48 protein-coding genes, 1 tRNA gene and 5 pseudogenes (1 of these 54 running past the window's edge) are annotated in these 57,671 nt (G+C 63.5%); 43 read left to right on the top strand and 11 right to left on the bottom strand.

All coding sequences use genetic code 11. The features are described 5' to 3' along the window. The 3 genes and pseudogenes from PE067_RS21030 to PE067_RS21020 all read left to right on the top strand — a co-directional run. Positions 1-347, top strand: the 3' portion of a protein-coding gene (locus PE067_RS21030) for a DUF1190 domain-containing protein (RefSeq protein WP_276191731.1). Its footprint begins 298 nt before the window's first position; 347 of the gene's 645 nt are visible here — the last part of the coding sequence; its start codon lies off the left edge, out of view; the stop codon is at positions 345-347. Between the two features lie 44 nt (positions 348-391). Further along, on the top strand, positions 392-1,033 hold the full coding sequence (gene eda, locus PE067_RS21025; protein ID WP_276191730.1) for a bifunctional 4-hydroxy-2-oxoglutarate aldolase/2-dehydro-3-deoxy-phosphogluconate aldolase: 642 nt from the start codon (positions 392-394) through the stop codon (positions 1,031-1,033). A gap of 20 nt (positions 1,034-1,053) precedes the next feature. Continuing rightward, positions 1,054-2,269 (top strand): annotated as a pseudogene (locus PE067_RS21020) (MFS transporter). Positions 2,270-2,302: 33 nt separating this feature from the next. Here the strand turns inward: PE067_RS21020 and xseA are convergent. Beyond that, positions 2,303-3,961, bottom strand: coding sequence for an exodeoxyribonuclease VII large subunit (gene xseA, locus PE067_RS21015; RefSeq protein WP_276191729.1), 1,659 nt, complete (start codon positions 3,959-3,961; stop codon positions 2,303-2,305). A 97-nt stretch (positions 3,962-4,058) separates the two neighbouring features. Between xseA and purD the strand changes: the two genes are divergently transcribed. Beyond that, positions 4,059-5,321, top strand: coding sequence for a phosphoribosylamine--glycine ligase (gene purD, locus PE067_RS21010; protein ID WP_276191728.1), 1,263 nt, complete (start codon positions 4,059-4,061; stop codon positions 5,319-5,321). Between the two features lie 332 nt (positions 5,322-5,653). Beyond that, entirely contained in the window at positions 5,654-7,216 is a 1,563-nt protein-coding gene (locus PE067_RS21005; RefSeq protein WP_276191727.1) for a 2-isopropylmalate synthase, read from the top strand. 99 nt (positions 7,217-7,315) lie between these two features. On the opposite strand, the gene PE067_RS21000 is transcribed toward PE067_RS21005, so the two are convergent. Then, positions 7,316-8,518, bottom strand: coding sequence for a glycosyltransferase (locus PE067_RS21000; RefSeq protein ID WP_276191726.1), 1,203 nt, complete (start codon positions 8,516-8,518; stop codon positions 7,316-7,318). A 293-nt stretch (positions 8,519-8,811) separates the two neighbouring features. Between PE067_RS21000 and PE067_RS20995 the strand changes: the two genes are divergently transcribed. The 28 genes and pseudogenes from PE067_RS20995 to PE067_RS20860 all read left to right on the top strand — a co-directional run bounded on the left by PE067_RS20995 (position 8,812) and on the right by PE067_RS20860 (position 36,190). Then, positions 8,812-9,846 carry a rod shape-determining protein gene (locus tag PE067_RS20995; RefSeq protein WP_276191725.1) on the top strand — a complete coding sequence of 345 codons (1,035 nt, stop codon included), beginning with the start codon at positions 8,812-8,814 and terminating at the stop codon, positions 9,844-9,846. Positions 9,847-9,855: 9 nt separating this feature from the next. Further along, the gene (gene mreC, locus PE067_RS20990) at positions 9,856-10,791 is read left to right on the top strand and encodes a rod shape-determining protein MreC (RefSeq protein ID WP_276191724.1); all 936 of its coding nucleotides are present in this window, start codon (positions 9,856-9,858) and stop codon (positions 10,789-10,791) included. Next, positions 10,784-11,320: a rod shape-determining protein MreD gene (locus PE067_RS20985; protein WP_276191723.1), complete on the top strand. Its 537-nt coding sequence runs from the start codon at positions 10,784-10,786 to the stop codon at positions 11,318-11,320. The genes mreC and PE067_RS20985 overlap by 8 nt, the downstream gene beginning before the upstream one ends. Before the next feature lie 3 nt (positions 11,321-11,323). Next, positions 11,324-13,267: a penicillin-binding protein 2 gene (gene mrdA / locus PE067_RS20980; protein WP_276191721.1), complete on the top strand. Its 1,944-nt coding sequence runs from the start codon at positions 11,324-11,326 to the stop codon at positions 13,265-13,267. A gap of 16 nt (positions 13,268-13,283) precedes the next feature. Then, positions 13,284-14,423: a rod shape-determining protein RodA gene (rodA, locus tag PE067_RS20975; protein WP_276191720.1), complete on the top strand. Its 1,140-nt coding sequence runs from the start codon at positions 13,284-13,286 to the stop codon at positions 14,421-14,423. A gap of 4 nt (positions 14,424-14,427) precedes the next feature. Continuing rightward, positions 14,428-15,348 (top strand): glyoxylate/hydroxypyruvate reductase A, encoded by a 921-nt coding sequence (locus tag PE067_RS20970; protein WP_276191719.1) that lies wholly within the window; start codon positions 14,428-14,430, stop codon positions 15,346-15,348. Between the two features lie 116 nt (positions 15,349-15,464). Continuing rightward, positions 15,465-16,637, top strand: a complete 1,173-nt coding sequence (locus PE067_RS20965) for a DegT/DnrJ/EryC1/StrS family aminotransferase (protein ID WP_276191718.1) — start codon at positions 15,465-15,467, stop codon at positions 16,635-16,637. Between the two features lie 15 nt (positions 16,638-16,652). After that, positions 16,653-17,726, top strand: a complete 1,074-nt coding sequence (gmd, locus tag PE067_RS20960; protein ID WP_276191717.1) for a GDP-mannose 4,6-dehydratase — start codon at positions 16,653-16,655, stop codon at positions 17,724-17,726. After that, on the top strand, positions 17,723-19,144 hold the full coding sequence (locus PE067_RS20955) for a mannose-1-phosphate guanylyltransferase/mannose-6-phosphate isomerase (protein ID WP_276191715.1): 1,422 nt from the start codon (positions 17,723-17,725) through the stop codon (positions 19,142-19,144). Before gmd ends, PE067_RS20955 begins: the two co-directional genes overlap by 4 nt. After that, positions 19,144-20,073, top strand: coding sequence for an NAD-dependent epimerase/dehydratase family protein (locus PE067_RS20950; RefSeq protein ID WP_276191714.1), 930 nt, complete (start codon positions 19,144-19,146; stop codon positions 20,071-20,073). Before PE067_RS20955 ends, PE067_RS20950 begins: the two co-directional genes overlap by 1 nt. A 371-nt stretch (positions 20,074-20,444) precedes the next feature. Beyond that, complete coding sequence (locus PE067_RS20945) at positions 20,445-21,695, top strand: FliM/FliN family flagellar motor switch protein (protein WP_276191712.1); 1,251 nt, start codon at positions 20,445-20,447, stop codon at positions 21,693-21,695. Between the two features lie 144 nt (positions 21,696-21,839). Then, positions 21,840-22,058: a translation initiation factor IF-1 gene (gene infA, locus PE067_RS20940; RefSeq protein ID WP_055212580.1), complete on the top strand. Its 219-nt coding sequence runs from the start codon at positions 21,840-21,842 to the stop codon at positions 22,056-22,058. A 10-nt stretch (positions 22,059-22,068) separates the two neighbouring features. Then, on the top strand, positions 22,069-22,719 hold the full coding sequence (locus PE067_RS20935) for a Maf family protein (protein WP_276191710.1): 651 nt from the start codon (positions 22,069-22,071) through the stop codon (positions 22,717-22,719). Continuing rightward, complete coding sequence (locus PE067_RS20930; protein WP_276191709.1) at positions 22,716-23,765, top strand: ribonuclease E/G; 1,050 nt, start codon at positions 22,716-22,718, stop codon at positions 23,763-23,765. The genes PE067_RS20935 and PE067_RS20930 overlap by 4 nt, the downstream gene beginning before the upstream one ends. 1 nt (position 23,766) lies before the next feature. Further along, complete coding sequence (yacG, locus tag PE067_RS20925) at positions 23,767-23,934, top strand: DNA gyrase inhibitor YacG (protein WP_276191708.1); 168 nt, start codon at positions 23,767-23,769, stop codon at positions 23,932-23,934. 75 nt (positions 23,935-24,009) lie between these two features. After that, positions 24,010-24,085, top strand: a tRNA-Phe gene (locus PE067_RS20920). A gap of 217 nt (positions 24,086-24,302) precedes the next feature. Continuing rightward, the gene (locus PE067_RS20915) at positions 24,303-24,497 is read left to right on the top strand and encodes a hypothetical protein (protein ID WP_276191706.1); all 195 of its coding nucleotides are present in this window, start codon (positions 24,303-24,305) and stop codon (positions 24,495-24,497) included. Between the two features lie 567 nt (positions 24,498-25,064). Next, on the top strand, positions 25,065-26,186 hold the full coding sequence (locus PE067_RS20910) for a DUF6361 family protein (RefSeq protein WP_276191705.1): 1,122 nt from the start codon (positions 25,065-25,067) through the stop codon (positions 26,184-26,186). Then, positions 26,183-27,982, top strand: a complete 1,800-nt coding sequence (locus tag PE067_RS20905) for a phospholipase D family protein (RefSeq protein WP_276191703.1) — start codon at positions 26,183-26,185, stop codon at positions 27,980-27,982. The genes PE067_RS20910 and PE067_RS20905 overlap by 4 nt, the downstream gene beginning before the upstream one ends. After that, on the top strand, positions 27,979-28,380 hold the full coding sequence (locus PE067_RS20900) for a hypothetical protein (RefSeq protein ID WP_276191702.1): 402 nt from the start codon (positions 27,979-27,981) through the stop codon (positions 28,378-28,380). Before PE067_RS20905 ends, PE067_RS20900 begins: the two co-directional genes overlap by 4 nt. A gap of 10 nt (positions 28,381-28,390) precedes the next feature. Continuing rightward, on the top strand, positions 28,391-30,988 hold the full coding sequence (locus PE067_RS20895; RefSeq protein WP_276191701.1) for a hypothetical protein: 2,598 nt from the start codon (positions 28,391-28,393) through the stop codon (positions 30,986-30,988). A 55-nt stretch (positions 30,989-31,043) separates the two neighbouring features. Then, the gene (locus PE067_RS20890) at positions 31,044-31,418 is read left to right on the top strand and encodes a hypothetical protein (protein ID WP_276191700.1); all 375 of its coding nucleotides are present in this window, start codon (positions 31,044-31,046) and stop codon (positions 31,416-31,418) included. 164 nt (positions 31,419-31,582) lie between these two features. Then, positions 31,583-31,804, top strand: coding sequence for a hypothetical protein (locus PE067_RS20885; RefSeq protein ID WP_276191699.1), 222 nt, complete (start codon positions 31,583-31,585; stop codon positions 31,802-31,804). Positions 31,805-31,963: 159 nt separating this feature from the next. After that, positions 31,964-33,419: pseudogene (gene istA / locus PE067_RS20880) on the top strand (IS21 family transposase). Next, positions 33,416-34,182 (top strand): annotated as a pseudogene (istB, locus tag PE067_RS20875) (IS21-like element helper ATPase IstB). The pseudogenes istA and istB overlap by 4 nt, the downstream one beginning before the upstream one ends. A 119-nt stretch (positions 34,183-34,301) precedes the next feature. Continuing rightward, positions 34,302-35,078 (top strand): IS110 family transposase, encoded by a 777-nt coding sequence (locus tag PE067_RS20870; RefSeq protein ID WP_276191698.1) that lies wholly within the window; start codon positions 34,302-34,304, stop codon positions 35,076-35,078. A gap of 58 nt (positions 35,079-35,136) precedes the next feature. Continuing rightward, positions 35,137-35,841 (top strand): hypothetical protein, encoded by a 705-nt coding sequence (locus tag PE067_RS20865; RefSeq protein ID WP_276191697.1) that lies wholly within the window; start codon positions 35,137-35,139, stop codon positions 35,839-35,841. Next, a complete protein-coding gene (locus tag PE067_RS20860; protein WP_276191695.1) occupies positions 35,834-36,190 on the top strand; it encodes a hypothetical protein in 357 nt (118 codons plus the stop codon). Before PE067_RS20865 ends, PE067_RS20860 begins: the two co-directional genes overlap by 8 nt. 269 nt (positions 36,191-36,459) lie before the next feature. Here the strand turns inward: PE067_RS20860 and PE067_RS20855 are convergent, their stop codons facing one another. The 4 genes and pseudogenes from PE067_RS20855 to PE067_RS20840 form a co-directional block, all read right to left on the bottom strand. Beyond that, positions 36,460-37,152: a hypothetical protein gene (locus tag PE067_RS20855; protein WP_276191694.1), complete on the bottom strand. Its 693-nt coding sequence runs from the start codon at positions 37,150-37,152 to the stop codon at positions 36,460-36,462. A 62-nt stretch (positions 37,153-37,214) separates the two neighbouring features. Further along, a pseudogene (locus PE067_RS20850) lies at positions 37,215-37,508 on the bottom strand (IS3 family transposase); the annotation flags it as partial. A 144-nt stretch (positions 37,509-37,652) separates the two neighbouring features. Further along, complete coding sequence (locus PE067_RS20845) at positions 37,653-38,036, bottom strand: type II toxin-antitoxin system death-on-curing family toxin (RefSeq protein WP_276191693.1); 384 nt, start codon at positions 38,034-38,036, stop codon at positions 37,653-37,655. Further along, a complete protein-coding gene (locus PE067_RS20840) occupies positions 38,033-38,257 on the bottom strand; it encodes a transcriptional regulator/antitoxin MazE (RefSeq protein ID WP_276191692.1) in 225 nt (74 codons plus the stop codon). Before PE067_RS20840 ends, PE067_RS20845 begins: the two co-directional genes overlap by 4 nt. A 134-nt stretch (positions 38,258-38,391) precedes the next feature. On the opposite strand from PE067_RS20840, the pseudogene PE067_RS22055 reads away from it, so the two are divergent. The 7 genes and pseudogenes from PE067_RS22055 to PE067_RS20805 all read left to right on the top strand — a co-directional run. Next, positions 38,392-39,447: pseudogene (locus PE067_RS22055) on the top strand (AAA family ATPase); the annotation flags it as partial. 67 nt (positions 39,448-39,514) lie between these two features. Beyond that, the gene (locus PE067_RS22050; protein ID WP_346429754.1) at positions 39,515-40,396 is read left to right on the top strand and encodes an ATP-binding protein; all 882 of its coding nucleotides are present in this window, start codon (positions 39,515-39,517) and stop codon (positions 40,394-40,396) included. A 49-nt stretch (positions 40,397-40,445) separates the two neighbouring features. Continuing rightward, entirely contained in the window at positions 40,446-41,381 is a 936-nt protein-coding gene (locus PE067_RS20825; protein ID WP_276191690.1) for a WYL domain-containing protein, read from the top strand. A 45-nt stretch (positions 41,382-41,426) separates the two neighbouring features. Further along, positions 41,427-42,116, top strand: a complete 690-nt coding sequence (locus PE067_RS20820) for a hypothetical protein (RefSeq protein WP_276191689.1) — start codon at positions 41,427-41,429, stop codon at positions 42,114-42,116. Between the two features lie 16 nt (positions 42,117-42,132). Beyond that, entirely contained in the window at positions 42,133-43,752 is a 1,620-nt protein-coding gene (locus tag PE067_RS20815) for a hypothetical protein (RefSeq protein WP_276191688.1), read from the top strand. An 80-nt stretch (positions 43,753-43,832) separates the two neighbouring features. After that, positions 43,833-44,678, top strand: a complete 846-nt coding sequence (locus tag PE067_RS20810) for a PD-(D/E)XK nuclease family protein (RefSeq protein WP_276191687.1) — start codon at positions 43,833-43,835, stop codon at positions 44,676-44,678. Further along, positions 44,675-47,863 (top strand): UvrD-helicase domain-containing protein, encoded by a 3,189-nt coding sequence (locus PE067_RS20805; RefSeq protein ID WP_276191686.1) that lies wholly within the window; start codon positions 44,675-44,677, stop codon positions 47,861-47,863. Before PE067_RS20810 ends, PE067_RS20805 begins: the two co-directional genes overlap by 4 nt. 72 nt (positions 47,864-47,935) lie before the next feature. Here PE067_RS20805 and PE067_RS20800 read toward each other — a convergent pair whose 3' ends face one another. Then, positions 47,936-48,487, bottom strand: a complete 552-nt coding sequence (locus PE067_RS20800; protein WP_276191685.1) for a metallophosphoesterase — start codon at positions 48,485-48,487, stop codon at positions 47,936-47,938. Between the two features lie 41 nt (positions 48,488-48,528). Here PE067_RS20800 and PE067_RS20795 point away from each other — a divergent pair, with 41 nt between their 5' ends. Further along, on the top strand, positions 48,529-49,119 hold the full coding sequence (locus PE067_RS20795; protein WP_276191683.1) for a DIP1984 family protein: 591 nt from the start codon (positions 48,529-48,531) through the stop codon (positions 49,117-49,119). A gap of 919 nt (positions 49,120-50,038) precedes the next feature. On the opposite strand, the gene PE067_RS20790 is transcribed toward PE067_RS20795, so the two are convergent. Both PE067_RS20790 and PE067_RS20785 read right to left on the bottom strand, forming a co-directional pair. Then, positions 50,039-51,436, bottom strand: coding sequence for a hypothetical protein (locus PE067_RS20790; protein WP_276191682.1), 1,398 nt, complete (start codon positions 51,434-51,436; stop codon positions 50,039-50,041). Further along, entirely contained in the window at positions 51,426-53,225 is a 1,800-nt protein-coding gene (locus tag PE067_RS20785; protein WP_276191681.1) for a hypothetical protein, read from the bottom strand. The genes PE067_RS20790 and PE067_RS20785 overlap by 11 nt, the downstream gene beginning before the upstream one ends. Before the next feature lie 976 nt (positions 53,226-54,201). Between PE067_RS20785 and PE067_RS20780 the strand changes: the two genes are divergently transcribed. After that, positions 54,202-54,363 carry a hypothetical protein gene (locus PE067_RS20780; RefSeq protein WP_276191679.1) on the top strand — a complete coding sequence of 54 codons (162 nt, stop codon included), beginning with the start codon at positions 54,202-54,204 and terminating at the stop codon, positions 54,361-54,363. A 101-nt stretch (positions 54,364-54,464) separates the two neighbouring features. Further along, positions 54,465-55,979 (top strand): DUF6880 family protein, encoded by a 1,515-nt coding sequence (locus PE067_RS20775; RefSeq protein ID WP_276191677.1) that lies wholly within the window; start codon positions 54,465-54,467, stop codon positions 55,977-55,979. Positions 55,980-56,022: 43 nt separating this feature from the next. Here PE067_RS20775 and PE067_RS20770 read toward each other — a convergent pair whose 3' ends face one another. Together PE067_RS20770 and PE067_RS20765 are read right to left on the bottom strand one after the other, a co-directional pair. Then, positions 56,023-56,772 (bottom strand): SDR family NAD(P)-dependent oxidoreductase, encoded by a 750-nt coding sequence (locus PE067_RS20770; protein WP_276191676.1) that lies wholly within the window; start codon positions 56,770-56,772, stop codon positions 56,023-56,025. Then, positions 56,772-57,527, bottom strand: a complete 756-nt coding sequence (locus PE067_RS20765) for a hypothetical protein (protein WP_276191675.1) — start codon at positions 57,525-57,527, stop codon at positions 56,772-56,774. The genes PE067_RS20770 and PE067_RS20765 overlap by 1 nt, the downstream gene beginning before the upstream one ends. Between the last annotated feature and the right edge of the window lie 144 nt (positions 57,528-57,671).

The following is a 57,671-nucleotide window of genomic DNA, read 5'->3' as shown; positions in this document are numbered from 1 at the left end:
ATTCCGGCGGCGGCTTTTCCTTCATGCCGATGCTGATGGGGTTCATGCTGGGCTCGATGATGTCGCGGGGCGGCGGGGTCTTTTCGCAGCCGATGGTGCAGACGGCGGATGGCCGCTATTCGACGCCCAAGGGCGACCAGAGCTTTGCCTCGAACCGGGGGCGGGCAAGGTTCCGGCCCAGACCTTCACCCGCGGCCCGACCACGATGGGGCAAGCGCCGCTCAGCCGCGCAGCCGTGGCGCAGCGCGGCGGTTTCGGCCAGTCGGCGACGGCGCGCTCGGGTTCGGGCAGCCGCAGTCTGGGGGGCTGACAGGATGCGTCCGACGGGGTTGCAATGCCCCGTATAAAGGCGCAGTTTCGCCACGAATTCATTCCAGACAGAGGGAACAGCATGACTCCTGACCTTCAATCCGAACGGATGCAGGAAATCTGTTCCCTTGCCCCCGTGGTGCCGGTTCTGGTCATCCCCGATGGCGCGGATGCCGTGGCGCTGGCCCGCGCGCTGGTCGACGGCGGCCTGCCCGTGCTGGAGGTAACCCTGCGCACCGCTGGCGCGCTGGATGCGATCACGCGCATGGCGCAGGTTCCCGGCGCGGTCGTCGGCGCGGGCACCGTCCTGACCCCCGAAGATGTCTGGAAAGCGAAAGAGGCGGGCGCCACCTTCGCCGTCTCGCCCGGCGCCACCGGCCAGTTGATCAGCGCCTGCATCGACGAAGCCCTGCCCCTGCTGCCCGGCGCCGCCACCGCGTCCGAGGTGATGCGCGCCGCTGACGCCGGTTTCGACATGCTGAAATTCTTTCCCGCCGAACCCGCGGGCGGCGTCAGATACCTGAAATCCCTCGGCGGCCCCCTGCCCCATGTCGGTTTCTGCCCGACCGGCGGCATCACCGTCGAAAAGGCGCCCGAATATCTGTCGCAGCCAAATATCCTGTGCGTCGGCGGCAGCTGGATCGCACCGGAATCCGATATCCTGGCGGGCAACTGGGCCGCCATCACCGAACGGGCCCGCGCCGCCAAGGCATTGCGCGCCTGAGCCCATTTCCCGGAGCCGACATGGATCAGGACATCGCGCGGAACATGAGCCGCGCCCGCCGCAACGTCATGGTTCTGGCGGTTGCGCAGGGGCTTTTGGGTATCCAGATGCCGGTGAATTTCATCGTCGGCGGGCTGATCGGCCAGATGCTGGCGCCCAATCCCTGCATCGCCACCCCTGCTCCTGTCGACCTTCATTCTGGGATCGGCGCTGAGCGCGCGGCCGCTGGCCGGGTTCATGCAGCGGCATGGCCGGCGGGCCGGGTTCCTGCTGGCGGTCGGGTTCGCGGCGCTTGGCGCGGCGGTGTCCTTTGCCGGGCTGTGGTTCGGGTCGTTCTGGCTGTTCACCTGCGGCACGCTGCTGACCGGCGTCTATATGGCGGCGCAGGGGTTCTACCGCTTTGCCGCGACCGATACCGCGCCGCTCGAATTTCAGGGCAAGGCGATTTCCTATGTGCTGGCGGCCGGGCTGTTTTCGGCGCTGGCCGGGTCCTGGGTCGTGCGCCACACGGCCGAGGCCGTGACCGTGCCCTTCATGGCGACCTATGCGACGCTGTTGCTGATCAACCTTGCCGGGCCGGTCATCTTCGCCTTTCTGGACATCCCGAAACCCCGCGCCGCCAGCCCCGACGCCCCGCAGGGCCGCCCCCTGCGCGAGCTTCTGCGGGTGCCGGAAATCATCGTCGCGGTGATCTGCGGCACCATCGCCTATGCGCTGATGAACCTTGTCATGACCTCGACCCCGCTGGCCGTGGTCGGATGCGGTTTCGCGACGGCGGATGCGGCGAATATCGTCAGCGCCCATGTCATCGCGATGTTCCTGCCCTCGTTCTTTACCGGCCATCTGATCGCGCGCTTTGGGGCGCCCCGGATCATGCTGACGGGAATCGTGATCCTGATGCTGGCGGGCATGGTCGCGTTGTCGGGGGTGCAACTGACGCATTTCTATGGCGCGCTGATCCTGCTGGGGCTGGGCTGGAATTTCGGCTATATCGGTGCCACCGCCTTCCTGACCCAGCATCACCGCCCCGAGGAACGCGCCCGCGTTCAGGGCATGAACGACGCCATCGTCTTTGGCGGGGTGTTTCTGGCCTCGCTGTCGTCGGGCGGGCTGATGAACTGCATGGGCGGCGACGTTCAATCCGGCTGGAACGCCGTCAATCTGGCGATGGTGCCGTTTCTGGTGCTGGCAGGGGCGACGCTGATCTGGCTGAAACTGCGGGTCAAAGCCGAGTAGGCAGGCCCGGGCAGGCAGTTCCGGGCAAACGGCCTAGAACAGCGTCTGCTGCCCGTCGCTTCCGGGGGTGTCATCGGATTTCGGGCCTGCGCCCTTGCGCGCACGCGGCCGGACCGGTTTCGCATCGGCTGGCGGCACGGGCGGGCTGCCGGCCGGGCCGGCACCCGTATCAGGGCCCGTATCGGGACGAACCGGCAGACGGCCGTTGTTCTGGAATTCGATCACCAGACGGGGCTGGGTGCGCGCCGCCTCGACCGTCGTGATGACCTCGTCCCCCGCGCCCCTGACCACGGCAAAGCCGCGTTTCAGCGTTTCCGCATAGCCAAGCGTCTGGCGCAGGCGGTCCAGCCGCTCCAGCCTTTCGCGCCGGGGCGCGACAAGGCGGCTGCCCGCGACCTGCAGCCGCTCGGCCAGCTTGTGCACGCCGTCGCGCTGGTCGCGGATGCGGCGGGTGCTGTCGGCAAGGGCGCGGGTCCTTTCGCGTTCAAGCCGCTGCGACAGGGTTTTCAGCCGGTCGCGATCCTGCCGGGCACGGCTGCGCTGCGCACTGTCCAGCCGCTGCGCGGCGCCGCTCAGCGCGATCCGCTTTTTCCCGGTGTTACCACGCAGGGCCGACAGCGACAGCGGCAAGCTGTTCAGCCGGTCGCGCGAACGCCGGACAAAGCCGCGCAACCCCGGCTCCAGCCGCATCGCGAACAGATCAAAGCGTTGCCGCGCCGGATCGGTCAGCGCCTGCGGACGGCCAAGCGCGCGGCCCAGATCGCTCAGCCGCTGGCGCTGGCGGGTGATGCGGTTCTGTTCCCCGCGCATCAACCGCAGCCCGATTTCGGCCAGCCGCGCGGCCAGATCCGCACGCACCGGCACGGCCATTTCAGCGGCGGCGGTCGGTGTCGGCGCGCGGCGGTCCGATGCAAAGTCGATCAGGGTCGTATCGGTTTCATGCCCCACGGCGGAAATCAGCGGGATGGCGCTGTCGGCGGCGGCGCGGACCACGATTTCCTCGTTGAAGCCCCACAGGTCTTCCAGACTGCCGCCGCCCCGCGCGACGATCAGCAGGTCCGGGCGCGGGATCGGCCCATCCGGCGCCAGCGCGTTGAAGCCGCGAATCGCATTGGCCACCTGCGGCGCGCAATCGTTGCCCTGCACGGCCACCGGCCAGATCAGCACGCGGGTCGGAAAACGGTCGCGCAGCCGGTGCAGGATGTCGCGGATCACCGCCCCCGAGGGCGAGGTCACGACCCCGATCACGCGCGGAAGATAAGGTAGCGGGCGTTTGCGGGCTTCGTCGAAAAGCCCCTCGGCCGCCAGCGCCTTGCGGCGTTTTTCCAGCATGACCATCAGCGCGCCCGCGCCCGCAGGCTCGATCTGATCGACGATCATCTGGTATTTCGACTGGCCGGGGAAGGTCGTCAGACGGCCCGTGGCAATGACCTCGATCCCTTCCTCGGGGCGGGTCTGCAACCGGGCCGCCTGCCCTTTCCAGGTGACGGCGGCCAGCACGGAACGGTCGTCCTTCAGGTCGAAATACAGGTGCCCTGACGACGGGCGCGAGACCCGCCCCACCTCGCCGCGCACGCGGACGCGGCCGAACTGGTCCTCGATCGAGCGCTTCACCGCCCCCGAGATTTCGGAAACGGTGAATTCATGGGCGTTGCCGCCCGGCTGGTCGCCGCCATCGTCCAGTAGATCCATCAGCCCGTCGCCGTCCCGTCCGTGCCGCCGCAAGGCGGTCTTGTTCCCGTTGGGGTCGCAGACTAGAAGGCGGGCAGCACATTGGGAAGGGCTGCGCATGAATATCCTGATCCTCGGCAGCGGTGGCCGCGAACACGCCTTGGCATGGGCGATCCGCCAGAACCCGAAATGCGACCGGCTGTTCGTCGCACCGGGCAATGCCGGGATCGAGGGCGTGGCGCGCTGCGTCGCGCTGGACATCCTGTCCGGCCCCGATGTCATCGCATTCTGCGAGGAAACCGCCGTCGATCTGGTCGTGATCGGCCCCGAGGCGCCTTTGGCCGCAGGCGTGGCCGATGCGCTGCGCGCGGCGGGCATTCTGGTCTTTGGCCCTTCGGCCGCCGCGGCCCAGCTGGAGGCATCCAAGGCCTTTACCAAGCAGATCTGCGACGCCTGCGGCGCGCCGACCGCCGCATGGGCGCGGTTCGATCAGGCCGGTCCCGCGCGCGATTACATCCGCGAAAAGGGTGCGCCCATCGTCATCAAGGCCGATGGTCTGGCCGCAGGCAAGGGCGTCACCGTCGCCATGACCGAGGCCGAGGCGATTGCCGCCGTCGATGACGCCTTTGGCGGCGCCTTCGGCGAGGCCGGGGCCGAGGTCGTGATCGAGGAATTCATGGCGGGCGAAGAGGCCAGCTTCTTCATCCTGTCCGACGGCGTGGACTGCCTGCCCATCGGCACCGCGCAGGACCACAAGCGCGTGGGCGACGGCGACACCGGCCCGAACACCGGCGGCATGGGCGCCTATTCGCCCGCGCCGGTGCTGACGCAGGCGCTGCAGGATCAGGTGATGGACCGCATCGTGCGCCCGACCATCGCCGAAATGGCCCGGCGCGGCATGCCGTTTCAGGGGGTTCTGTATGCGGGCCTGATGATCCGGGACGGTCAGGCGCGGCTGGTCGAATACAATGTGCGTTTCGGCGACCCGGAATGTCAGGTGCTGATGATGCGGCTTGGCGCGCAGGCGCTGGACCTGATCCTTGCCTGTGCCGAAGGGCGCCTGTCGGATGTGCAGGTCAACTGGGCCGACGACCATGCGCTGACCGTGGTTCTGGCCGCCGACGGCTATCCCGGCACCTATATGAAGGGGTCGGCCATTAAGGGGCTGGACGGCCTGCCAGATGACAGTTCGGAAGCGGTTTTCCATGCCGGGACGGCGTTGCGGGATGGGCAGGTCGTGGCCGTGGGCGGTCGGGTTCTGGCCGCGACCGGGCGCGGCGCCAGCCTGCGCGAGGCGCGGGACCGGGCCTATGCCCTGGTCGGGCGCATCGACTGGCCGCAGGGGTTTTGCCGCAAGGATATTGGCTGGCGCGCGCTGTAATCGCGGATTGCCCCGTCTTTTCGGGTATTTGGATGATGAAGAAAGCCGGGGCGCCGCGCGAATTTCGGGAAAATGCGCGTGGCGGCAAATCGGGGCTTTTCAATGCGGGCGGCGCGACATTATAGTTGCCGCCATGACACGGACACGACATATTCTGGCGGCCCCAATCCAGACGGCCCGGAACGCGCAGATCGGCGCGCGTTTTGCCGTGAGCCCCCGTGGTCTGCTGCTTCTTACGCTGCGCTGAGCGGCCTGTCCGGGCCACCGCTCAGCAAGGTTGTGCCCGGAGCTTTACCTTTTCCAAAGAATTCCAGCGTAAGTGAGACAGCAAGATGTCCGACAAGAACCGCGTATTGATTTTTGACACCACCCTGCGTGACGGCGAGCAATCGCCCGGCGCGACCATGACCCATGCCGAAAAGCTGGAAATCGCCGGCATGCTGGATGAGATGGGCGTCGATATCATCGAGGCCGGTTTCCCCATCGCATCCGAGGGGGATTTCGCCGCCGTATCCGAGATTGCGCGTCAGGCGAAGAACTCGGTCATCTGCGGGTTGGCGCGGGCGCAACTGCCCGATATCGACCGTTGCTGGGAGGCGGTGAAACATGCGAAGCGGCCGCGGATCCATACGTTCATCGGGACCTCGCCGCTGCACCGGGCGATTCTGAACCTGACCATGGATCAGATGGCCGAACGGGTCGAACAGACCGTCAGCCATGCCCGCAACCTGTGCGATAATGTCCAGTGGTCGCCCATGGATGCGACGCGAACCGAACATGATTACCTGTGCCGCGTCGTCGAAATCGCGATCAAGGCCGGGGCGACGACGATCAACATTCCCGATACCGTCGGCTATACGGCGCCGCGCGAATCCGCCGCGCTGATCGCCATGTTGCTGGAGCGGGTGCCCGGCGCGGATGAGGTGATCTTTGCCACCCATTGCCACAATGACCTGGGGATGGCGACGGCGAACTCTCTGGCGGCGGTCGAGGCCGGGGCGCGTCAGATCGAATGCACGATCAACGGTCTGGGCGAGCGTGCGGGCAATACCGCGCTGGAAGAGGTCGTGATGGCGATGAAGGTGCGCCATGACATCATGCCCTTTGACACCGGCATCGACACGACCAAGATCATGGGCCTGTCGCGTCGGGTTGCGCAGGTTTCGGGTTTTCCGGTCCAGTTCAACAAGGCCATCGTCGGCAAGAACGCATTCCTGCATGAATCGGGCATCCATCAGGATGGCGTGCTGAAGAATGTCGAGACCTTTGAAATCATGCGTCCCGCCGATATCGGCCTGAACGAGGCCAATATCGCCATGGGCAAGCATTCGGGCCGCGCCGCGCTGCGCGCCAAGCTGGCCGATCTGGGTTATGAGGTCGGGGACAACCAGTTGAAGGACGTCTTTGTCCGCTTCAAGTCCTTGGCAGACCGCAAGAAAGAGGTCTATGACGAGGATCTGGTCGCGCTGATGCAGGACAGCAGCGCCAACACCGGCGACGACCACCTGCAGGTCAAGCATCTGCGCGTCATCTGCGGATCTGACGGGCAGTCGGCGGATCTGACGATGATCGTCGAAGGCGTCGAAAAGACGGTTCATGCGACCGGCGACGGGCCGGTCGATGCCTGTTTCAACGCGGTCAGGCAGATCTTTCCGCATGATGCGCGGCTGCAGCTGTATCAGGTCCATGCCGTGACCGAGGGCACGGATGCGCAGGCCACCGTCAGCGTCCGGCTGGAGGAGGACGGCCGCATCGTCAATGGTCAGGCCGCTGATACCGACACGATTCTGGCCAGCGTCAAGGCCTATGTCGGCGCGCTGAACCATCTGATCCTGCGCCGCGCCCGGACGGGACGCGATGCGGATACCAAGGAAATCACGATGTATTCCCATTAAGGGAAAGGCCGGCCCGGGTGGCCGGCCTTTTTCATTCCGCCTGTCCGGCGCCGCCATGTTCATCCGGCGGCGCTTTTACTGTCGGGGTGCGGTGCCCGCCTATTCAGACGGTTGCGGTCTTTTACGCGCGGTTTTTTCACCCTCGGGCTTTTTGTCGCGCCCCTGATTTCCGGGCTGGTGCTGATTGCGATTGCGACCGCGAGGCTTGTCTTTCTGCGCGTTTTTCGGGGCCTGGCTCTCATCGCCGTGGCTGTCGGTGCTTCGGCCCTGTTCCGTGTCGCGGTTGCGGTTCTTCTGCGCCTTGTGGCCCTGTTCCTGCCCTATGTTCCGCGTTTTCCCGGGATCCTTGCCCGGCGCGGTGTCGCTGTCCGGCATCTCGGCGATGATGGCATCGGCGGCCGGGGCTGTCACCTTGATGGCTCGAACTGCAGGGGTCGGCCGTTCAGGCGGCGTAATCATGTCTTCGGGCGCTTTCCTGCGACGCAGAATGTCGAAATCGACCCCTTCGAGGAAAGGGAAATGGGCGGCAAGGTGGCGCTGGAACAAGCCTTCGTCGATCAGTTTCACATGGGCGGGCAGACGGTTGAAATTCAGCGGCATGGAATCCGATTCCCATTTCAGGATCAGCGCCGCGTAATGTTCGTGGTCGACGAAATGGGTGAACTGTTCGCGCAGGCCGAAATGGCCATAGCGGAAGATGCTGAGCCCCGGCTGTTTCAGCTTGATCGCCAGCCCCGCCCCCCAGAATGCCTGTCGGAATTCCAGAAAGCGCGTGGGCTGGTTGTCGTAAAGCGCGATATTGATGCCCCGCGCGGCGGTGATGACACATTCGTCGATCCCTTCCATCCGGGCCATGTTGCGGCGCAGGCGCAGCATGAATTCGGCGTCGATCGCATCGTCGTCATCCAGCCGGAACTGCCACAGATTGCCGTCCGACAGGTCGTAAAGTTCCCTGAGCGGCTGTTCCAGCGCCTCGGCCAGCATCGGGGCATCCGACCACAGGATCTGGATCTGGTCATGGGGATCGCACAGCGCATGCAGCCTTTTGCGCCAGTGTTCGGGCATCAGGGGCGAGCTGACCAGCAGAAAGATGAAACGCGGGTCGCGCTGTTCCAGTATCGAGGGCAGACAGATCGTCTCGAAGGCCAGAAAGCGGGCGGTCAGCCGTTCTTCGTCGAACAGTCTAGTGGCGATTTCGGCCAGGCGCGCTTCATCGGTGCTTTTGTTGCGCCTGAATTCCACCCAATCGCTGCGGCCAAGATAGGAAAAGCGGCAGATGCCGACGATGATTTCTGCGGGCATGTCGCGTAGCTCACCTGATTTGAGATATGGGCTGGCCAAGTAATCGGCGCCGCGACGGGGCCAAGTCAATCCCGCCCCGCCGGGGCTGATCGGGAACCGGCGGCTTCATGCTGCAATGCGGCGGGTGGTCACCTCTTTTCGCCCGAAGCGGCAGGCCACGCGAAAATGAGGGTTTCCGACGCGACCGGCCCGTCCTATATGGGCGCATTGTGCGCGGCTTGGCGATTCCGCCAGTCGCGTGCTGGGGCGTAATCGGCAGGCCGGATCAACCGGCGCGAAAGGAATTTGGCGACATGGCATTCGGCGGATGGTTTTCGACCGATATCGCAATTGATCTGGGGACCGCGAACACGCTGGTCTATGTCAAGGGCAAGGGCATCATCCTGAACGAACCCTCGGTGGTGGCCTTTCACGTCAAGGACGGCAAGAAACAGGTGCTGGCCGTGGGCGAGGATGCCAAGCTGATGCTGGGCCGCACGCCGGGCAGCATCGAGGCGATCCGCCCGATGCGCGAAGGCGTCATTGCCGATTTCGACAGCGCCGAGGAAATGATCAAGCATTTCATCAAGAAGGTCTTCAAGCGCACGACCTTTTCCAAGCCCAAGGTCATCGTCTGCGTGCCGCATGGCGCAACCCCCGTCGAAAAACGCGCGATCCGTCAATCGGTCATCACCGCAGGCGCGCGCAAGGCCGGGCTGATCGCCGAACCGATTGCGGCGGCCATCGGCGCGGGCATGCCGATCACCGATCCGACCGGCTCGATGGTGGTCGATATCGGCGGCGGCACGACCGAGGTCGCGGTGCTGTCGCTTGGTGATGTGGTTTATGCGCGCTCGGTCCGTATCGGCGGCGACCGCATGGATGATGCGATCATCAACTATCTGCGCCGCAGCCATAACCTGCTGATCGGCAGATCGACGGCCGAGCGTGTGAAAACCCAGATCGGCACCGCCCGCATGCCCGACGACGGGCGCGGCGCCGCGATCATGGTGCGCGGCCGCGATCTGCTGAACGGCATCCCCAAGGAAATGGAAATCACTCAGGCCATGGTCGCCGAGGCGCTGGCCGAACCCGTCCAGCAGATCTGCGAGGCCGTCATGGTCGCGCTGGAAGCGACGCCCCCGGATCTCGCCGCCGATATCGTGGATCGCGGCGTCATGCTGACCGGCGGCGGTGCGATGCTGGGCGAACTGGATCTGGCGCTGCGCGAGCAGACTGGCCTTATGATCAGCCTGGCGGATCAGCCGATGAACTGCGTGGCGCTTGGCACCGGCAAGGCGCTGGAGTTCGAAAGGCAGTTGCGCCACGTCATCGACTACGACAGCTAAGGCGGCCCCGTGGCGCGCAAGGGTCCAGATTTCGCCACTCCGGTCCGGCGGGTTCTGATCGCGTTGCTGGTGCTTGTCCTGCTGGGCGTCTTTCTGTTCTGGCGGATCGACAGCCCGCGGGCCGAACGGATGCGCGCGGCCTTCATCGACCGTTTCGTGCCGGGATTCGAATGGGCGATGGCGCCCGTCACCCATGTCAGCCGGATGATCGCGGGCTTTCAGTCCTATTCCCGCCTGTATGAGCAGAATCAGGAACTGCGGCGCGAGTTGCAGAAGATGTCCGCCTGGAAAGAGGCCGCCGTCCAGCTTGAGCAGGAAAACGCCAAGCTGCTGGCCCATAACAACGTCCGCATCGACCCCGCGCTGACCAGCGTGTCGGGCGTGGTGCTGACCGACAGCGGCACGGCCTTTCGCCAGTCGGTGCTGCTGAATGTCGGCACCCGCGACGGGATCGTCGATGGCTGGGCGACGATGGACGGTCTGGGGCTGGTCGGGCGGATTTCGGGCGTGGGCGAAACCACCAGCCGGGTGATTTTGCTGACCGATCCGTCGTCGCGCATTCCGGTGACGATCCAGCCGTCGGGGCAACATGCGCTGCTGGTCGGCGACAACACATCCCTGCCCGCGCTGGATTTCATCGAAAGCCCCGAAAATGTCCGCCCCGGCGACCGCGTGGTCAGTTCGGGCGATGGCGGGGTCTTTCCCCCCGGCCTGCTGGTCGGGCAGGCGGCGCTGGCGACGGATGGCCGCCTGCGGGTCAGGATGTCGGCCGATTACGGACGGTTGGAGTTCCTGCGCGTGTTGCGCAGCCACCCGGCGGAACAGCTTGCCGATTCCGGCCGCCTGATCCCGCCCCCACCTTCGGAATTCGTCGGCCCCCTGATGCCAGATGGTTTTGCCGACGGTTTTGCCGACGGTGCGGTCGCGGGGGGCGGCGATGATTGATCAGGTCCGCAACGGCCGCTACACGCAGATGGCGCTGTATGCGCTGCTGGTGCTGGCCATGCTGCTGCTGCGGCTGTTGCCGCTGTCGCCCGGCGCGACGCGCTGGCCCGGCCCCGACCTGTCGCTGTGCCTGACCTTTGTCTGGGTGTTGCGCCGCCCCGACCAGATCCCCGCCCTGCTGATCGCGCTGGCCTTTCTGGTCGAGGATCTGGTGCTGTTGCGCCCCATCGGCCTGTGGGCCGCCTTTGTCGTCCTGGCATCCGAGGCCGCACGCCTGCGTGAGCAGCGTTGGCGCGAACAGTCATTCATGGTTGAATGGTTCCGCGTCTCTGTCCTGATTGTCCTGATGATGTTTGGCTATCGCATCGCCCTTGCGGTCTTTTTCCTGCCGCTGCCGTCTTTCGGGCAGATGATGATGCAGTTGATCGCAACCGTCATGGCCTATCCGGCGGTGGCGCTGGCCGCGCACTGGATCCTTGGCCTGACGCGGCTGAACATCACCGAGGCCGAAATCATGAGGCAGCGCTAGGACATGAGAAAGTCACCGAAAGAGATCTTTGAAAGCTCGCGTTCTATCTCGCGCCGGGGATTGCTGATCGGGGCGATCCAGGCCTCGGTCGTCGGCGTGCTGGGCTTCCGGCTGCGCACCATGCAACTGGAACATGAGGAAGAATACCGGCTGCTGTCGGATGGCAATTCGATCAAGATCCGCCTGCTGCCGCCCGCGCGCGGGCTGCTGCTGGACCGCAACGGGCTGGTGATTGCCGGAAACGAACAGAATTACCGGGTCACCCTGACCCGCGAAGAGGCGGGCGATGTCAGCACGGTGCTGGGCCGGTTGCGCCAGATCATCCCGATGACCGATGCCGAAACCGCCGCGATCATCGCCGAAATCAACCGCCGCAGCGCGATCACGCCCGTCAGCATCGCCGACCGGCTGAGCTGGGACGAATTCGCATCCATCGCGATCAACGCCCCCGCCCTGCCCGGCGTCGTGCCGGAATCGGGCCTGTCGCGCAGCTATCCGCGCCGGGGCGATTTCGCCCATGTCATCGGCTATGTCGGCCCGGTGTCGGATTACGACCTGTCCAAGATCGAAAACCCCGACCCCGTCCTGCGCCTGCCCGAATTCCAGCTTGGCAAGGTCGGGGTCGAGGCCAAGCTCGAAGAATTGCTGCGCGGCAAGGCCGGCGCCCGTCGGGTCGAGGTGAACAGCGCAGGCCGCGAGATGCGCGAACTGTCGCGTCAGGAAGGCCAGCAGGGCGCCACCGTGCAGCTGACGCTGGACGCGGCGCTGCAGAATTTCGCGACGCAGCGGCTTGGCACCGAAAGCGCGGCGGCGGTGGTCATGGATGTGACAAATGGCGATATCGTGGCCATCTCCTCATCCCCGGTCTTTGACCCCAATATGTTCGTGCGCGGCATTTCCGGCCCGCAATATCGCGAGCTGATGAATCACGACCATCGCCCGCTGGCCGACAAGACGGTGCAGGGCGTCTATCCCCCCGGTTCTACCTTCAAGATGGTGTCGCTGCTGGCGGGTCTGGAATCGGGGATCATCAATCCCGGAACGCGCTTTTACTGCCCCGGCTATCTGCAGGTCGCGGGCCGCCGTTTCCATTGCTGGAGCAGGGGCGGGCATGGTTCGGTCGATGCGGTGCAAAGCCTCGAACGCTCCTGCGACGTCTATTATTACGAACTGGCGCAGCGCGTCGGCATCGACCGCATGGCCGAAATGGCGCGCAAGCTGGGGATCGGCGTGCGCCATGACCTGCCGATGTCGGCGGTGGCCGAAGGGATCGCGCCCGACCGCGAATGGAAACGCCGCCGCTACGATCAGGAATGGCAGGTCGGCGATTCGATCAATGCCAGCATCGGCCAGGGCTATGTCCTCGCCTCGCCCCTGCAACTGGCGGTGATGACCGCGCGCGTCGCCACCGGCAAGGCGGTCGAGCCGCGTCTGGTCAAGGCGATCAACAGCGTGGCCCAGCCTGTCGTGGATTTCCCCGATCTGGGCATCCACCCCCTGAACCTGCGCGCCGCGCGGCTAGGCATGGATGCGGTGATGAATTCCAGCCACGGCACCGCGCGCAGATCGCGCATCGTCGCGCCGGAATGGCGCATGGCAGGCAAGACCGGCACCAGCCAGGTCCGCAACATCACCGCCGCCGAACGCGCGCGCGGCGTGATCCGCAACGAACAACTGCCCTGGAACCGCCGCGATCATGCGCTGTTCGTCGCCTATGCGCCCTATGACAACCCGCGCTATGCGATTTCCTGCGTCGTGGAACATGGCGGCGGCGGCTCTGCCGTGGCGGCGCCGATCGCGCGCGACATCCTGCTGTTTGCGCTGTCGGGCGGCGTGCCCCCGCTGTCGGCCTATCCCGACGGTGAGCGTGGCGCGGCCGAGGAAAGGTTCAAGAACATGAACCTTGCCCCTGCGGTCGTGGCCCAGACCGGCCGGGCGCGGGCGTGACGCCGGGGGCCGCCAGATGAGCTATCTTGACTACAAGGTCACCCAGACACCGACGGGACTGCGCAAGATCCTGTATATCAGCTGGCCGCTGGTCTTTTTGCTGACCGCCGTCGCCTCGACCGGGTTCCTGATGCTGTATTCGGTCGCTGGCGGGCGGCTGGAAACATGGGCCGAGCCGCAGATGATCCGCTTTGCCATCGGCATGGTGATCATGTTCGCGCTGGCCTTCGTGCCGATCTGGTTCTGGCGGACGATTTCCATCCCGGCCTATCTGATCTGCGTCTTGCTGCTGGTCGCGGTGGATGTGGTCGGACAGATCGGCATGGGCGCGCAACGCTGGTTGCAGATTGGCCCCGTGCGGCTGCAACCATCTGAACTGACCAAGATTTCTCTGGTCCTGCTGCTGGCTGCCTATTACGACTGGCTGCCGCTGGAAAAGGTTTCACGGCCCCTGTGGGTGCTGATCCCGGTGGTGCTGATCCTGCTGCCGGTGGGGCTGGTTCTGGGCCAGCCGGACCTTGGCACGGCCCTGATGCTGATCATGGGTGGCGGGCTGGTGATGATGGCCGCAGGGGTCAGCCTGTGGTATTTCGGCGCGGTTTCAGGCATGGTCGGGGGGGCGATCTATGCGGTGATGATCAGCCGCGGCACCGATTGGCAGTTGCTGCGGGAATATCAGTTCCGCCGCATCGACACATTTCTGGACCCCGGCGCCGACCCGCTTGGCGCGGGCTACAACATCATCCAAAGCCAGATCGCGCTAGGCTCGGGCGGCTGGTCCGGGCGCGGTTTCATGCAGGGCACGCAGTCGCGGCTGAACTTTCTGCCCGAAAAGCACACCGATTTCATCTTTACCGTGCTGGCCGAGGAATTCGGCTTTATCGGGGCGATGTCGCTTTTGCTGCTGTATTGCCTGATCCTTGGCTTTTGCATCCATTCCGCGCTGACCAACCGCGACCGTTTCGCCAGCCTGCTGACGATGGGGATCGCCTGCACCTTCTTCATCTATTTCGCGATCAATATGGCGACGGTGATGGGGATGCTGCCGGCCAAGGGCTCGCCCCTGCCGCTGGTCAGCTATGGCGGGACGCAGCTGATGATCCTGCTTCTGGGCTTTGGCATCGTCCAATCCGCCCATGTCCACAGGCCGAGGTGATCCGATGCGCGTCTTTTTCGCAGCCCCCGCCGATGACTGGACCGAATGGAGCGACGCCCTGCGCGCCGCCTGTCCCGAAATGCAACTGTCGCGCGACGGCGATCCTGCCGATTTCGATGCGGTGATCTATGCGCCCGGCTATCCCGAGGACGGTTCCGCGCTGGATTTCGGCGCCTTTGCGAATGCGCGGATCGTGCAAAGCCTGCGGGCGGGGGTCGAACGCATCACCACCAACCCGACGCTGACCCAGCCCCTGTGCCGGATGGTCGATCCGGGGCTGGCGCAGGGCATGGTCGAATATTGCACCGGCTGGACCCTGCGCTGCCATCTGGGCATGGACGCACTGGCGCAGGACGGCATCTGGCGCGGCGATGCCATCCCGCCGCTGGCCTCGTCGCGCAAGGTCACGGTGCTGGGACTGGGCGAAATGGGGGGCGCCGTCGCGCGGACGCTGAAGACACTGGGCTTTGACGTGACCGGCTGGTCGGCCTCGGGCCGCCCGGTCGAGGGGATCGAGGTCATGGGTGCGGCCGACCTGCCCCGCGCGCTGGACCGGGCCGAGGTGCTGATCTGCCTGCTGCCCGACACGCCCGCAACGCGCGGGTTGCTGAACCGCGAAACGCTGTCCCTGCTGCCGCGCAACGCGACCCTGATCAATGCCGGGCGCGGCAGCCTGATCGTCGAAGATGACCTGTTGGCCGCGCTGGACACGGGCCGTCCCGGTCACGCCGTTCTGGACGTCTTCGCAACCGAACCCCTGCCCGCCGCGCATCCGTTCTGGTCCCATCCCGCGATCACCGTCACGCCCCATGTCGCGGCCGCGACCCGCGCCTCTTCGGCGGCAGAGGTCGTCGCCATGAACCTGCGCCGCGCCATGGCGGGCCAGCCCCTGATGTATCTGGTCGACCGCAACCGCGGCTATTGAACGACAGGCCCCGGTGAACGACAGGCCCCGGTCAAGCCCGGCCTTCTCTGGACGCGCCGGTGCTGCTACCCAAGCGTCAATTGCCTGATTTACACACGAATCGCGAAGGGGACGGGATGTTCTATCCGCTTGCCAGCACGACATGGGACCAACGCGAATATGACAGCCTGACGCAGGTCATCGCCTCGGGCCGCTTTACCATGGGCCCGCGCGTCCGCGCCTATGAGGAAGCCTTTGCCAGCCATTTCGGCAAGAAATACGCCGTGATGACCTCATCGGGATCGACCGCGAACCTGCTGGCCATCGCCTCGGCCTTCTGGCACCCCGATCTGGGATGGAAACAGGGGGATGAGATCATCGTCCCCGCCGTCAGCTGGTCCACGACCTATTTCCCGATCAGCCAGACCGGGCTGAAACTGCGTTTCGTCGATATCGACCCGGCAACCCTGAACATCGACCTGACCAAGCTGGAACAGGCGATCACGCCCCGCACCCGCGCGGTTTTCGCGGTCAACCTGCTGGGCAATCCGGTTCAGGCCGACCGCCTGCGCCGGATCTGCGCCGACGCCGGCGTCCTGCTGATCGAGGATAACTGCGAATCCATGGGCGCGCGCTATCAGGGGGAATTTGCGGGCGCATTCGGTCTGTTCGGGACGTTTTCCAGCTTTTTCTCGCATCATATCTGCACGATGGAGGGCGGCATGGTCATCACCGACGACCGCAAGCTCTATGACACGATGCTGTCGATGCGCGCCCATGGCTGGGTCCGCGACCTGCCCCCGGACACCCATCTGCCGCTGGACCCCGACCCTTTCGTGCGCCAGTTCCGTTTCGTCCTGCCCGGCTACAACCTGCGCCCGCTGGAAATCGAGGGCGCGCTTGGCCTGCCGCAACTCGACAAGCTGCCGGGTTTCGTCGCCGCGCGCCGCGCCAATGCCGCGATCTTTCAGCAGGCTTTCGCGGATCTGGATTTTCTGGACATCCAGCAGGAAACCGGGGAATCATCGTGGTTCGGCTTTGCCATGGTGCTGAAGGGGCGCATGGCCGGGCGCCGTGCCGAACTGGTGCAGGCACTGACGGCGGCAGAAATCGAATGCCGCCCCATCGTCACCGGGAATTTCCTGCGCAATCCGGTGATCGACAAACTGGACCACTCCGTCGGTTCGGTGATCGAGGCGGCAGAAACCATCGACGTTAACGGATTTTTCACAGGTAACCATCACTATCCGATCGAGCCGCAGATCATGCGGCTGCGCGAGGTCGTGCAGGCCGTCGCAGATCGCGCGTAATCAGGGAATATTTTCATGGCCAAGACAGCACTCATTACAGGGATCACCGGACAGGACGGCGCCTATCTGGCCGAACTTCTGCTGGACAAGGGCTATGAGGTCCATGGGATCAAGCGCCGCTCCTCCAGCTTCAACACGGGGCGGATCGACCATCTGCTGATCGACAACTATTCGGACAGCCGCCTGCACCTGCATTACGGCGACATGACCGATTCCACCGCCGTCATCCGCACGATTGCCGAGGTCGAACCCGATGAAATCTACAACCTTGCCGCGCAAAGCCACGTCAAGGTCAGCTTTGAAATGCCCGAATATACCGCCAATGCCGATGCCATCGGCACCCTGCGCATTCTGGAAGCGATCCGGCTGCTGAAACGCGAAGGGCGGACGCGGTTCTATCAGGCCTCGACCTCGGAACTCTACGGCAAGGCGCAAGAGGTGCCGCAGTCCGAAACCACCCCCTTTTATCCGCGCAGCCCCTATGCGGCGGCGAAACTTTACGCCTATTGGATCACGGTGAACTATCGCGAGGGCTATGGGATTCATGCCTCGAACGGGATCTTGTTCAACCATGAAAGCCCGATCCGCGGCGAAACCTTTGTGACGCGCAAGATCACCCGCGCGGTCGCCGCGATCTCGATGGGGCTGCAACGGCAGTTGCATCTGGGCAATCTGGACGCACAGCGGGACTGGGGCCATGCCCGCGACTATGTCGAAGGCATGTGGCGCATCGTTCAGGCCGACCAGCCCGAAGATTTCGTGCTGGCCACCGGCGAAACCCATTCGGTGCGCGAATTCTGCGAACTGGCATTCGCTGAAATCGACATGGCGCTGGAATGGCGCGGCACGGGCGCCGATGAAAAGGGCTATCTGGCGGGCACCGACCGCTGCCTGATCGAAATCGACCCGGTGTATTTTCGCCCGACCGAAGTCGATCTATTGCTTGGCAATCCCGCCAAGGCGCGCGAAAAACTGGGATGGACGCATCGGACGACCTTTCCCGAACTGGTTTCGGAAATGGTGGCCGAGGACCTGCGCCTGCTGACAACAGAACGGCTTGCCCGTCGCGCTTACGGAGTTGTGGAATGACGATCACCCCGGTTTTGCTGGCTGGCGGCTCGGGAACGCGCCTCTGGCCCGTCTCGCGCAAATCCTTCCCCAAGCAGTTCGCGCCGCTGGTGGGCAGTGAGACGCTGTTTCAGGCCTCGGCGCGGCGGCTGTCAGGGGCGCGTTTCGCCGCCCCCATCGTCATGACCAATGCCGATTTCCGTTTCATCGTCGCCGAACAGCTGGAAGAAGCCGGGATCACCCCGGCCGCCATCCTGATCGAACCCTCGGGCCGCAACACCGCCCCCGCGATTCTGGCCGCCGCCCTGACGGTGGCCGACCATGACCCCGATGCGCTCTTGCTGGTCGCGCCCTCGGACCACGTCGTCCCCGATGCCGAAGCCTTCGGCCGCGCCGTCGATCTGGGCGCCGATGCCGCGCGGCAGGGCCAGATCGTGACCTTCGGCATCACCCCCACCCGCCCCGAAACCGGCTATGGCTATATGGAGGTCGCGGGCGAGGGTCAGGGTCCCGTGCCGCTGCGCCGCTTCGTCGAAAAGCCCGATGCCGAAAACGCAGCCCGCATGATCGCCAATGGCAATTACCTGTGGAACGCCGGCATCTTCCTTTTCGCCGCCCGCACCATGATCCAGGCGTTCCGCCAGCACGCCCTCGAATTCCTCCGCCCGGTCGAGGCCGCCTTGACCGCCGCCCGGACGGACCTGGGTTTCCTGCGCCTTGCGCCGGACCCGTGGAACGAACTGCCCGACCTGTCGGTCGACTATGCGGTTCTGGAAAAAGCCGGCAATCTCAGCGTCGTGCGCTTTTCCGATCACTGGTCGGATCTTGGGGGCTGGGACGCGATCTGGCGCGAGTCGATGGATGCGGCCCCCGCCGAACGCGGCGCGGTCACCGATGACCATTCGACCGCAATCGACTGCGACAACGTCCTGCTGCGTTCGCAAGGCGACGGGCTCGAAGTCGTGGGAATCGGCCTGAAGGACATCATGGTCGTCGCCACCGATGACGCCGTGCTGGTCGCCGACATGAACCGCGCGCAGGATGTCCGGCAGGCGGTTTCCGCCCTGAAATCCAAGGGCGCGCGTCAGGCCGAAAGCTTCCTGCGCGACCACCGCCCCTGGGGCTGGTTCGAAACGCTGGCCCTCGCCGACCGCTTCCAGGTGAAACGCATCGTCGTCAAACCCGGCGCGGCGCTGTCGCTGCAAAGCCATTTCCACCGCGCCGAACATTGGGTCGTGGTCAGCGGCACGGCACGCGTGACCGTCAACGATCAGGTCACGCTGGTGACGGAAAACCAGTCGATCTACGTCCCTCTGGGCGCCGTTCACCGCATGGAAAACCCCGGCAAGGTGCCGATGGTGCTGATCGAGGTCCAGACCGGCGCCTATCTCGGCGAAGACGATATCGTCCGCTACGAAGACGTCTATTCGCGGTCATGATGCGCGTCCTTCTGACCGGCGGATCGGGAATGCTGGGCCGCGCGCTGCGCCGGTTGCAGCCCGATTTCGCACCGCAGATCGCCCTGCTGGCGCCGACGCGCGCGCAGCTTGACCTGACCGACCGGACGGCCGTGGCCGACTGGCTGGCCGCCAACCCCGTCGATGCGGTCATCCATGCCGCAGCCAGGGTCGGCGGCATTCAGGCCAATATCGCCGACCCCACCGGCTTTCTGACCGACAACCTGCGCATCAACGACGCCGTGATTTCCGGCGCCCATCAGGCCGGCATTCCCCGCCTGATCTTTCTCGGCTCCAGCTGCATGTATCCGCGCGACCACCGCCAGCCCCTGACCGAGGAAGACCTGCTCGCAGCCCCCCTCGAGCCCACGAACGAAGGCTATGCGCTGTCGAAAATCACCGGCGCCCGGCTGTGCGACTATATCTCGGGCCAATTCCCGGACCGCGCCTATCGCACGCTGATCCCCTGCAACCTCTTCGGAACCGAGGATCACTTCGGCTCCATCGCCTCGCATCTGATCGCGGCCATCATCACCAAGGTGATCGACGCCCGCGACGCAGGCCATGACACGGTCGAAATCTGGGGCAGCGGTCAGGCCCGCCGCGAATTCCTGTTTGCCGACGACCTCGCCCGCTTCATCCTGACCAGCCTGCCCGAAAGCGAAAAACTCCCCCCCGTGCTGAACATCGGCCAGGACGCGGACCACTCGGTCAACGATTACTACAGGATGATCGCGGATCTCGCAGGCTGGCAGGGCCGCTTCACCCACGACCTGACACGTCCCGAAGGCATGCGGATGAAGCTCATGTCCTCGAACAAGGCCCGCGCCTTCGGCTGGAACCCGCCCGCGGACATCGGCCCCGCGCTCCAGGCGACTATCGCCGCCTATGAGATGACAAAACAGCGCTGATTTCTTCATCATCCAAATACCCATGCGACCGCGCGCATGGGACGGACCGCGCATGGGACGGGATGCCGATCTGCTGTCCCAACTCCACCGCCGTTTCAGGCGCAAGTATCCCACGGCCGCAGGGCCCCGTTCCCATACCGCCCGACGCAGATCCGGCAGAACCGGGCTCGCCGTATCCGGGAAAACCGGTGAAAACCCGTCGCAGCCAACCCTGAGCCGGGACCACCGTCTGACCCGCCCAACCAACCCTGTCGCCAAAGCGCATCGTTCAAGATCCCCCAGCCATCCCATCCTGCGGGATCAATCATTTCGAAACGAATTGCTGCGACGGTCATGCCAAGGCTCAAACAGTGATTCTCGGTGCAATGACAATGAACGGCAAAGACGACAGCATCCCGGGCCAGCGGCAGGGCGATCCCGCCGCCCGACAAGCGGCCAGCCATGCCGCCGTGCTGCAACGCATCATTGCGCAGGCGCGGCGAATTGACCCACCCAATCCGACAGCCGAAGACAAGGCCAGCACCCGGCAACAGTCTTTGGAAAAGCTCATCGGCACCGCGCTTGGACGCACGGCCGAAAAACTTTATGCGCTTCCGGTCTTTGTGCAGGATATCCAGCTTGGCGCCTCCACCCTGGCCGAACTGCCCGAATTGCTGCCCGAACAGGCGCTGCTTGCCGTCGTCGAAGGTCGGGCTGCGGCCATTGGTGTTGTCGCCTTGTCGCCGACCCTTGTCGCCTCGGTGATCGAAATGCAGGCGATCGGACGCGTGTCCGGGCGCGAGGTGCGGATGCGCAAACCGACGCGGACGGATGCGTCCATATCGGCCGATTTCGTCAATATGCTGTTGTCGGAACTGGGCAAGGAACTGGCGGCGCAGACGGCCCTGCCGGCGTTTTCCGCCTTCAGCTATGCCAGTTTTCTTGATGATCCGCGCCCGCTGATGCTGATGCTGGAAGACGTGGCCTTGACGCGCGTGACATTGAATTTCCGCATCGGTGCGGGGGGACAGCGCGACGGCAGCATCGTCATTGCCCTGCCGACGCCGCATATGCCTGATCCGAAATCGCGACCGTCTGAAAAACCCCTGCTGACGGGCGCCCCCGGCGCGCAAAACACGGTGCCCGGACGCGCCCCGGCCAATGCGATCCTTCAGCAAGGCACGCCCGAACCTATGGCCACAAGCAGCGAAACCCTTGCCCTCGCGATGCAGGATGCGCCGGTGCATCTGGTCGGCATCCTGTGTCGCAAGAAGGTCAGCCTTGGCAGTCTGCGCAATCTGGTTCCCGGCGCACTGATCCCGCTGCCTCCGGCGGCGCTGGATGATGCGCGCCTTGAAACCCGGCACGGTCAGCTTCTGGCGCAGGGACGCCGTGGCAGATCCGACGGCTATCACGCAATCCGTCTGCGTGCAGCGGCGAAGCCGGATCAGTCCCATCGCGTGATGCGGCCCAATTCGGCGGGCCATCGCGCAACCCCGGGCTTTCCGCAGGTTGATATCACGGAACCCGACGCATTCCGCATGCCTGCATCAGATGCCGGTCCGGCGGAGGTCACGCCCGTCCATGCCACCGATGGCGCCGCCGCTTTCGACATCGGCATGTCGCAACCGGGCGGTAATTAGGTCCGGATTTGCGACATAAACCCGGCACCGTTTCTGCCCCGCAGGACCGGAGGGGCAGATTTTGTCAGTTTTCGCTTGAAAAACCGGGACCGTAGACGCATGTAGCTGGCACCCGACAAAGCGGGTTCCCAATCAGGAGAGATCATGGCCAAGGAAGAAATGCTCGAATTCCCCGGCGTCGTGAAGGAACTCCTGCCGAACGCGACGTTCAAGGTCGAGCTGGAAAACGGCCATGAGATCATCGCGCATATGGCAGGAAAGATGCGCAAGAACCGCATCCGCGTTCTGGCAGGCGACCGCGTTCAGGTGGAAATGAACACCTATGACCTGACCAAGGGTCGGATCAATTACCGCTTCAAGTGATCCGGGTTCCGTGACGGTCCCGGCTGACATCGCCGATCCCGGCGTGACCAGGGATGCGCGGCATCGGCTGGTCCTTGGTTCGGCCAGCCCCCGACGGCTGGAGCTTCTGGCGCAGATCGGCATCCGGCCGGATCAGGTCATCGCGGCTGATATCGACGAAACCCCCGCCCGTGACGAAGCCCCGCGCGACTATGTCCGCCGGATGGCGCGGGAAAAGGCGCTTGCCCTGCAAGACCGCGTCACCGGCACGGTTCTATGCGCCGACACCGTCGTGACCGCAGGGCGCCGCATCCTTGGCAAACCTGCCGACAGGGATGAAGCCCGCGCCTTTCTGTCGCTGCTTTCGGGCCGCAGGCATCGCGTTCTGACGGCCGTCGCCCTGTTGTCGTCGCGCGGGCTGTCAGAGCGGCTGGTCGAAACCCAGGTCCGTTTCCGGCCGTTGTCCAGTTGCGACATCGAAACCTATCTCGACACGGATGAATGGCGCGGCAAGGCGGGTGGCTATGCCATTCAGGGCCATGCCGCCTCTTTCGTGCCCTGGATCCGGGGATCGTTCACCTCGGTCGTCGGCCTGCCCCTGACCGAGACCGCGACCTTGCTTGCCAGCCTCGGGCACCCTGCCCGGCCACACTCCCCCCAAGCCCACGGAGACAGCGAATGAAGGGCCGCCAGATCGTTCTCGGGCCGCTCTTCGGCCATGATGCCGCCGCTCTGGTCGTGGATGGCCGGCTCGAGGAACTGGCCATTGCGGCCGGGGATGCCATACCGCTTGCCCCCGGCGCGATCTGCCGCGCCAAGGTCGACCGGCTGGTCAAGGGTCAGGGCGGTGTGTTCCTGCGCCTGCCCGACGGTCTGTCGGGCTATCTGCGCGACCGCTCCGGCCTGCGCGAGGGGCAGGTCCTGACCGTTCAGGTCACCGGCGCCGCCGAAGACGGCAAGGCGATTCCGGTCAGTTCGCGCCTGCTGCTGCGCGGCCGTTACGTCATCGTCACCCCCGGCGCGCCCGGCGTGAACGTCTCGCGCCGCATTCGCGACGCGGATCTGCGCAACAGCCTCGAAACGATGGGACAGGCTGCGCTGCACGGGATGGAAACGCCCCCCGGCCTGATTTTCCGCAGCATCTCTGCCGATTCCGATGCGGATGACATTCAGGACGAACTCGACAACCTTCTGGCCATCGCGACCGCCCTCACATCCGATGGCGAAACCGCGCTGGAACTGCTGCTTGACGCGCCCGCGCCATCCGAAACCGCCTGGTGTGACTGGGGCGATCCCGCCCCCGATTCCGTGCTCGACGGCGTGGACGCCATGGCCGATTGCGGCGTCGATGCCGCCGTCGAGGCCTTGTTGTCCGAACGCGTCGATCTGGGCCAACAGGCCTGGGCCGCGATCGAAACGACCCGCGCCCTGGCCGCCGTCGATGTGAATACCGGCAGCGACAATTCGCCCGCCGCAGGGCTCAAGGCCAATATCGCCCTGGCCCGAGAACTGCCTCGCCAGTTGCGCCTGCGCGGCATCGGCGGCCAGATCGTCGTCGATTTTGCCCCGATGGCGAAAAAGGATCGCGGCACGCTCGAACAGATTCTCCGCGCCGCGTTCAAGCGCGAATCTGCCGAAACCGTGCTGATCGGCTGGACCGCCATGGGGCTGTTCGAGATCAATCGCAAACGCGACCGAATCCCGCTGCAGCAACAGATCGGGGGCTGAAATGGCGGCCACATGCCCGATCTGCGGCAAGGAAACCGCCGCACAATACCGCCCCTTCTGCTCGAAACGCTGCGCGGATATCGACCTGGCGCACTGGCTGCGCGGCGATTACCGCATCCCCGCCGAGGCGGAGGACGACAGCCTTCCGCAATCTGACGATGAGACGTGATTTTTTCCGCTTTTACATCTGGACACGGCGATCAAGCTGCCATAACAACGCGCTCACGCCAGCCGATGGTCAGGCGCCCGGATAGCTCAGTTGGTAGAGCAGCGGATTGAAAATCCGCGTGTCGGTGGTTCGAATCCGCCTCCGGGCACCATTTTTAACTCAATGAAAACAGTGCTCTAAAGCTTCTGCCTCGTTCGATCACTTTGCGGAATAGCATTGGGGGACACTTTGGGGACACCAGGACATTTGGCACATCGTTGCCAAAGCGAGGCCGATCACCCGATGATCGCTCACCGCGTCTCTAGACCGAATCTTCGAGTTAAGAACTCTTTCCACTCCGCGTCGGTGATCTCGTCCATCATGTCCGCATGCGCCTGCTCGATGGACAGCATCTGGAAAGCGCGATTCCGATAGGCCTCAGTGGTCTTTTCTATGCGCTGGACGTAGGCCCGCATCCCCAAATCGACGCCGTGATTTCCGAGCTGCCCGAACTGCTCGTGGAGCTTCGTCTTGGACGCCGGGTTCTCCGTGCCCAGAACCTGCTGCAGAGATGGCTGATATAGCGTTTATGCGGCAACCGGCCATCCATGTTTGATCCCACGGTTTGATGGTGCGAGCCGCTGTTCACGACATGGGACGAACCGGATACTTTCGGTGCCGCCCTGAAGCTGCACGCGAGCCGATATGGTGAGACGACCTATCATCTTTACGACGCCATCGTCCGGCCCGAAGACGGCGTGAATCGCAGCACGCTGATCAGTTGGGGCCGCCGGGGGAAACTGCCGCGCGCCGCCATCAGTCTAGAAATTCTAGGACGGATCGAGCGGCGATACCGGCTGGCCGCCTTTATGAACTGCTTGATGCGATCATGGGAGAGCAGTAGTCTGTCCGGTGCAAGTCCAAGGCAACTCTGGGTGTCCGAAACTGACACCCACCGCGGCCAACTTGTGAAAAGCAGATACTGGGCACGATCCGACTGTCACTTGGCGGTAACAGCTGCAGTCGGAACTCTTAGATCGGCAATCTGGCGTTGCGGCAAGGATATAGAACGCACTACGATTTTCAAATCCGTGCGTAAATTCAATGGTCTTGGCCAGAGCTGGCCGAAGCGGTAACAAGGGAAGTCAAGAGTGTCGGCATTGGGTTGGGTGTCGTTCGGCAGAGCTGAGGCGGATGCTGTTCAGACGCTGATTGGTGCGCTGAGCGCGAGCGAAGCGCGGGATGAACTCGGGCTAGGGGCGATCCGCGACGGATTTTCGGATCTTCTGTTTCCCGGGACCAGCACGATCCAGACGCGGCTTCGCTACTTTCTTTTTCTTCCGCAACTCTTCCGTCGTCTGGACCTGAACAAGGGCGATCGGCAGGCCGCCCTGCGCAGGGCAGAGGCCGATTTCATCGCGAGGATGCAGGGTCAGCCGCAGGCCGATACAAAGCTTCTGATCGGGGCAGAGGCCGGCGTGCGGCTGAAGCGGATGCCAAGTGCCGTCTACTGGACAGGTCTGGGCGTCTGGGGCGTGCGTCGTCCTGCGCTTGCGCGTGTCGGAATCGGACAAACGCTGGATCGGATGGCGCGCGGCGAAGACTGCTGGTCGGATGCCCCCAAGATCGACGAGGACGATGATCGCGGCTTCGCTCTGACGGGCGAGGAAGCTGAATGGATAGCTGATCGCTGCGTAGCGCTCCGGCCAGGGGGCACGCTGCTCGGGCATCTCATGCCGAAGGCGCGCGATCTGGCTGCCATCACCGAGCTTGAGGCTGTTCCGTCCACCCCCGATCTGCCCGCGGCGATCCGTCGTCAACTCAACCATGCCCTGGCCTTCGCAGATACGATGCACGGGGCATCGCTGCTCTATAACCTCATGCTGTCCAAACATTTCAGCGCGTCGGATGCCGAGGGCGACTATCGAGAAAGTCTCGAAGTCTGGCACGCCGCCGCTCGGTCTCCTCTCGCCACCACAGCAGAGGACCTCATCGCGCCTCTGATGGAGGATCGCGGACTGGTCGGCTTCACGCCGAACATCCTCACATTCCGTTTCATCAATGACTGGATCGCGGTGATGGCCGATCCCTTCAGCCAGGAGGCGCAGGCGCTGATCGCACGGCGGGAGGTTCAGATGAAGGGGGTGAGCAGAGCGCGGCTGCGGTTCTCTCCGCAGGATTACGTATGGAGTGGGAATTCCGGGGGGCAGAAGATGGCGTTCCGCTGGCCGTTGGTGCGCCGATATCTCGATGACATGGCGGCCGCAGCATGAGCCGGCAGTCCGATACGACCTTCGCCCTGTCCCATCGTGTCGACTTCGGCGAAGCGCTGACGCCGCCCGAAGGTTACCGTCTGGAAGCAGCCCTAGGCACGACCTTCTCCATGGATTTTCTGACCGCGCTCACCGTGCCCGTTTCGCTGGCTCTGCGCAGCGGGGTCCAGCGCGACGAGCTGTTGGCAAGCCCTCTCGCGGCGCTTGCCGCGATGCGGCGCCTAGAGGATCGCGTCGCGATCTGTGTCGAGGCGGGCAACATCCACGCCCCCGGCGGCAAACGCACGCCGCTTGTCACCCTGCTCGAAGGCATGGTCACCGAGATCGCGCCGCCGAAGGGGGCGAGCTTCCACCCCAAGCTCTGGCTCCTGCGCTTCGCCCCCGAGGCCGGGGGACCCATGCGCCAGCGCCTGATCATCATGTCGCGCAATCTGACCCGCGACCGATCTCGGGACGTGGCATTGCGGCTTGAGGGAGAGGAGCAGGACAAACGGCAGCAAGTGAATGCGCCACTGGTCGGGCTGGTCGACTGGCTGGGGTTTCGTCGCACCAAGCCGTTGAAGGGGCTGCGTGACGGGCTTGACCACGTGAAATGGGAAAACATCCCCGGTTTCGCGCGTCCACTTTTCCACGCACATTATCCCGAAACCCGAGCCCTCTGGCGTCCGGGTGCGGGCCGGATGGCGGTGATCTCACCCTTCTGCGACGATGGTGGACTGGCAATGCTGGAGCCTGGGCGCATCTGCGCGCTCGTCGCCTGCGACGACTGGCTGGCAGGGCTCTCGACGCGGCCTGTGCGCTGCCTGACCCTCGGCGATCATGGCCTTCCAGAACCCGATCCCGAAGCCGTGGCGACGCCCGAGGATCGCGCGGGCCTCCATGCCAAGCTGTTCATCGTCGAGGAGGGCGACCAGACTCGGATCACGCTGGGGTCCGGCAATGCGACGGCCGCCGGCCTCGGGGCGAATGGCCCCCGGAATGTCGAGATCTTCGTGACACTTCGGGGCGAGACGGCGACTGTTGGCGGTATCGGGGGTGACGGGAACCCTGGCATCCTCGGCGAGGAAGGCCTTGGCCCTCTAATGCAAGATTGGACGCCGCGTGAGCTGCAGAGCGAGGAGAAGGCTGCCCGCGATTTCGACCGCGCAGTGCGCGATGCGCGTCATGCGATCTTCGCGGCGCGGCCAGAGCTAACCTTCGCCCCTGTCGAAGAGCGCTTGACCGTCAGTCTGGCGATGACCCTGCCGCCTCTGCCTGGCATCTTTTCTGTCTCTGCCCGGCTCGTGACCCAGACGGACCCCGTCCAGATTTCGGGTGAGGGTCCTTGGAGCCTGACCTCCGTGAGCCTCGCGAATGCGACGACCTTCGTCCAGTTCGATCTGTCAGGGCCGGACGGGGCGACTGCGGCCTTTGTGACCAAGATAGACGCCGAGGGCCTTCCGGCCGGCGATGCTCGGCTAGAGGCTTTGCTGTCCGACATGGTCAAGACGCCCGAGCAACTTCTGGCCTTCGTCGCGGCCATGCTCGAACGCCAGCCCGATATCGACGGGATGATGCGCGCCACCGCGGACGGTGCCGCCTCGGGCCAGTCACGGGCGCCCGCACCACCTGTCCTGGAAACCCTGCTCGCTGCCTATCTCTCGGAGGATGGCGCTGCCCGGATCAAGGATCTGGACCGGGTGGTGGGGCTGATGAAGCTCGACGAGAAGGAAGAGACGATGGCCGCATTTCTAAGGCTCTGGGCAGAGTTCAAAGCGGCCATCGGGCCGAAGCGTCGCGGGAGGAAAGTGGCATGAGTTTTGATCCACAGCCGCTTCTCGCGGGCTTGAAACCCTTCCAGCGGGCCACGGTCGACTATGCGATGAGCCGTTTCGATGCCGGGGTGTCGCGCTTCCTCGTTGCGGACGAGGTGGGCCTGGGAAAAACGCGCGTTGCGCAGGGTGTGGTTGCCCATGTCCTGTCGCGACTGGCACCGGAGGAGCGGGCCGACATCGTCTACGTCTGCTCGAACGGCGCCATCGCGCGTCAGAATCTGCGGCTGTTGAACATTCTGCAAGAGACAGAGGTTCGCGCCACACGCCTGTCGCTGCTTTGTGACGGATCGACGAAGCTGCGGACCGATGGCGCGAACTTCATCGCCCTGACGCCTGGCACGAGCTTTCGACAAGGCCGCGGGCCTGGGGCTCGCTCATGAACGGGCACTGGTGCGCAAGCTGCTTCAGTGGCGCCTTGATGGGACTCGGCTTGATAACCTGCTGCGTCGCCCGGTGCGCGAGCCTGCCAGATGGGAGCGCCATGTCGATTTCGCGCAGCCCGCCGACTGGCTCGCGGATTGCGATGCCGTCGCCGACATCCTGCTGGCTGACGGCATGGAGGAACGCGTCCGGACCGCGGATCTGGAAGACAGCTGGCAGCGCAATCCGATCGTGCGTGAGTTGCTGCTACGGCTTGGTCGCCATGCACTGACCTCGCTGCGGCCGAAGCTGGTGATCTTCGACGAGTTCCAGCGCTTCCGTAACCTTTTCACCGAAGGCGACAGCGAGGCTCAGGTCCTGATGCGCCGCTTCCTTCAGGCCGAAGCGGACGGCGCCCATGTCCTGTTCCTCTCAGCGACCCCCTACAAAATGCTCACCCTGTCAGGAGAGGATGCAGAGGCCGGCGATCATCACGCCGACTTCCTCGAGACCATCGCCGTCCTCTATGGCGCAGAAGGGCGCAACGTCGTCACCGGTCTGCGGGAGGAGATGCGCCACTTCCGCAGCCACCTTCGCGCATTTGGGGCTGGGCTGGATCCGGCGGCGGGCCCGGCGAAACGCGCGGTCGAGGACCGACTGCGCTGCGTGATGAGCCGGACCGAGCGGGTATCGACCGATACCGGCGATGCGGGTATCCGGCGCCGTGTCCTGCCGGTCCCTGTCGAGGAAAACGATCTTCGTCAGGCGCGCGCCGTGCATGACGTTGCGAGCAGGATCGGTGGCAATGATCGGGCCGATTACTGGAAGTCTGCGCCCTATCTGTTCAGCTTCATGAACGAATACGACCTGACCCGGAGGCTGAGGGCGCATCCTGATCGCGCGAGTTTCGCCGTGCTCGGCAAGGGAGCGATGGTGCCGGACGACAAGCGGCGCCGTTTCGAGGCGATCCCGGCGGGCAATGGCCGGATGCGCGCCTTGATGGAGGAGGTTCTGGGCCAGACGGATCTGCACCGCCGCCTCTGGCTACCGCCTGCGTTGCCCTATCTCGCGGGCGGGCGCGGGCTGACCAAGACGCTGATCTTTTCCGACTGGCAGATGGTCCCTGAAGCCGTCGCGGCACTAGTGTCCTACGAAGCGGAGCGCAAGCTTCGTCTCGAGCATGGGGTGACAGAGCGGCCAGCCAAGAAATACACAGCGCCGCTGCGGCTCCCCACCGAAAAGGAGGCGTCAAGCACGGGCATGTCGACGATGCTGCTTCTCTACCCGTCGGCTTTCCTTGCCCGGACCGTGGATCCTCTGGCGATATGGCGTGAACGGGGTGTGATCTCTTCCGCTCAGATGCTTGACGAAGCCGAGCGTCGGATCAGCGCAGCACTCGCAGATCTCGCTCTGCCGTCTTCCGGGGAAGAGTCACCCTGGCTGCTGCTGGCAGAACTTGATCGGCAGGAACCTGACTGGCTCGGCTCGGTGCGCCGCGGATTGAAATCAGGGTCAGCCAAGGACGATGGAGGTGCCGCTCTTCGTTGTTACAATGACATCGTGGCGACGGAGTGCGACCTGTCTTCGACACCCGCAAGTCCGACCGCAATTCGCCTGCTCGCACGGATCGCGCTTGGCAGCCCTGCGACCTGCCTGCTGCGCGCCTTCGAACGCAGTATCAACCTGCAGCGTTACGAGCTGGGCTTCATGGCCGCGCAGGTGGCGATGGGCTTCCGCACCATGTTCAATCACCGTGAGGTCGAGCCGCTTCTCGTCTCTGGCGGCAATCGCAGCCTCGCCTGGTCTCGCGTCCTCGACTACTGCGCGGAACATGATCTGCAGGCTGTTCTCGACGAATATGTCTTCAACGTCACCGGCGGTGCCATGGGGCCCGGCATGGAGGACGGCGAACCGGTTCACCATGCCGTCGCGCGCCGCCTGCGTGAAACGATCGGCCTGCGCACCGCGCCAATCACCCTGCACGATCCTTTCACCGACGAAGGACGGGCCCCGCGCCGCATGGCCTCCCATCTGGCCGCCCGCTTTTCGGCAAACGCCACCCGCGACACGGGCGAAGAGGGCGGTGCAACGGGCCTGCGCATCGACAGCCTACGCGATGCCTTCAACTCGCCCTTCCGCCCCTTCGTGCTCGCCTCGACTTCGGTTGGGCAGGAGGGGCTCGATTTCCATCCTTATTGTCATCGGCTCTGGCACTGGAACCTGCCCGGCAACCCGGTCGATATGGAACAGCGCGAAGGGCGGGTGCAGCGTTACATGAACCATGCCGTGCGTCTAAACATCGCGGCCAATCATGATTCTGCGGCACGGGAAGCAGACGGGGCTGCATGGCCGGCTATGCTGGCTGCTGCGGAAAAGGAAGTGACCGAACGCGGCACATCTCGCCGGGGGCTACGGCCACATTGGCTCTACACCGGAGATGCACCGAACCCGGTGGAAATCGAGACCGTGCTGCCCGTGCCGCCCTTGTCGCGGGATGCGCAGCGGGTGGGGTCGCTTCTCCGCGCGACGGCTTTCTACTCGCCTCGCTTTCGGGCAGCCGGCAGTCGGACCTGCTGGCGATGCTCGACGCCGCCGACATGGATGAGACGATGCGGGAAAAACTGTTGATCCGGCTGGCGCCACCGCCAGTCGCCGCCTGATCCTGCGTTCAGGTCCGGAATAGATGCCCGGATCTGACACCGAGCACATGAACGTTGGCCATGCCGGATTGGTCCGGCCTGCTGCCCCGAAAACTGGCGCTAATCGGACCCGTTCCACGTTTTTTCCCTTCGAAGTCGCCGATCCGCGCTCCGGTCTGCACTACCGGCTGAATGCCGAACGCTTGACCGAACTGTCGCTCGCCCCGCGCGCCATCGCCTGGCCGGCAGGATCCGAGATCGGGCGTATCCCCGATCCGGTCTGGGCCGCGAGCTTCGAGAATGCCCCCGGCGAAACCCTCGCAGCGGTAGGCGCGGCGCTCGAGGATCGGCCATCGCCCTCGCAGCAATCGTCATCTATTGTTATGCATCCTGACCCTTCTGTATCTCTAGTTTGCTAACTTGCTCCCGTCAGCCGCCTTGGCAGAGGTGGCTGACGGGGCGGTGTTTGGCGTCTGAGCCTTGTGGCATGACCACGTTTCCTAGCGAGCCAGCACCGTCTCTCTTCATCGTCTCGAACAGTTGAATGCGGCCACCGAGGACCGCGGAGCAGAAGGAAGAGAGCATGAACACGGTATCATGGGGTCGGATCATCGGCATAGACGTCAGCCGCGATTGGCTGGATATTTACTGTCTGCCAGACGGCAAGCGCGTGCGCTTGCCGAACAAGGTTGAAGGTCACTTGCAAGTCGCTCAACTCGCCCTTGAACCGAGAGCGCTGGTTTGCTTCGAGGCAACTGGTGGGCAGGAATGGCGTCTTTGGGCCGCCCTGGACGCCGCCGGGTGAGAACGGCGGTGAGAAATTAGGCCACGGAAGCGGCGGCATGGAGCTGCTGCGGGCGGCGTAAAAGTCGTCCACCTTTTCCCTTTCTGCGACAGCAGGGAGGGCGGGAGGATTTTCAGCGTGGAACTATATCTCAGGGTTCGCCAGGCCTGCGCGGCGGGCATGAGCCAGCGTCAGGCGGCGAAGGCCTTCAACATCTCCCGTGATACGGTTGCGAAGATGATGACGTTCTCGGTGCCACCGGGCTACCGGCGGACGGCCGAGGTCAGGCGGCCGAAGCTTGATCCCTTTATCCCGATCATTGAGGGCTGGCTCGAGGCGGATCGCTCCATGCCGCGGAAGCAGCGGCACACCGCGAAGCGGGTGTTCGACCGGCTGCGTGACGAATGCGGGTTCACCGGCGGCTACACGATCATCAAGGACTACATTCGGGAGCGGGAACGGCGGGGCGAGGAAGTGTTCGTGCCGCTGGCGCATCCCCCGGGCCATGCGCAGGCTGACTTCGGCGAGGCGATGGTCAGGATCGGCGGTGTCGAGCAGAAGGCCCACTTCTTTGTTCTGGATCTGCCGCACAGCGACGCCTGTTACGTCCGCGCCTATCCGGCGGCTGTGGCCGAGGCACTGGTGGACGGCCATATCCACGCATCTGCCTTCTTTGGGGCGGTCCCCCAGTCGATTGTCTATGACAACGACCGGTGCCTGGTGGCGAAGATCCTGCCCGATGGCACCCGCAAGCGGGCCGCCCTGTTCAGCGGGTTTCTATCCCATTACCTGATCCGGGATCGCTATGGCCGCCCCGGCAAAGGCAACGACAAGGGGAATGTCGAGGGGCCCGGTGGGCTATTGCCGCCGCAACTTCATGGTGCCGCTCCCCGAGTTCGCGACCCAGGAGGCGTTCAACCTCTGGCTGGAGGAGCAATGCCGCAAGCGCCAGCAGGATGTCCTGCGCGGTGAGGGCGAAACGATCGGCGAGCGGCTGCAGCGCGATCTGGCAGAGATGCGATCCTTGCCTGCTTCACCCTTTGACGCCTGCGATCAGGACACCGGCCGCGTCTCGTCGCAATCGCTCGTGCGCTACAAGACCAATGACTACTCGGTGCCGGTCGCCTTTGCCCATCAGGATGTCTGGATCCGGGCTTATGTCCATGACGTGGTGATTGGCTGTCGGGGCGAAGTCATTGCCCGCCATCCCCGGTGCTGGGATCGCGATGAACTCATCTTCAACCCGATCCACTACCTGCCGCTGCTGGAGCAGAAGCTCAACGCATTTGATCAGGCCGCGCCGTTGCAAGGTTGGGAGCTTCCCGAGGAGTTCGCAACGTTGCGCCGGCTGATGGAAGCTCGCATGAACCGGCATGGCCGACGCGAATACGTCCAGGTCCTGCGGTTGCTCGAGACCTTCGATCTGGCTGACCTGCATGCCGCGGTAAAGCAGGCGCTTCAGATGGGCGCGATCGGCTTTGACGCCGTAAAGCACCTGCTGCTTTGCCGTGTTGAACACCGTCCGCCCCGGCTGGACCTGGACTGCTATCCCTATCTGCCGCGGACGACAGTCGATAAGACCAGGCCCGGGTCCTATATGCGGCTGCTGTCGAGCGATGCAGAGGACGCGGCATGAACGACGCCCCGGAAATCCTGCTCACCCATCACCTCAAGGCCCTGAAGCTGCCAACATTCCTGCGCGAACATCAGAAGCTGGCCCGGCAATGCGCGGCCGAAGGCATGGACCATGTCCGCTACCTTGCCCGCCTCGTCGAACTGGAGCTGATTGACCGGGAGCGGCGGATGGTCGAGCGCCGCATCAAGGCCGCCAGAATTCCCCGCGGTCAAAAGCACTGGACAGCTTCGACTTCGCGGCCATCCCGAAGCTCAACAAGATGCAGGTGCTGGAACTGGCCCGCTGCGAATGGATCGAGCGTCGCGAGAACGTCATTGCCCTCGGCCCAAGTGGCACGGGCAAGACGCATATCGCCCTTGGCCTCGGACTGGCGGCTTGTCAGAAGGGGCTCTCCGTGGGCTTCACCACCGCCGCGAGCCTGGTCAGTGAGATGATGGAGGCCCGCGACGAGCGCCGTCTGCTTCGCTTTCAGAAGCAAATGGCCGGTTACAAGTTGCTGATCATCGACGAACTGGGCTTTGTGCCGCTGTCCAAGACCGGCGCCGGGTTGTTGTTCGAGCTGATCTCGCAACGTTACGAGCGCGGCGCGACCTTGATTACCAGCAATCTGCCCTTCGATGAATGGACCGAGACCTTCGGCTCCGAGCGCCTCACCGGCGCACTGCTCGACAGGCTGACCCATCACGTCAGCATCCTCGAGATGAACGGCGAGAGTTATCGTCTCGCCAACAGCACTGCCCGAAAGCAGCAACAAAAGTCCTGAAATCAGATGGTGCTGTTTTGGCCCAAGGGGCCAATGCGCCGTGGCACGCGCCAGCTATCTGGTAAGCGCGCGCGCCATGGCGCCGGTCACCGCCGCGTGGCCGGATTTTACTCCGCCGCGTGGCCGGATATTGCACCGCCGTTGACACCGCCGGGATTGCGACACGGCAATTGCCGCCCGCACAGATCAAGGCCTTCGCCGCGAGCCGGAGCACACGCGCCAAGACCGACAGGATCGACGCGGAACTCATTGCGCGGTTCATGGCATTCCGACCAGATGCGGGGCGAGTATTGCCACATGAAAAGTTTCGCCTTATCAGGGCGTTGGCATCAAAGCGTGGACAGCTCGTCGAAACACGCAAACGGCTTCTGGCGCAGATCAAGGCGCATGGGAAGCTGGGATCCGCGGAAATGTTTGACGCCATGGACGCCGAGCTGAAAGGCCTTCTCGATCATCAGATTGCAGAGCTGGAAATGCGGGTCCAGCAGACAATAGCCTCGGATGATGACCTGGCTGCGACTGCCGGTATCCTGCGTTCCGTTCCCGGGATCGGCCCCGTCGCCAGCACTATGCTGATCGCCGAGATGCCCGAGCTTGGCCAACTCTCGGGTGAGCAGGCCGCGGCGCTTGCGGGTCTGGCCCCAATCGCACATGACAGCGGCGCCATGCGAGGCAAGCGCGCCATTGGAGGAGGACGGCGCCAGCTGCGACACGTTATGTTCCAGGCGGCCCTCGTTGCCAGCCATCACAATCCGATCCTGAAAACCTTCGCTGACCGACTGCGAGCTGCGGGAAAGCCACACAAGGTTGTCATCACAGCCGTCGCACGCAAGCTCGTCACGATTGCGAACGCGCTCTGCAAATCTCGCCTGAAGTGGGCAAATCAAGCCGCCTGAGAAATACAGTTGCTAGATACCTGTTGCGGAAGAAGAGCAGTTATTCGATCCGGACTTCATGGCTGTGACCGACCGAATGCTGGACGGCAAGGGCAATAACGTGTCCGAAGAGATGAAAACACAGATGCGGGGCGTCGCCATGCTTTTTGTCGAGGCAACCAGCGTCACCGATATCCGCGCATTGCGTCAGGGGCATGTTGCCCGCTTTATTGAGATGCTGCGGGCACTTCCCAAAAGCTATCGCAAGAGCCCCAAGGATCGGGAGAAGACACTCGCCCAAATCCTGGCCGATGGACAAGGCTTGCCTGCGGACAAGATCGGAATGTCCGAAGCAACCATCAACCGCAACCTCGGCTACATCGGCCAGATCATCAGGCGAGCCAAAAGCGAGGGCATCCTGATCAGCCAGACCATCGACCTGGGTCTGCTGCATGTGAAGGAAACGAAGCGCGAACGCGATAAGCGGTTGCCTTTCAGCCCGGAAGATATTGCTGCCATTTTCCAGAGCCCGGTCTGGCATGGATACCGGTCGCCTAAAAGGCGCCACACCCCCGGCAATATACTTACGAAAGATGGCTTGTATTGGGTGCCGCTGATCGGCGTCTATACCGGGGCCAGGCGCGAGGAAATTGCCGCTCTCATGGTCGACGAAATCATCGAGGTGAATGGCATCTGGTGCTTTGATATCAAGGACAACGAGAATCGCGGCCTCCAAGACCGAGAGTTCGCCACGGCTCGTTCCAATCCACAGCCATTTGCTTGAACTGGGATTGGTCCAACATCGGGATGAGGTCGTCCGGCGAAAGAAGAAGAACCTTTTCCCGGACCTGACCCCGACCAACAACTCGGATTCTTTCGGCGACAAGATCGATTACATGTGGCGGCAGATCATGATAAAGCAGCTCGGCGAACGCCCAAAGAATAAAGTGTTCCACTCGTTTCGGCATTACGCCATCAACTGCTTCAAGCGCGACCCGAAGGTCGACAAGCAAACGGAGAAGGACATTGTCGGTCATGCCGGGGAGGACGTGAACGAGGAAGTATATGGCGAAAGCATGCCGGTCGATATGATGCAGCACGCTATCGAACGGCTGCCAGGAGTGTTCCGCTGAAGCGCAAGGTCCCTGGACGATTTGCACCACCAGGGCATGATGAAGCAGGGCATTTGATCGAGACGCCCCAACCTATCGGTTTCGATCCCGCTGGTATGTGCGGCGGGCCAACACGCTGCATGGACCCCGACGACCAGAGCAACTTCGATGTTCACCTTGCCGACATTACGGACCGGGCCGGTGGCACCCATGTGCGGGCGATGAAGACAAGTGCAGTGCAAAGTGTGCTCGGCATCGCCTCCCATCTCCGTCAACTCCGCTCGTGCGAGCTAAATCCGCTTTTCCCAGAACCTCAGGCTGAAGTTGTTCAAGCTGCCGCGTTCGGTAACAGCGGTAAATTCTTCCGGGATGCTCGCTCCATCGCCCCCGTCGCGAAAGAAGTCCCGGACGGAGAACAGCGCCAGATCCCGCAGGTGGAACCAAACTTGGAGCAGGGCTTCCTCCTCCTCTCGTTCGCGCTGCCTCGGAGAAGGCTTGCGGTGTTCGGAGCCGGCCTGGTGGTAGAAGGATGCGACATGACGATGCCGGAACCCGATGCTGCCATAACGCCAATTTTCCTCTCCCGCAGGCCGCCAGCTATAGGAGACGGTGACCGACATGTCGGGCCGGAGGATAGGCGGTTCCATGATACGATCCAGGATCCGGAACCGGTTGGCATCCTGTTTTTCCTCCTCAGCACGGGCCTTCATCTGATCTACGGCCGAGATCAGGTCCCATCGGGCGTCCGAAAGATCCCGTTCCAGACGTAACACCTTCGCGGAAGACTTGGCCTTGCCAAGTTCGATTAGGGCCGTAGAAATCCGACTTTCCGCCCGCGACACATAATGACCGAGGCGGTGGAGTTCCAGACGCCTCAGTGCGGTCGTGCTGCGGGAGGCCGTCACTTCGTGAACCGCATCGCGCAGCGCCCTTCCGTCGAGACTTTCGATCGCCTCCAGTTCGTTTGCGTTCAGGGTAATCATCCGTGTCCACCCTCCTGTTTCTTTACGGTGACTGAGCTGCTGCCGGTTTCGTGGACATCAGGTTAAGCTAACATAGCGCGCGCCTCGAACTCCATGGGGCTGAGGTAGCCCAGTTTGGAATGCCGTCTGCGCGGGTTGTAGAAACGCTCGATGTAATCGAACACATCGGCACGAGCCTCGTCGCGGGTGCGGTAAACCTTGCGGGCCGTGCGTTCGGTCTCCAGGGACGAGAAGAAGCTCTCCATCGCGGAATTGTCCCAGACATTGCCGGCCCGGCTCATCGAGCAGGTGATCCCGTTATCAGCCAGCAGGCGCTGAAACTGCTCGCTTGATGGCGCCAGCTTATAGCGAGCGCCTGCTCATGAAATTCTGGTGCAGCATGGTGAATGTCTCGTCATGGATTGGTGCGCGCAAATGCAGGCTTCGCGCGATAGTGTGGGCATGAAAAGCAATTTGTTTCTGCAGTAACGGCAAGCCCGACGACCTCATGCGCTCCGCCCTCAGATCGCGACGATCCCGCGCCGCAGCCATGCGGCGAACCCTGCTTCGCTGACCTTTCCGCTGGCGAGGTCTTCCATCATCCTGACGCCCTCGGCAGGGTCCGGATGGAAGCCGTGGCCGTTCAGGCGCAGGAAGGTCAGCGCCGTCACGAAGGCCGTTCGCTTGTTGCCATCAACGAAGGCATGCGCCTTCGCGATCCCGAAGGCATAGGCGGCGGCAAGGGCGGCGTGATCCGCCTCGTCATAGGCAGCGAGGTTCATGGGACGGGCGCAGCCCGTTTCCAGCAGCCCCGCGTCGCGCATCCCCGCCGCCCCACCGTGGCGCGAGATCTGCCGGTCGTGGATAATGACGATCGCTCTCAGCGGAACCCAAGCCGGATTCACGCCAGCGCCTGAAGCAGGTCGCGGTTTTCGTCCATGACCACTTCGGCTGCGGCCAGTGCCTCGGCAAGGGTGGGATCATGCGCCGCGATCTTCAGGCTGCCGTCATCCCCGCGCAGGACGAACAGACTGTCGCCCTCTTTCGCGTCGAGAATGGCCAGCATCTCGGTCGTCAGCGTCATGACGGCGGAATTGCCGACCTTGCGGATTTTCGTTTCGATCATCGGGATCTCCGTATCCGTATTCTCATTTGTATATACGCCAGCCCGTCGGATCGCGCAATCCCGATATGCTGGACAGCTACGTCCGAATCTGACGCATCGCCTGTTTATTGCTGCCTCCAACGACGGAGAAAGACATGCGTCACGAACAATATCTTGCCCTCGACCTGGTCGCGCGTCTTGCCGGGCGCTTCGGTCCGTCCAGTCGGATCGCGAAGGAATTGCCCGGCTGGCTGGAACACCTGACCGAGGTCGAATGCCCCGAGCGTCCCAAGACCAAGCCCGGCGCGATCTGGTGGAACAAGATCCGTGATCTGGCCTACAGCCTGGTGCCGGACGCGGGTGGCGGCGAGGGAGCGCAGGTGCTGGCGAATGCCGCCCGGCTTGGCGCCCATTTCGGGCTGTCGGCGCTGGAAGTGCGCATCCTCTGCTTCGTCGTCTCCTACAAGCTCTTCGACGGTTTCGAACATGTCGTGGACGGGGCAATCGAGACGAAAGAGGTTACGCTGCCCCTGCTCTTGGCCCAGTTCTGCGATTGCGACGAAACGGCGGTTCGGGTCGCGCTGAGGGCGGATCAGCGGCTTCGGTCTTCGGGGCTGCTGCAATACGAACGGCGCCATTATGACCGCAACCCGCCCTATGAGATCAGCGACCGGCTGTGCGCGGCCATGCTGGCCGAGGTCGAGGATCTGGACGGGCTGATCGCGCTGATGTTCCCATCGGCCCCCGCGCCCGAGGCAGAATGGCAGGATTTCGAGGGGCTGGGCCGGGACGCCGATTTCATGCGTGACCTGCTGGCCCGCGCGCTGGCGGCAGGCACACCGGGGGTGAACATCCTGCTTTATGGTCCGCCCGGCACCGGCAAGACCGAATTCGCCAAGGTTCTGGCGCGCGAGGTCGGCGCGCATCTGCGGGCCATCGGCGAGACGGATGAGAGCGGCGACGAGCCATCGCGCCGGGAACGCCTGACCGAGCTTGGCATCGCCGGGCGAATGCTGGGCGCGCTGCGCGACACGGTGCTGCTGTTCGACGAAATGGAAGACCTGATCGGCGGGGCAATGCTGTTCCTCGGCCATAGCCAGCCCTCGAAGGTCCATAGCAACCGCCTGCTGGAAACCAACCCGGTCCCGACCATCTGGACCACCAATTCGGTCAGCGCCTGCGACCCGGCCTTCCTGCGCCGGATGACCTATTCGGTGCAGATGCGCCGGCCCTCGGGCAAGGTGCGCAGCCGGATCTGGCAGCGGCTCGAGGCCCGCCATGCCTCGGGCATCGCCCCCGAAGCCCTGTCTCATCTGGCCGAGACGCATGACCTTGCACCGGCGCTGGTCTCGGATGCGATGCGGGTGGCGCGGCTTTGCGACGGCGGCGAGAGGGTTGTCGGGCGGGTTCTTGGCGCGGCCTCGCGGCTGGCGAATGGCGGCACCGATCCCGCGCCGAAACATCACGGCGAAGTGCCATCGGCAGCCGGGCCTCGCCAATGCCGACACCGACCTGACCCGGCTGGAGGGGCGGCTATCGCACCCCGACGCCTCGCAGCGCGTGTCCTTCTGTCTGGAAGGTCCGGCAGGGACGGGCAAAAGCGCATGGGCCTGCCATCTGGCCCGCGTCATGGGCCTGCCGGTGATCGAAAAGCGCGCCTCGGACCTGATGTCGATGTGGGTCGGTGGCACCGAGCAGAACATCGCCCGCGCCTTTGCCGAAGCCCGCGCAGACGGCGCGCTGCTGATCTTCGACGAGGCCGACAGCCTGCTCTCTGACCGCCGCAGCGCAGAGCGGAATTGGGAGGTCAGCCAGGTCAACGAGATGCTGACCTGGATGGAAAGCCACCCGCTGCCCTTCGTCTGCACGACGAACTTCGTCGAAAAGCTGGACCCGGCGACGCAGCGCCGCTTCACCTTCCGCATCCGTTTCGACTGGCTGACGCCCGCGCAGCTGCCGCTGGCCTGGAGCGCGCATTTCGGCGGCGAGGCCCCGGCGGGGCTGCTGGCGCTGGACCGGCTGACGCCCGGCGATTTCGCCAATGTCGCCCGCCGGATGCGCGCGCTGGCGGAAACCGACCCTCACAAGATCCTCACCCAGCTTGCCCGCGAGGTCGAGGCTAAGGAGGGAGCGCCCCGGCCCATTGGGTTTGGCCGTTGACCCCATGCAACCCTCGGGTCACCTTGCAAAAAACGCAAAGGGGGCGGCGATGACGCGATATGCACGGCACGAGGATCTTCTGCGGCTGGCGCTGATGATGCAAGGCTCGGCCGAAGGCGTCTCGCTGACCGATATCGAGATGGAATTCGGCGTCGCCCGCCGCACGGCCGAGCGGATGCGCGACGCGGTGCTGAACGTCTATCCCCAGCTTGAGGAGTTGATCGAGGAGCGCGGCCAGAAACGCTGGCGCTTTCCGCCCGGATCGCTTGGCCGGATGGAGGAGGCGACGCTGGACGAACTGGCCGCCGCCCACCGCGCGCTGGCGCTGGTCCGGCGCGAGGGCGACCTGCCCACCGCCGAGGTGCTGGAACGGCTGCTGGCCAAGATTCGCGCGCAACTGACCGGCCCGCGCCGCAACCGCTTGGCCCCCGACCTGGAAGCGCAACTGATGGCCGACGGCGTCGCCTTCCGTCCCGGCCCGCGCGAAAGGATCGCCCCCGAGATATTGTCGGCGCTACGCGAAGCAATTCTGGCGGGCGTCATGATCAGCGCCGATCACCGGGCGCGCAGTTCGGGAAAACTGTCGCGCGATACCCGGCTAGGGCCGATCGCGCTGCTGTTCGGCGACGGGCGGCAATATCTGCTGGCCTGGAGCGAATATCAGGAGGATTTGCGCCTGTTCGCATTGGCCGGTTTCGAGCGGATTGCGATTGAGCCGGATGCCTATGAACGACCCGAGGGTTTCGATTTGCAGGACTGGCTGTCAGAGAGTTTTGGCATCTGGCGCGAAGATCCTTTCGACGTGGAATGGCGATTCTTGCCGGAAGTGGCGGAGGAGGCCGCGACATATCAGTTCCATCCAAAGCAGGAGGTGGAGAGGTTGGCGGATGGGTCGCTGATGGTGCGATTCCGTGCCGGAGGGCGGCAGGAAATGAATTGGTATCTGTATAGGTGGGGGGATAAGGTGGAGGTTGCCGATTGCTAAAAAAATCGTTACGGACTGATTCACATAGGAAAAAAGAGACCCGTCATGAGTTTTGAAAGAATTGTAAATAACTTTCCTGCCGGATGGAGGAAAACAGTCGACACATGGAGTGAATTAAACAATCGATACTACGAGCACAACGACGACCTTCCTGCGTGGTATGTTGAGAACTCAAACTCTGCTCTTTTATCTGCAGCCGCCTGGATGAACGGCTACCCGGCCATATGCGAAATGGATGTAGAGAAAAAGTCCTATACAGGGACAAGGGGGCGCCCCAGATCATATGCGGGTCGAATGGATATAGAAATCCAGTTTGACAATAAAGTATACTGGATCGAGGCAAAAAGGCGAGCATTCACTCTCTCTCAAAACTCGAACTATTCTTTCCGCCACTCATTTCTGGCCAGCTCGGTGAAGGATGCCATGAGCAACGCGAGGCAATGCCGGGATGTGGCACATGGCTTCGGCGTCAGCATGGCATCAGTCGTTTTCTTCTCGGGCCACATAGAATCAGATGCACCTGAACGACGTGGGCGCGATGCTCCTGGTCGACGAGCAAAGTTGATCCACGACGAGACTGCCGCCCTGAAAGAAAACATGAAAGCACTTTCCGATGAAATATGTGAAGATGTATATCATGCGATATATGCTCGGAATGATGTTGATATCCCACGTGGATGGACAGATTATCATTGGCCAGCAGCGTTTGGGATTTGCGCCATTTTAGACAGTTAGTCCAGCTAGTAACGCCATGCATTACCCCTTCCTCACCGCCGACCCTCATTCCGGCCTGCATTATCGCCTGACCGATACGCGCCTCGCCGAGCTTTCGCTTGCGCCTCGGCCCTCCGAATGGGCGCCGGGGCGGGTGATTGCGGCCTCGCCCGATCCGGTCTGGGCGGAAAGCACGGCCAATGCGCCGGTAGAGACGATCTCGGCGGTAGTCTTGGCGCTGGAGGATCTGGTGCTTGCCACGCCTGACCTGCGGGTGCCGCAGATCGACGCCTTGCCTGACGGGCGGGCAAGGCGTCACGTTTCGGCGCTGGTAAATCTCTGGCGGCGGATGGGGGATGCTTTGCCAGAGGGGCTTGCTCCGGTGCGCCATGTGCTGCATCTGCCGCATGGGCGGTTTCTTGGCCCCTTGCCGGTGGTCGAGGGTTCGCTTGACCCGTTGGCCCCGGCATCCATGCGGGCGCTTTACGACCGGCTGCGGGATGAGTTCGGCTCGGTTCCGGCGACCCCGGCCGATCGGTCGGCACCCGAGGGCACGCGCCTTTATGCGCTGCAAGCCGGGCTGACCGTCCCGCAAATCCACGCCGCGCCAGCCGATGACAGTCTGGCGTTCTTCGGCTTGCGCGATCCGGCCTCTTGCGCCGATTTCGCCGCTGCCCGCGCCCGCGCATTGATCGGGGGCGGTTGCCCCGCGCGGGAAATCGCGGTGATGACGGCGGGCGATCCGCGGCAGCTTGCCCGCGCCTTTGCCGCCCAGGGTGTGCCGCTGTCGGGCCTGCCCGCCAGCTTGCCGGAACGTGACACGCTGGGCGAGGCGGCGCTGCATCTGCTGCTGGCAAAACGCACGCCGACGCCTGCAATGGTGGTGGCCAGCCTTGCTCTGTCGCCGCTGATGCCGTGGAGCGCGCAGACGGGCCGAGACCTGGCCGAGGCCCTGATGGACGGCGATTTCCGTGGCCGTAGCCTCGACCCGTTTCCCGACCACAAAGCGTTATGGGATGACATCCGCGCCTCGGCTTCCAGCCTGCCGCAGTTGCGCTTCCTGATCGACCGGATTTGCGAGCGCCTGCCCGAAGGCACAGCCTTGCGCGCCCGGTTGCCGATCCCGATGGGCGAGGGCAGTCCGGATTGGGAGGTGATCCTGCGCAGCGTGCAGGTGATGCCGCCCATGATGCCCGAGCCGGTCCGCAACCTGGAAGGCGTCAGCCTCTGGCTTGCGCAGGAAAGCCCGTGGCGGCCCTGCCGGCATCTGATCGTCGCGGATTTCACCGAGGGGCTTTATCCCGCCCGACCGCGCGCCAATCCGCTGTTTCTGGACAGCGAGATCGCAGCGATCCGTGCCGCCACCAGCCTGCAACTGCGAGGCCGGGCCGAGGGGCTGGCCCGCAGCCTGTCGCTGCTTGACCAGCAGCTTCAGGCCACCAGAGGCAGCGTGACCTTTCTGGTCCCGTGGCGCGATCTTGCCGGGGCACGGCTGGCCCCCTCGGCGGGGCTGTCCCTGGTGGCGCGCACCATCGAGGATGTGACGGACGCGACGGACCTGATCATCGACCTGTCTCGCCTGCCGCCGCACGCCTGGCCGGTGGCGCATCACGCCCTGCCCCCGTTCCCGAGGCCCCCGAACTACCCAAGGCGCTGACCTTTCCCGGCCGTGATCTGCTCTCGCTTCGGCGCGAGGATGACGGCACGGCGAAGCCGCAATCGCCAAGCCGGTTGGAGGTGCTGATCGTCAGCCCGCTGGCATGGCTGCTGGACGAATTGGGCGCCGGCGACATGTCATGGTGCGCCGAGGATCTGGACGTCATGGCAAAGGGCAATATCGCCCATGATGTCTTTGAACACGTCTTTCCGCCGGGTGAGGAGTTACCGACATCCGAAGCTCTGCTCGAAGCCGTCCCCGACGCCTGTGACCGCGCGCTGACCCGTCACGCGGGTTTCCTGCGCAGCGCCTCGTGGGAGATGGAGCGCCGGGGGCTGGAGCGCGATATCCTGCAATCCGCCCTGCGCTGGCGCGAGCATCTCCTGGCGCTTGGCGCGAAGATCATCGGCAACGAGATCTGGCTGCGCGGAGAGGCGCATGGCATCCGCCTGCATGGCAAGGCCGACGCGATCCTGGAACTGGTCGACGGCAGCCTGCTTGTGGTCGATCGCAAGAAAAGCGGCACCGCAGGCCGGCGCAGGCGGATGGAGGCCGGTTGGGATCTTCAGACCGGGCTTTATCGCGACATGATCGCCCGCCCGATCCGGGCCGAGGGCGACGGGATGGACCCGCTGATCAACCGCAAGGTCGCCGTTGGCTATCATCTGATGAATGACGGCGGGTTGCTGACCTCGGGGCTTGCGCCGGCCGAGGGCTCGCCCGCCCGCGACATGGGGGACGCGGTCAATCAGGGTGCGGTCGCGCAGTTGAAGGAACGGCTGGCCGATCTTGGCGCCGGGCGCGTCACGCTGAACACCGCAGCCGACGAGGGCTTTTTCCGCAAGGAGGCCGGCTTCACTCCCTATCGGCTGGTGGACGGCTCGCCCCTGGTCCGGGCCTTCATCCGAGAGGTTGCCGAGGAATGACGATGGACGAAGGTTTGGTAATCGTTCCCGCCGGTGCGGGGGCGGGAAAAACGCACAGGATCAAGGAAACGCTGGCTGACTGGGTCAGGCGCAAGCTGGTCCGCCCCGAGCGGATCCTTGCCGTGACCTTCACCGAGGCCGCAGCCAGCGAGTTGCGAGAGCGGATCCGGGCCGGGCTGCTGGCCGAGGGGCTGGTTGCCGAGGCCATGGCGGTAGAGCAGGCTTACGTCTCGACCATCCACGGCCTGGGGCTGCGGTTGCTGACCGAACATGCACTGGCCGCGGGGGCCTCGCCCCAGCCGCGCCACCTCGGCGATGCCGAGCGCGATCTTTTGATCCGGCAGGCGCTGGCCCAGGCGAAAGCGCTGGACCCGATCAAGGCCGAGCCCGAACGGTTCGGCTATGCCGCCAACCAGCAGAAAGGCGAGACGGTCGAGGACAGCCTGCGCAACCGGGTTCTGTCGATGATCGACCTCTTGCGCGGGCTGGGTGACAAGGGACGCGATCCCGGCCTGATCGCGCCTGCGTTGGCGCGGTTGGACGGAATTTATGGCAAACCGCTGGACGATCTCGCTGCCGCCCGCCTGGCGCTGGAAAAGGCGGTGGCGGCAATGCTGGTTCGGTTTCCAGAAGGCGGCATGGCCACGGTTGCCGCCAAGGGACCGCGCGAGGCGCTTGAAAAGAACCTTGCGCTGTTTCGGCGCGTGCAGCGCGACCCGGAATTGCTGGATCGCGATTGGACGCTCTGGCAGTCGTTGCGCGGTCTGACCGTCTCGAACAGCCGCACGAAGACGCCCGCCGGCTATGACGAACTGGCCGAAACAATCATGGCGGCTGCCGATGTCCTGCCGCAGCATCCCGGCCCGCTTGCAGATGCGAAACTGCATCTGGAATGCCTGATTGCCTGCGCGCAGGAAGTGATGGAAGCTTATGAGGCGCGCAAGAAATCCCTGGGCCTGATCGACTTCGCCGACATGATCACCGGCGCCGAGCAGCTTCTGCGCACCGACTCCGCCGTGCGGCAGGCGGTTATGGACGAAATCGATTGCGTCATCATCGACGAATTTCAGGATACCAACCCTGTGCAGTTCGCGCTTCTGTGGCAGCTTGGCCAGTATGCGCCGCGCACCCTGCTGGTTGGCGACGTCAAGCAGTCGATCATGGGTTTCCAAGGGGCCGATCGGCGCCTGTCGCAGGCATTGGCAGCGGCGAACCCGCAAGCAACGCAGCCCCTCGATCGCAACTGGCGCTCGACCCCAGCGATCATGCAATTCGTCAACGCCACGGGGGTGGGCCTGTTCGGCGCAGCCTATAACCCGCTGGTGGCGACCCGCGATCCGGTCGAAGGCCCGGCGCTGGAAATCCTTCATGCCAGTCAAGGCCGGGGCGTGCGGAAATATTCCAAGCCGCATGAGCATGTCGCCGAACGCATCGCCCGCATTCTGAAAAAGGGCGAAACCGTCACCGATCGCCATACCAGGGCCTCCCGAAAGGCCCGACCTTCGGATATCGCGCTACTGGTCTGCCGACACACGACTGCCGCTCGCTATGCCGAGGAATTGCGCGCTCGGGGCGTTCCGGTCCGCATCGCCGAGGATGGCTGGTCCGCCAGCCCGGTCGTGCAGGCCGCCCGCGCGGCCCTGTTCTACGCGGCAAATCCCGCGGATATCCATGCGGGGCTGGTCCTGCGCAGCCTCGGCCCCGATCCCTTGCCTCTGCAAGAGGCGCTTGCGTTGCAGATCGACGGACGGTTGGCTGACGATCCGGCGCTGATGCGGCTGGCGGGGCTGTCCGATCGCCTCGCCCGCTTGCCGGTTTCCTCGGCGCTAGAACTGGTGTTGGAGGCATCGGGTATCCGTATCTGGGCCGAGCGCCTGCCCGATGCCACGCAGGCCCGCGCCGATCTTTTGCGGCTGGAAGCTGAGGCAGAAGCTTTCGAGGCGGCACACCGCGACCTCAAGGCCGCCTCGGGTTTTCATGGAGAAACGGCGAAGGTGTTTCTTGGCTGGCTCGAAGCCCGTGCGGGTGAGCGTGATTTCGACCGCCGCCCCGATCCCTCGGTCGACAGTGCCGAGGCAGTCGAGATCGTCACCTGGCACGCCTCGAAAGGTCGCGAATGGCCGATCACCGTGGTTGCCGAGTTCGACAATCGTATCGAGGAACGCCCCGGCACCACTTCGGTGCGGTTCGAGGCGTTGGACCGGATCGACGACATGGCCGCCGTCCTGGCCTCGGCCCGGCTGATCCACACCCCGACCTTCGCCGTCCCCGAGGCGCAGCGCCGCTTCATCGAGGACCGGCGCGAGGATTTCGAGGCCAATGCGCGCAACCTTCTTTATGTCGCGCTGACCCGTGCCCGTGACCGGCTGGTGCTGGAATGGCCGGCTTTCCTGAAAGACCGCGACGAGGATGCGCCCGAGGCCACTTGCCTGTTCCACATCTTCGAGGATGGATGCGCGCCGAAGCCTGCCGATGGCAAGTTGCAGGTCGGCAAGGTCGATTGTCCGGCGACGATCACCATTCTGCCTGAGCAAGCGGGTTTCACGGAATATGGCAAGGGCGAGACCGCCCTCCAGCCACGCTTCGGTGCCGACGCGCCCAAGCCTTCGACTCCGCTGACGCCGTGGCGATTGCAGCCCTCGCAGGCGCCGGTTGCTGGTTCGGCCCCGGCCAGCCAAACCATCGCCCTCGGGCCATCCTGGCCGCCTGCGTTGAATACGGCAATGCGAGGCACGGGCTTGCACCTGGCGCTGCACACCTGTCTTGCGCGGCCCGATCTGGCGGCGGCGCTTCCCGCGGCCACCGATCTCGATGAGGCCACGCTGGAACTTGTCGCTGAACGCGCCAAGGCGCTGAAATTATGGCTTGCCGCGCAGGGCTATACCGATCTGCGTTGCGAAATCCCGATCCTAGGCCACACGCCCGACGGCGCCGAGATTCCCGGCACGATAGATCTTCTGGCCCTTGGTCCCGAGGGCTGCCTGCTGATCGACCATAAATCCGGCGGCTTGGGCGATGGTCTGGGCTCTTATTGGTCGCAGCTTTCAGCCTATGCGCGGCTGGTGGAGCAGATGCTGCCGGGACACCTGTTGAAGGGAGTGGCCGTGTTCTGGGTGGATCACGGATGGCTGGAATTGGCTGAGTGGTCGGGTCAGGCCATAGAATCAGGGGCTAAGACGGAATGACCGAAGACAATATGGCGGACCCTGCAGCGGTGCATTGTCCACAACACCGTCTTGGCCGGTCACGTGATATCTTTACACCTGCGTCCCCTCGGCCATCCGCTGCAAATCCGATGGCGGCAGCATCAGCGCCTCCAGTTCCGCCTGATCCGGGGTGACCGGCGCGAAATCCCACTGATCGACGCCGACATTCACCTGCCCCTCGGCACCGCGCCAGCGGGTGTGGACATGGCCGAACAGTTGCACTGTTCCCGCCCGGATGCCGTTCCAGGTGACGAGCGGATAGTGACACAGGACGAAGCGGCGATCACCAACAGCGACCTCGACCAGATCGTGGACCGAGGCCCAGGGCAGAGATTCGATCAGCCAGTCGGGATCGTGGTTGCCGCGCACCAGATGCTTGCGCCCGGGCAGCGCGGCGAAGGCGGCCTGTGCGGCCATGCGTCCCGCCTCGGTTTCGCAGGACGCGAAATCGCCGATGATCCACAGGTCGTCATCGGCCCCGACCACGGCAGCGTGCGCGATCATCGCGGCATCCATTGCCGCCGCCGAAGCAAAGGGCCGGCCGAAAAAGCGCCGCACAGGGTCATCGGCGAAATGGGTATCGGCGGTGAAGAAATGGGCCATGCGCGGTTCCTTCGACTGGTGAGGGATCAATATCGCAATGCGTGGCACAAGATAAAGAGCAAGGCCACAAGCTACGTCCGAAACTGACGTATGAGGTGGTTAGAACAGAGTGGACAGCAGAAGAATCACCCCGGCGGAACGCCCTCGCAGGCAACGCCGAATATGAGGAGATGAACATGAAACTTGCCGAAGCGCTGGTTCAGCGCAGCGATATGACAAAGCGTCTGGAACAGTTGAAAGCCAGGTTGCTGCGCAACGCCAAGGTCCAGGAAGGAGATGAACCTGCCGAGGATCCGGCTAGCCTTCTGGTCGAGCATGACCGCCTTGCTGCCGATCTTCAGCGGATGATCGCCCGGATCAACCGCACCAACAGTCGGGCGGCCTTCGACAGCGGCGCCCTGACCGATGCGCTGGCCGCCCGCGACGTGCTGCGGCTGCGGCAGGGCGCATATCGGGATCTTGCCGAGGAAGCCACACCGACATGGATGATCGGCAGCCGCAGCGAGGTGCGCTGGCGTCCAATGATATCGGTTGCGGAGATACAGAAGACCGCCGATGCGCTGGCGAAGGAATTGCGTGATCTCGATTCTCGAATTCAGGAGGCGAACTGGCATACGGAATTGATGGACTGACGGTGTTTGGCCGGTATCCGGCGATCGGAAGCGAATACATCCCACCGGCGGACGAAGTCCGGGGCCTTTTGCAGCGCCAGGGCGGCGTGCCTACACAACTCATGCCCAGCACTGTGACAAGAGCAAGGTGAATGTGACACCTGACAACCGCGTATTGATCTGATCGCAGGAGAGGGAGGGCAAGGGGCATCATTCCCAGTCGCGCGGAATGATCATGGCCAACATCGTCAATGCGTTGTAAACAATGGACGCGGGAAAGGCATACTTATCGGACCGGATAGCCCTGTGCGGATCCTTGGGAAGGTGTTCTTCCCATGGTTTAGGGGACGCGAACGTAGAATTTTCTCGGCAAGATGGACTGATATTTGGATGAAGAAGGCCCGGGACCGATTGCTCTGAACCTGTAGACGACTATACGCGCTTGACCAGTGCTGTTGCCTTGGCCCGCCATCATGCTGGCGACGGTCAGAGCCACGGATCCCAGGTTATCACGACGGTTTTAATACAACGCAGGAATATCTGGAGTAGCCACTGGACCTTGGCGATGGGGAGCCATGGAAGACATGATCCCACTGGACGGTGCGGTGAATCCGTTTGTCATAGGCTTCGGGATTTTTGCGAGGACGGAACGCGCTAACCTCACCGCCCATACCACATGAGCCTGTTCTGGTTTGTCGGGATTTCAGCTAACCGCTTGCATCGCTGGTTGATCCGGGCTTACTGCCGCAAGGTGTGACGTCTGCCACGAGGTGGCGTTTTCGGCCACACCAAAAGCAGCAAGCACCACAGGGCCGAAGCAATGCGGGCGGCGGGCCACCCGATCAGGATTCTGAGAGAGACAGAATTCATGGCGCTGATCGGCGTAGCTGATATGTGCCCCGGGCAAGTCGTCAGGATGGCGTCTTCAGGCGCACCCGCATCAGGTGTCGTCGCCAAAGAACTCCCGCCATTCCGCGTCCATGATGGCACCGGCCATATCGCTGTGCGCGCGCTCACGGGTGAGAATCTCGAAAGCGCGGGTCCTGTAGGCCTCCGCGGTCCGCTCGGACCTCTGGCCGCAGGCCCGCATGGCAAGTTCCACGCCACGGCTGCCGAGACGTCCGAATGCGTCATGCAGATGGGTTCTGGCCGCATGGCAGCCCGTGCCCAATGCCTCGCTCCAGTAATAGCTGACCATGCGCTCGTGCCCGGCGCTATCGTCATAGTTGACGAAGAGCGGCCGGTTCTGCTGGAAGCACTCCGCACGAAGATCGGCGAGGTGCTCCGGCCCACCACCCTGCAGCACAAGCTGATCGATGAACCAGCCAAAGACCGGGATGACCGGGGCTACGAAACGCCGCTGGGTCTTGGAAACGATCAGGTCGAAGCGGTATTCGGCCCCGTCCCAGAGAATCTGATCCCCGAAGCGCAGCTGGGTGTCCGCCGCGCGCAACGGAAACGGCGAGAACAGGGTGATCGCCACCGCCATGTTCCGCAGCCGCTGCGCCGAGCGCGCATTGCGGACCCTCTCCGCACGCCCGAGCATGTCGAGCGCCATGCCGAAGATCTGGGAATAGTCCGGCAAGGTCTGGATCTTCGCCTCTTTCTGCGGAATCGCTCCCTGCGACCTGTTCTCATGGATGCGAATGCGGGAAGCGAGGTGACCAAGCACCTCATCGTCCGCACCGATATAACGCCCCAGGTCGCGGATCTGGCGGATAGCCGACAGGATGGTCCTGGCGCTCAGCGGCTTTTCCCGCGTCACGAGCGAGCGCTCATAAGCGATGGCGGCAGGAATCGAGAGGTCTTCCGCCAGGCCGGCATCTCGCGCAACCCGGATGATTTCGCAGGCCTTGGTCTTCATGGTCAGGATCATTGCGGGCGACGGAACGGTGCCATGCTCTCCGGGATATCCGGCCACCATATCGCGGAATGCGGCCTGCCAACGCCCTGGAAGCTCATCCGGAAAAACCGAGAACCGTCGGGCACGACGTGGATATGGCTTTCGACCCGAGCGACCATGATTTGCAATGACCCTGTCAATTTCCCGCAGCAACGGCCCATTTTCAAAGATCGCAAACATCGCAGCCCTGGTGTTCCAGAGCTCGGCCTTGCTCCAACCGGCGGTGAACGCGGCCATCGTTTCGAAGGCCCGCCCCTTGTCCTGCGCATTCAGCATGATCGCGTTCAGCCGCCGGAGCGCCGCCAAGGTGAATTCGCCATTGCGGACCATCCTTTCGATGCGCTCCACATCGCGGATGCCGTCCCAGTGCGGCTGCGCGAGGACGGCACGGATATCTTCGCGGCGCTGTCCGGCCCACGACGAATTAGAGCTCATCGCTGAAACCTCCGAGCTTGGCGACTTCCTGCTGGACATTGCGCATTTCGGCCTCCTCATCGATCCAGGCGTAATACTGGCGCACCGTTTGCGGGGTATTGCACAGAAGCCTCGCGGCACCGCCGTAATCGCCGGGATGGTATTTGAGGTGCAGCGTTGCCAGGCCGTGCCGCAGATTGTGGGGCGTCATCGGCAGGCCGATTGCGCGGGTGTGGTTGGTCAGCCAATCCCCCGGGGTTTTCTGGCCGATAAGGGTGCCGCTATATCCCGGGAACAGGAAAGGGGACCGATCGGCCCACGGGATGCGGGGCCGGATTTCGTCGATATACCATTGAAGAACCTCAAGACCGCGGGTGGGACCCTGTGAGATCTCTGCTCGGATCGGCCTGCTGTTCTTGACGTCTTGCGCGCTGATCAGAATATGAGCCCGGTCGCGAGACCCGTAAGGGAGGACCAGGGTGGGATTTTCGCCCCGATGCCGCAACCGGATCAGGTTGCCGAGCCGAAGCGGCACCCCCCACAAGCCGATGGCACAGAATGCCGCCAGCATTCCGAACTGAACGATGCGCTCCTCGTCATAGGTGTCGGCGTCAGGCTTGTTGATCAGGGCAAGCGCCCTTTTCCGGAACTGCGTATGAAGCGACAGGAAGGTAAGCTCCGCGCGCCGGTCCCGGACCAACCGGCTGCAGAACAGCCGCACATGCTCCGGCATACGTTTGCCATCTTCAAAGCCCTTGCGCATGTTCCGGTTCGCATTGAGGGTCTTGTCCATCAGCGGGATGATCGGGGCGTTGAGCTGCACCGCGGCGGCGCGCAGTTTTCCGACATAGGACCTCATCGAACGGTCTGAAATTTTCCTGGCCGGATCCGTTTCAGCGATCCAGTCACGCAAGACGGAGACAAAGACATCCTTGGTAAACGCATCGGTGATGCCGGATGTCCGTCCCAACATGCCGAGTTTCATGGCCGAACCCAGATATTTACCAAGTGCGGCCCGATACGTCTGAAGTGTGGCCGGACTCTTGCCTTCAAGGCTTTCGTCAAGGATTTCATCATAAACGCCCCCGCCCATGTCCTCGACCAGCCGATCAAGCTGAACCTTCAGATATTCCGGCAGCGGCACCTGCCCGGAGCGGCGAACCTTGGCCAGATCAGGAAGAGGCCCGGGTGGCAACAGCGCGTCGAGAGCCGGCGAGTTCTGACGCATGATCTCCAGGTTCCGAATGGCATTTCCGACCGATCTCCGCTGCGTCCCGCGCAGCGCATCGCTGAGTTCCGTCAGGAATGGCTCGGTCAGCTGGTCGGGTTGCTGATCGGCCTTTCGGGCCTCGTCGGCCAGAAGCCGGATCGGGATAAGCCCCTGCAGGCTGCTGCCTCCCTTCATCTCAAGCAGGGAAACGCAAACGTCCAACAGATCCGCCCATCCGTCTTTCCGACCCGCGCGCTGTGCCTTTGACGCGAACTCACCATGAAACCGTTTGAGGATGGCGATCATCTTTCTGCGCCAGGCCCGATAGGCATCTGGCGTCTTGAAGCCCGCAGGAAAGTCATTTCTCTGGAACCGCGCAGCAAAGGCTTCAACGCTGGGCGAAATATCCTCCAGACGATTTGCATTATAGATCCGCGGGCAACGCTCGATTTGCGCCAGATAATCTTTCTCGGTCGCAGCGCGATAGGGCTTCTTGTCCTGAATCCAGTTCCTGACGTCAAGCATGGTCGAATTGGAGAGGTTGATATTTTCCATGTTCGCTATTTTGATAAAACGTTGTTGTTTTGCGATGAATGACAAACACTACCCCACATTCCAGAACCGAAATTCGGCGGGTGTTCGTCATAAATTTCGCTGCTTCTAGGACTGTGCGCTAATCCGACATGGCGCCGCCGTCTTGGGCATCCGCCGCCCTTTTCAAGCGCAATCCGAGAGGTCCCACCGGACCATGGCGCCTGCGAAGCCACTCCGCGCGGCTCCTCCCCCGCATCCAAGCATCAATGTGCAAGGGAAGGTATCTGCGCAGCCTCGGGCCAAGATCGAAGTGCTCCGGTAAACGCCATCTAGTGGAACGTTCATTTCCGGCGCGGCGAATAGTTGTGGGATGAGATCCGACCATTTCCGCAACAGATTCAACGGAAAGGAGCGGCCGCTTCAAGCTTTCGATCCAGGCCATCGGGACCCGATCGATACCCCACATGCGCCGCCAAACGTCCACCAGATCATACCGCCCGCCGGGCAAGATTCTGGCTCCCATCTTCACCATGACCGGTTGCACCATGGGAACACTGATATTCAGGTGCCGACCCGTTTCGGTCAGACTGACCGGGCGGCTAGTGACATAGGGGCGGGCAATCTTATTCATGCCGCCATTTTACCAATTCATGATTCTCTCACCAAATGCCGATACGTCGGTAAATGCTCGACATTGTGGATAACCGGGCGAAAATACGTAAAATTCACCGTAGGTAATACTTTAGAACAGCGTAGATCCGTCGACATTACCCCGCCAGCAAGCCGTGATCGCCAATCCGATCAAGGTCGTCGCATCAAAATGCGGATAATTCACTTTAGGAAATATTTAATGTGATGCCCTACCAATACATCCCACCGATCAAGTTCCGTCCCGAAGGACAGCCTTCGATCCCTCACGCAAATAAATTCGAAATAATATATCTACTAGTGAATTTCTTCTTTGAAGGCTGGTTATGTTTGCCGGACTATTTGTCTTTTCATTGGGCCATGAGATTAATACGGAGCATCAAAGGACATCCCCATGCGCACCCGGATCGAAAAGCTCGTCGAACATCTTGAAGAACACATCTCCCACATCCAAACCTCTTGCCTCCCCAATCCGGGGACGCTGTTGATCGCATGGGAGGCAGCGCTTGAGGCGGATGTTCGGATTGGCCCGTCGCCCACAAGACTTGGTTTGTAGGAAATTCTTGCCAAGGCCTGCATGTATCGTGAGACAGGCAAACTTGCCTGATCGGTCGACATCGGGCATCAGGACAGGGATCAGCCCATCAAAAGAACCCCATGGCCCGCAAGTCCGCTCTCTCTGTCGAAAATCTTTCCGCTCTGGGGGCTGAGAAGCTTGCGGAGCTGGTGCTTGATGAGGCGCAGGCAAATGCCGGCTTCAAACGGCGGGTGAATGCGGCACTGGCCGGCCAGTCCGGGCCGGATGCGATTGCGAAACTGATCGACCGGCGTCTCTCTGGCCTCGAGCGCGCCCGCGGCTTCATCGACTGGGATAAGGCGCGTGCCTTTCGCGAGGATCTGCAGGGGCTTTGCGACAGCATTGTCAAAGAACTGCTCCCGGCAAGTCCGGTGCTGGCCGCCGTGCGTTTGCTGCGGTTCATCGCTACCCATGATCAGGTGTTCCAGCGGGTCGACGATTCCTCCGGGCATTTGCAGGATGTCTATTGGGGGGCCATCGAGGCCATGGCCCGTGCGGCCGCAGGATTGCCGCCCGCCGCGCAACAGGCGTTGCCGACGGCGATCATGGCCGCACTGGGTGAGACCGAGCACGGCTACCTTCGGCCGGTCGCAGAGCGCGTCATTCCTCATCTGCCTCTGGACGTGCTGGCCGACTGGGATGCCGACCTATACGAACGCATCACCGAACGACATGCCGCAGAAGCCGGCGAGAGGGCCTCGGCGCGCTGGTTCCGTTCCATGACGGACGAATGGCGCGAAATCCGCCAGATGATAGCGGGGGCCGGCGGTAATTTGGATCTGCTGATTGCGTTGGAGCAGGAAAAGCCGGAGCAGCGACAGAATGTGCTGGCGATTGCCGAACGGCTCTTCGACGCCCGCCGCGCTGAGGAGGCGCTGGACTGGGTGCGCCGGGCACGCCCGAAACCGGTTCGCCATGATGTTTTCGACGATGAGGAAGAAGATGCGCCATCTCCCCTGGTGCGGCAGGCCAGTCTGGAGGCGCGGATCCTCGCTGCGCTTGGCCGCAAGGACGAGGCCAGACAGCTGCTCTGGGATCGGTTTGCAGAGGCCCTCTCGCCGCAGCTTCTGCGTGAACACCTCAAGATGCTGCCGGATTTCGAGGATCTCGAGGCGGAGGATCGAGCCATCGCTTTGGCAATGCGCCATGCCGATCCCATGGTCGCGCTGCGATTCTATCTTGCCCGGGCCCGCCGCGATCTGGCGGCGGCGCTCATCGTGGCGCGCCACAGTGATTGGGAAGGGCAGAACTGGCACGTCCTGCCGGGGATCGCCGATGAGCTGAGCCATGAGCACGCGCTCGCAGCGACGATCCTCTGGCGGGCATTGCTGGATGACATCCTTGCCCGAGCCCGCTCCAAGGCCTACCCGCATGGCGCGAAATATCTGGCGAGACTCGATGCCCTTGCCGGTGAGGCGGAGGCCGATCCGGCACGCCCTGCGGACATGCCGGCCCATGCTGATTACTGCGAAACCCTGCGCAGCTCCCACGGCCGCAAGAGTGCCTTCTGGGCACTGACTGGCGATAAGCCCACGACTAAGACACCGGAGCCGTTTCGTGTCGGCCGACGTCCCCGGTGGGTTGCCGGGGACTGAGGTTTCATGTCGCGCGCCGTCGTCACTCGTCAGGCGACACGGATCACACCTTGAAGGCGAGGAAGCCGTCATCCACCGCGACGGTCGAACCGTTGACCGCAGCAGCGGCATCGGTGAACAGAAAAGCTACGACGCTTGCGACTTTTGCCGGGTCGATCAGCTTGCCGCTCATGTGCTGGACAGCGAGAGTCTCTTTGAACTCCGCGTCCTTGCCAGAGATCGGAGTGTCGATAAAGCCCGGCGCAACGCCGACCACGCGGATGCCATATTCGGCCAGTTCCAGAGCGCCCGACCGGGTCATGGCGATCACCGCTGCCTTGGCGGCGTTGTAGTTGAAACTGCCACGCGAGGCGATCGAGCCATAGATTGAGGCCGTGTTCACGAAGGTGCCCTTCGCGCCCAATGCGACCATTTTCTTCGCGACGTAATACATGCCGTAATAGACGCTGTGCTGGTCGACCTCGATCACCTTTAGGTAAGATGCCGGATCCATTTCAAGGAAGGGCTTTACCAGCCCGATCCCGGCATTGTTGAAGATACCGTTCAGCGTTCCCAGCTTTTCAACCGCGAAGTCGACGAGCGCGCTCATCTCTTCGGCCTTCGACACATCGACCTTGAAGCTCACCGCCTTGACGCCCAGGGCCTGCACCTCGCCCACAACCACTTCGGCGCCATCAAGATTGAAATCGGCGACGACGAGGTTCGCGCCCTTGGCTGCCAGCGCGAGGCAGGCCTCGCGGCCGATGCCGCTGGCGCCGCCCGTCACGATGATTACGTGATCCTTGAGTTCCATCAGAGTTTTCTCCTTACTGATATGTGTGCCGTGCCAGAAATCAACGCCCGCCGCGCCTCAGGCCGTCTCGGCCACGGTGCGATGCAGGGCCAGCATCTCCTCCTCCAGCCTTCGGGTCGGCCGCTCATCCCGCATTCAGAGCCGATGCCGTAGTCCTGAATGAAGCGCGAGGCCGTGGCCATCCGCCGCCGTGTCCCTTCCAGCCCGTCCGCCAGATGAACGAGGCCGAGGAAGACCTGCGTGCCAGTTGGGCGTTTCAGCCCTTTCAGCGGTGCGAAATAGGCGTCGTCATCGCGGTCGATCGGCACCGGCAGGTGGATCCAGTTGATCGGGCGCTGCACTCCTGCAAACAGCGGGTTGGCGATCTCGACGATCAGGCCCGTATCCTCCGGCTCCTTGAAGTGCTTCAGTCCCATATTGCCGTAGCAGAGGTGATAGCCCAACTCGACGCCGTCGGGCACGGCATAGCCCAGACGGATCAGCCGCTCGATGATGCCGGCCTTCTTGTCTCGGACATAGAAGGGCATGTTGGTTTCTAGTATGCCGAATTCCACCGCCACATCCCACTGGATCGCCAGCTGGTCATGCGGGATGCCTGCAAGAATCTGTTCCAGCTCATGCAGGAATCCCGCCTCCAGCGCCGGCTCGACCGCCTCTTGAGAGGATTCCGCGATGAAAACCGTCAGCACGGCCAGTGGCGTAGGCAGTGATACCTGAAAACGGGTTTCGGCGCCGATCTCGCCCTTCTGCTTCAAATCGGCGTAGACGGCATAGGATCTGGCGCCGCCCGCGCATATCCCAGATCATCAAAACGCAACGCAGCCGGATCAAAGCCATCCTTCAGCACCAGCCGCGTTTTGGGCTTGTATTCCTAGCTCTGGGCCTAACCTTCAGGCTGA

It is taken from the genome of Paracoccus sp. DMF-8, assembly GCF_029309835.1.
In the GTDB taxonomy this organism is placed as follows: domain Bacteria; phylum Pseudomonadota; class Alphaproteobacteria; order Rhodobacterales; family Rhodobacteraceae; genus Paracoccus.
The sequence above is the reverse complement of the archived record's forward strand: the minus strand, read 5'-3'. Positions and strand labels throughout refer to the sequence as shown.

Bases quoted from the DNA above. Each gene is read 5' to 3' on its own strand.
- PE067_RS20955 (WP_276191715.1), top strand. From the start codon at position 17,723: ATGACGATCACCCCGGTTTTGCTGGCTGGCGGCTCGGGAACGCGCCTC.
- PE067_RS20970 (WP_276191719.1), top strand. From the start codon at position 14,428: ATGCGCGTCTTTTTCGCAGCCCCCGCCGATGACTGGACCGAATGGAGC.
- xseA (WP_276191729.1), bottom strand. From the start codon at position 3,961: ATGGATCTACTGGACGATGGCGGCGACCAGCCGGGCGGCAACGCCCAT.
- PE067_RS20930 (WP_276191709.1), top strand. From the start codon at position 22,716: ATGAAGGGCCGCCAGATCGTTCTCGGGCCGCTCTTCGGCCATGATGCC.
- PE067_RS20815 (WP_276191688.1), top strand. From the start codon at position 42,133: ATGCATTACCCCTTCCTCACCGCCGACCCTCATTCCGGCCTGCATTAT.
- PE067_RS20770 (WP_276191676.1), bottom strand. From the start codon at position 56,772: ATGGAACTCAAGGATCACGTAATCATCGTGACGGGCGGCGCCAGCGGC.
- eda (WP_276191730.1), top strand. From the start codon at position 392: ATGACTCCTGACCTTCAATCCGAACGGATGCAGGAAATCTGTTCCCTT.
- PE067_RS20900 (WP_276191702.1), top strand. From the start codon at position 27,979: ATGAGTTTTGATCCACAGCCGCTTCTCGCGGGCTTGAAACCCTTCCAG.
- rodA (WP_276191720.1), top strand. From the start codon at position 13,284: ATGAGCTATCTTGACTACAAGGTCACCCAGACACCGACGGGACTGCGC.
- PE067_RS20915 (WP_276191706.1), top strand. From the start codon at position 24,303: ATGCGCCTGCTCGATGGACAGCATCTGGAAAGCGCGATTCCGATAGGC.
- infA (WP_055212580.1), top strand. From the start codon at position 21,840: ATGGCCAAGGAAGAAATGCTCGAATTCCCCGGCGTCGTGAAGGAACTC.
- PE067_RS20985 (WP_276191723.1), top strand. From the start codon at position 10,784: ATGATTGATCAGGTCCGCAACGGCCGCTACACGCAGATGGCGCTGTAT.
- PE067_RS20805 (WP_276191686.1), top strand. From the start codon at position 44,675: ATGACGATGGACGAAGGTTTGGTAATCGTTCCCGCCGGTGCGGGGGCG.
- PE067_RS20780 (WP_276191679.1), top strand. From the start codon at position 54,202: ATGCGCACCCGGATCGAAAAGCTCGTCGAACATCTTGAAGAACACATC.
- PE067_RS21000 (WP_276191726.1), bottom strand. From the start codon at position 8,518: ATGCCCGCAGAAATCATCGTCGGCATCTGCCGCTTTTCCTATCTTGGC.
- PE067_RS20890 (WP_276191700.1), top strand. From the start codon at position 31,044: ATGCCCGGATCTGACACCGAGCACATGAACGTTGGCCATGCCGGATTG.
- PE067_RS20995 (WP_276191725.1), top strand. From the start codon at position 8,812: ATGGCATTCGGCGGATGGTTTTCGACCGATATCGCAATTGATCTGGGG.
- purD (WP_276191728.1), top strand. From the start codon at position 4,059: ATGAATATCCTGATCCTCGGCAGCGGTGGCCGCGAACACGCCTTGGCA.
- yacG (WP_276191708.1), top strand. From the start codon at position 23,767: ATGGCGGCCACATGCCCGATCTGCGGCAAGGAAACCGCCGCACAATAC.
- PE067_RS20855 (WP_276191694.1), bottom strand. From the start codon at position 37,152: ATGATTACCCTGAACGCAAACGAACTGGAGGCGATCGAAAGTCTCGAC.
- PE067_RS20865 (WP_276191697.1), top strand. From the start codon at position 35,137: ATGGCTGTGACCGACCGAATGCTGGACGGCAAGGGCAATAACGTGTCC.
- PE067_RS20885 (WP_276191699.1), top strand. From the start codon at position 31,583: ATGAACACGGTATCATGGGGTCGGATCATCGGCATAGACGTCAGCCGC.
- PE067_RS21005 (WP_276191727.1), top strand. From the start codon at position 5,654: ATGTCCGACAAGAACCGCGTATTGATTTTTGACACCACCCTGCGTGAC.
- PE067_RS20945 (WP_276191712.1), top strand. From the start codon at position 20,445: ATGAACGGCAAAGACGACAGCATCCCGGGCCAGCGGCAGGGCGATCCC.
- PE067_RS20905 (WP_276191703.1), top strand. From the start codon at position 26,183: ATGAGCCGGCAGTCCGATACGACCTTCGCCCTGTCCCATCGTGTCGAC.
- mrdA (WP_276191721.1), top strand. From the start codon at position 11,324: ATGAGAAAGTCACCGAAAGAGATCTTTGAAAGCTCGCGTTCTATCTCG.
- PE067_RS20790 (WP_276191682.1), bottom strand. From the start codon at position 51,436: ATGAGCTCTAATTCGTCGTGGGCCGGACAGCGCCGCGAAGATATCCGT.
- PE067_RS20800 (WP_276191685.1), bottom strand. From the start codon at position 48,487: ATGGCCCATTTCTTCACCGCCGATACCCATTTCGCCGATGACCCTGTG.
- PE067_RS20825 (WP_276191690.1), top strand. From the start codon at position 40,446: ATGACGCGATATGCACGGCACGAGGATCTTCTGCGGCTGGCGCTGATG.
- PE067_RS20950 (WP_276191714.1), top strand. From the start codon at position 19,144: ATGCGCGTCCTTCTGACCGGCGGATCGGGAATGCTGGGCCGCGCGCTG.
- PE067_RS20820 (WP_276191689.1), top strand. From the start codon at position 41,427: ATGAGTTTTGAAAGAATTGTAAATAACTTTCCTGCCGGATGGAGGAAA.
- PE067_RS20965 (WP_276191718.1), top strand. From the start codon at position 15,465: ATGTTCTATCCGCTTGCCAGCACGACATGGGACCAACGCGAATATGAC.
- PE067_RS22050 (WP_346429754.1), top strand. From the start codon at position 39,515: ATGCCTCGGGCATCGCCCCCGAAGCCCTGTCTCATCTGGCCGAGACGC.
- PE067_RS20840 (WP_276191692.1), bottom strand. From the start codon at position 38,257: ATGATCGAAACGAAAATCCGCAAGGTCGGCAATTCCGCCGTCATGACG.
- PE067_RS20775 (WP_276191677.1), top strand. From the start codon at position 54,465: ATGGCCCGCAAGTCCGCTCTCTCTGTCGAAAATCTTTCCGCTCTGGGG.
- gmd (WP_276191717.1), top strand. From the start codon at position 16,653: ATGGCCAAGACAGCACTCATTACAGGGATCACCGGACAGGACGGCGCC.